Consider the following 57,671-nt stretch of genomic DNA (forward strand, 5'->3'; position numbering starts at 1 on the left):
GGATGAGGCCACCGTCTCCGAGGCGGACCTGAACCACCCGATGCTCAAGGACGTCGTCCCCATGGCGCCCAGGCGCACCCTCGTCACCGGCTGCAACGGCCAGCTGGGCCGCGCGGTGCGCGCGCTCGCCGAGGAGCGCGGCGTGGCGAAGGACTTCGACTTCTGCGACATCGACACCTTCGACATGTCCGACCCGGACTCCTACTCAAAATACGACTGGTCGCTCTACGGCACCGTGATCAACTGCGGCGCCTACACGGCCGTGGACAGGGCGGAGACCCCCGAGGGCCGCGCCATCGCCTGGAAGGCCAACGCGACCGGGCCGGCGCTGCTCGCCCGCACCTGCGTCGCGCACGGGATCACGCTCGTCCACGTGTCCTCCGACTACGTCTTCGACGGCACGGTCGAGGTCCACACGGAGGACGAGCCCCTCAGCCCGCTGTCCGTCTACGGCCAGACCAAGGCCGCCGGCGACATCGCCGTGGCCGGCTGCCCGCGCCACTACATCATGCGCAGCTCCTGGGTCATCGGCGAGGGCCGCAACTTCGTCAAGACGATGAGGGCGCTGTCCGACCGCGTCGCCGACCCCGAGGACGGGCTCGAGCAGATCACGGTCGTGGACGACCAGCTGGGCCGCCTGACCTTCACACGCGACATGGCCGAGGCCATCTTCCACGTGCTGGGGACGCACGCCCCCTACGGCACCTACGACTGCACCGGATCCGGCGCGGTGAAGTCCTGGGCGGACATCGCCCGCGCCGTCTTCGAGGCCGCCAACGGCAACGGGGAGAACGTGGTCCCGGTCAGCACCGCCGACTACTACGCGAACGCCTCGGACCCCATCGCCCCGCGCCCGGTCCACTCCGCGCTCGACCTCTCGAAGCTCGAGGCCGCGGGCTTCCACATGCCCGACTGGGAGGAAGAGCTTGGGGAGTACCTGGACGCTATTTCTTCGAAAGGTTCTATCTAACTCTATGAGATATCTGGCTTCTGAATCTGATTGCCCATGCGTGAGCGTAATCGTGCCCATGTATAATTTGGGTTCTTATGCCTGCTCGTGCATAAGATCGCTGCTGGTGCAGACATATGCTAACCTAGAGATTATCATTGTGGATGATGGCTCAACTGATGACACAGTTGAGTTAATCGAAAGCGTTGTCGAGGCTGACTCGCGCGTTAAAATTCTCCATAAGATAAACGGTGGGCTCTCCTCGGCGCGTAATTTCGGCGTTAAACACTGCACCGGTGAATACATAATGTTTGTAGACGGCGACGACGTTCTTGATATAAGAACGATTGAGCTTCTTGTCGAGATCGCCCTTGAGAACGATGTTTCTCTTGTTACTTGCAAGTATAAAAAAATTTCATGTACCGAAGATTTTAAGGGTGGACAGCTCGGCCCCGTTGAGGTTGTTTCTGGTGACCGTTTGCTTGAAAGCTTGCTGCTGCTTGATGGTGAGTCCGGTTCTGCGTGCGCAAAGTTATATGCAAAGAAGCTTCTGCCGCTTTTGGTATTTCCCGATGGTCAGCTATTTGAAGATTTTGGTGTAGAGGCTACTGTTTTTTCGACGATTGATAAAGCATGCATATTTGATGCTGAGCTATATGGTTATCTGGCGCGTGAAGGGTCTATTACCACAATCAAGAGTTATGGTGATGCCCAGCTCGACGGAATGTCTGCCTCTCTTGATGTCGTTAGGCGGGTTGTGCGGGAAAAGCCTGAGTTTTTTGACGCCTTTGCATGTTTTGAGGCCTTCTGTTCGCTTCGCATAGCTTCAAGGCTCGATTTGTCCAAATGCTCTGACATAGAGTCAGCAAAGGCATTTATTTTTAAAGCCAGAAAGCAGTGTTGGACCGTTGCAGCTAGTACGTTTGTTGACAGGACTTGGCGCCTTCGCTGCCTTCTGTTCGCGGTCTCTCCTGCCCTGCACAGCTTCGCATACAGCTTTTATGGCAAATTGACCGGAAAGGTTATCGGCAAATGATATTTTACAGTTGCCTTTTTTTCGTCTCAGTTTTTTTTGCCTTTCTTTCGGTATGCGATTTAAAGCAAAGACGAACCCTAAAACAGCCGAGACTGGGTTTTTTTGTCTTAAGTGGATTAACTGTTGCTATTGCTTTTGGTATAAGAGAAGGTTTCGGAACAGATTACTACGATATTTATGTCAAAGGCTACAACGAAATACAGGCTGGGTTTGCCAGTCGTTTTGAGTTGGGATTTGTGACTCTTTGTAGATTGCTCATTTTATTCGGCCTTGATTACCACAGCATGTTTTTCGTTACCTCCTTTCTTACGGTCTTTTTAGTTTATAGAGCTATTTATAGTCAATCTTTAGGACCAATTTGGGGTGTCTACATATTTTTGTTCGGAGGTTTTCTCTTTTTCTCATCCAATGGGATTAGGCAGGCACTTGCCGCGTCAATTCTGTTGAATGCTCTTCCTTTTGCTACTCGAGGTGATACAACTAAATTTTGTATAGCTGTTTTGGCGGCATCGTTATTTCACTCTACGGCTCTGCTCTTCATTCCTTTGGTTGTATTGAGGGGGTGGCGTCCGGATAGCTTGAAATCCTTTTTCACGTTTGTGTGCGCCATTGTTTTCGGCGGAGCCATCTCTTCCGCGCTTCTATCTTTTGGAATTGCAGTTTCACCGCAGATTGCAAGATACGCAAGCGTTGAACATCTGTCTAATCAGTTTTTATCGAGCGGCAACATAGACGTTGCCGATTTATTGATTTGTTCGATTGGTCTTGCAATATTTTTCTGGGTTAAAAATGTTAGCTCAATAACGTTAGACAGGCACACCATATTCCTGTTCAACCTTTTGATGGTTGGAGTTGTCGTGTGCGTCTTGTCTAAATACGTAATGCTGTTTTCTAGGATTGCTGTCTACTTCACGTCGATCTGTATCATTGCGATTCCAAGGCTTTTTTGTTCGTGCGATCGCGGTACTTGTCCATCGATTCTCATTGTAAAAAGCTTATATGCGATGTTTGTCATTATCGTTTTTATCTATCTATATGGCATTTTGAACTTCAGCCATGTTGTTCCTTATATGTGCGTCTTTTCCCATTAACTTATCTAGCTTATATCGTCTGGAGATTTCACTTTGAGTTCTCAACACAAACGTTTCTACAGCAATGTCGTTTGGCAGTACGGACTGCAGATTGTTAAGTACATTTTTCCCCTCATTACGCTGCCTTATCTGACACGTGTGCTTCTGCCGGAGGGTTATGCGATCTACGCGTATGTTGTGTCGTTCATGACTTTCGCCCAGACTTTCGTCGATTTTGGCTTCAACCTTTCCGGTACTAAATGCATAGCAAAATCCGAGACTGTCGAAGAGGAGAACCGGGCTATTGGTGCTGTGACAGAGGCTCGCCTGTTGCTTGGTGTAGTGACCGGCGCTGTCGTTGTTGTTGTTGCCTGGTTTATCCCCATTACTCATTCGAACATGCTATATACCATGTTTGCATTTGTTGCTGTATTCGGTAAGGCACTTGCTCCAGACTTTCTTTTCCAGGGACATGAAAACATGGGTCCATTGACGACTCGCTATTTTGTCTCGAAGGGTGTCTCTACTGCCTTGACGTTCATCGTTGTCCATTCTATCGATGACATTCTGTGGATTCCTATTCTCGACATCTTTTCGAGCGTTATTGCCCTTGCCTGGTCTTTCATTTCCGCCAAGCGAATGTTCGGTACCACCATTACGTTCGTGCCCCTATGCGAGGCGCTTTCAGAGCTGAAGGTTTCCGCGCTCTATTGTTTCTCGAACATGGCCTCCGTCGTTTTTTCCGGTTTCACTACGCTCTTGATTGGAATCGTGATTACCAACAAGGCCATGATTTCCTACTGGTCCCTTGCTGTGACTGCAATTAATGCCATCCAGTCCCTTTATTCGCCAATTGTGAACAGTCTGTACCCACATATGGTCAAGGGGGGTGACTACGGTTTTGCAAGGAAGCTGCTTCTTGTCTCAATACCCGTCCTGCTCATTGGCACCATCGCTTTCGCAGCGCTTTCCGATGTAGTTATGCTCGTGCTCGGTGGCAAGGACTATCTATCAGGTTCCTGGGTTATCGCCTGGGCTTCACCCGTACTCCTGTTTTCCTTTTATGCAACGATGGTCGGCTGGCCGATTCTTGGTGCCTCTGGCAAAGTCGCTGAGGTTACCTATACCACAGTGGGTTCTGCTGTATTTTGCATCGTTTCGCTCTTGACCGTGTCTGCGATGGGGGTTGCGAGCATGCAGACTATTTGCTTTATCCGCTGCCTTACTGAGGCAATTATGTGTGTGAGTCGCATTTGGCTCGCGCGCGGATACTTGTTTCCATCTCGAAGCGTTACCGCCGATTGCGAAAGGTAAGGAATAAGAAATGAAAAAGTGCGTCGGTATATTGTCACGCCATGCAGTGCCGAACTACGGTTCCATTCTGCAAGCATATGCCCTTCAGGATGCGTTCGCCTCAATGGGTATCAATGCTGAGTATGTTGACTACCGCATCCCCCGGGACTTTCCTTTAGCAGATGCCATGAGGACCTCTGGCGCGCTCGGTCCGATTCGTGCGATTCCAAAAGCGATTGGTGCCCGTAAGTTCGAGGCGATGAGGAGTGATTTGCTGAGGCAGAGCCGTAGGGTTACCGACTCAGAAGAGCTCGGTAAGCTTCTTGCAGAGTATCCTGTCCTTTGTGTGGGAGGCGACCAAGTGTGGAATATCATGTCCGATGGAAACATCGAGGGTGCCTACCTTTTGGAGGGCGCATCAGACGATGCCTACAAGTTCTCCTTCTCTTCCTCCTTTGGTAAAAATGGCCTCGATCCACGCGAACGCGAACGTGCCGCCAAAGCGTTTGCGCGCTTTGATAGGCTTTCAGTGCGCGAGGAAAGTGGGCAGAAAACTCTTGAGGAAATGGGACTTGAGGCGCAAACCGTTGTCGACCCCGTGCACCTGCTCTCAAAGGAGGCCTGGTTTGATCGTGTTGAGCCTCGTGCGCCCCGCGGGGTGAATGGGGAGTATTGCCTGATCTACAACCTGCATCCAAGCGATGCATTCGACCGCTATTCTGCTGCCGCATGCAAGTCACTCGGCCTCGAGGTCGTTAGCATTCGTCCGTCGCTTCGTAAGACGATGGGGAAGAATTTGTTCTACCCTTCGCTTCACGAATTCCTTTGGCTGTTTGACAATGCCACCTGCGTGCTCACGGACTCATTCCACGGGACTGCTTTTTCGTTGCTGTTCAATACGCCCTTTGTCGATATTCTGCCTGAGCAGTATGCGGAGCGTAACAAGGCAATTCTTTCTCGCTACGGGTTGGATTCCCGCATAAGCACGGAGCTTCAGCCAGAAGAGCTTTGCCTCAACGATTTTGATTGGGCGGGCGTCAATGAGTCGCTTGCCGTCAACCGTGAGTCCTCCTCGGAGTTCCTTTGTGACACCGTTGGCGAGTTCTCTGCCCGTCTTGCTCGCTAGAATAATGAATGGAAGGTCCTATTTTGAGTCAGCCATCTGTTTCCATCATCGTCGCTGTTTACAAATCTGAACAATTTCTGCCGAAGCTTCTTCATTCCTTTGAGGTTCAAACCCACAAGAATCTCCAGATTATTCTCGTTGACGATGGTTCTCCCGATGACAGCGGTCGCATCTGTGATGACTATGCTGCACGTGACCCTAGGGCTATTGTTATTCACAAGCCTAATGGCGGCACTTGCTCCGCTAGGAATGCGGGACTTGGTGTCGCGACGGGTGACTATCTCATGATCGTGGACGGTGACGACTGGCTGGAGCCCGATTGCGTTGAATATTTGGTCGACTTGGCTGAGAGCACTGGCTCCGACATGTCCTACTCGGTGAATCTCTTTACAACGCGTGATAGGGAGCAGATTGTTGAGGACGTCCGGGAGACCTGGTCGGCAGAGCGCGCCACCTCTGTCATCATCTATCCCTTTATGCGGCTGGGGCCTTGGAATAAGTTGTACAAACGTTCTGTAGTTGTCGACAACAATATTTCGTTTTCCGTTCCTTGGTTCGGCGAGGGTCTGTACTTTGCTACCGAGGTTGCACAGCACTCTAATCATGTGGGCGTTGGTAGACGTAAGGTCTACAACTACCGTTTGAATAACTTGGGGAGCGGTCTTACCAACTACAACGTTCAAAATGGCAAGAATGCCCTCGGAAATATTAAATTCATTAAAGAGAACCTGACTCTGGACACTCCGATGGTTCGCCACGCATGCGATTGGCATATCTGGCGAAACTACGAGTTCCTACTCACTCAGATAATAGGTGCGGATGAAATGGACTCCGAAGGCAAACTCGCGAAAGAATGTGCAGCGTACGTTAGGAAGAACTGGCTGTCCGTGTTCAAGAACAGCGAAGTCGGCCGTTCCGAGAAGGTAAAGATCGCATGCTGCGGCATGGCACCCGTGCTTTACGCGAAGCTGGTCATAGATCGAAACCGGAAGGGGCTCGAGGCTGATAAAGGCAAGTTCATGGATGTCGAGGAGTAGGTGCATGGCGAATCTAAAGCACGCAATCAAGCAGGGCATCGTCGCTCTCAAAGCCAAGAATATACAGCCTGTGATGCAGACCGTCGGCGATGAATGCCTGCTCAAGGGGAAGACTGCCCTCGTAGTGGGAGGCTCAGGTGGAATCGGCAAGGCGGTCGCCAAGGCGTTCCTGAAGAACGGCGCGAATGTTGTCATCGCCGGCACTAGGCGCGCGAAGGTCGACAAGGTGGTGTTAGAGCTTGGCGAGAAGTGCGCCGGGGTTGTTGTCGACCTTGCCGAGCCAGAGACCTTTTCGAAAGTCATCGACGAGGCGGTGGCATTCTACGGCCCCATCGATATCCTAGTCAATTCTGCCGGCGTTCACACCGAGGACGTCTCCATGGGCGGGTTTCTCGATTTTTCAGTTGAGGAATACGATCGCATCTTGGACATCAACCTGCGCGGCGTCTACTTCATGGTGCAGTCTGTTGCAAAGCACATGATTTCCGATAAGGTCAGCAATGGGCATATCCTTATCGTCTCATCCTCGGCTGGCAACGAGCCCGCATGGTCTCCCTACCGCGTATCGAAGTGGGGTCTGAAGGGCATCACTGAGGGCATGGCTTCCGCCCTCGTTCCTCATGGCATTGTAGTCAACGCGATTGCGCCCGGCAGCACGGCGACTCCTCTTCTTGGCGTCGAGGAGGGTGACAGCATCTCTGCTGAGGACAACAGACTTGGCAGGTTCGCCATGCCCGAGGAGATCGCGGAATTCGCTGTGATGTTGGCCAGCCCCATGGGCGACATGGTGGTTGGTGACACTTTGTACGTCTCCGGTGGCCGTGGGGTCTGTGATATCCGGTAGCGGCTTTGCGGGCGCTTCAAAGTATGAGATCGCCTTTACCGCAGAAGCAGCTTGGCTGCCTCGGAGGCTTGCGTCGAACCGTCTTCGAGGTAGACTAAGCATCGAAACAGCCTCTTTGCCAAGCCTTCGGTTGCAATGAAACTTATGGTGCAACTTTTCGAGGTGACACCTCCGATTGCGGTGTTGTGCCAGGTCCTGCCTCCGTTGTCAGAACATTGCCATTGAAATGCGGCCGCGTGCTCAGCGTCGATTGAGAACGAGGCCTCAATTCCTGCGCTCGTTGCGCAATCTTTCGGCTGCGTGGTGATCCTCTCTTTATTCGACAATAACGAGAGTTTGGCGTTTTGAGTCGCAGCTGTTGTTCCATCCTGGAAGGTGACAACGCACCTGTAGAGACGTTTCGCAAGTGCGGCACTGGCGGTGAACCGCAGCGTAGGCAGCTTTGAGGCGGCATTGCCAATCCCGGTGTCGTACCAGCCCTTCCCATCATTGTCGGAACATTGCCACTGGTACGAGATGGCACCTAGGGCTCGCACGGAGAAAGACGCTTCGGATCCTGTCGAGGCGGCCGTGTCTCGCGGTTGCCCGGTTATTTGGTTAGCGCTTAGTTTTAGTTGCGCAGTGTTTGAAGCCGAGCTAGTCCCATCAGGGAAGAATGCCAAGCATCTATAGCGGCGTTTTGACAATCCCGTACTTGCAGTGAACTCGATTCTCGCCTGCGTGGAAGTCTCACCTCCGATCCCCGTGTTGTACCATGATCTGCCCTCATTGTCGGAGCATTGCCACTGGAACGAAGTAGCCCGCTCTGCTTCGATGGCGAAGAACGCTGTTGACCCTGCGGCAGTTGTGCAGTCTTCGGGCTGGGAGCTGATGGCGTATCGGGCGACAAGGACGAGGCGTGCGGGCTCGCTTGCGAGGGTGCTGCTGTTCGGGAACGAGACTAGGCAGCGGTAGAGCCTCTTCGCGAGCTGGGCATTGGATGCAAACCTCAGGGTTTTCTGCCTGGAAGTTTCGCCGCCTATACCCGTGTTGAACCAACTTGAACCTCCGTTGTCGGAGCATTGCCATTGGAACGATGTCGCGCTTGGTGCCGTTACGGTGAATTCGGCTTGGGCTCCGTTGTATACTTCACAGTCCTCGGCATGGTTGTTATGGCGTACGTGGTCTCATAGCTTGCTGTGAGGTCGTACTTGGCGCTCCATTTGCTGTTCGATTCTTTTGTGACGCTAGATGCCGCAGTAAGCTCAACCTTGGCGCCATCAGTCTTCCACTCTCTCTGATTCATAGCATAAGCAACAATCCCATTCTGAATCCCCGAGATGCTCTGTGGGATGGACTGGTTATCAGCAGCGATGGAAAAACTCTCTTCCTTGGCATCCAGGTGCTGCTGAATGCGGTCGGCGTACTTTTCTGCCCATTCATCGGCCTTGCCATTTCGCACAAAGTAATTGTTGGATAGGTCGGTCGAGCGGTAGGCGTAGTCGTTCTTTTTAAAGTTGGCCGTGTGGTCGGAGTGGGCGATTGCCATGAGCTCGTCGGTCAGGCCAAAGTACAGATGGCGCTGGTCCAGGTCTCCGTACCAATTGTCGCTGGTGTCGTCCCAGGTTAGGTCCATCTGGCACCATTTGCTGTCGATCTTTACGGCGTTCCAGGTGTGGCCGTTACCGGTGATGCGGCCGTTGGCGATGCCCGCGGCGTCAAGGAGCTTGGAATAGATGCGCTGGTAGCTTTCGCAGGTGCCCTGGTGGCGCGTGAGGCCGCTTTCGGCCGAGCACCAGTTGAGGCTGTGGTCGTACTCCAGCTGGTCGAGCGTCCGGTCGTGGAGCCACAGCGCCATGTCGTATTCCGAGCCGTTTGCCTCTTGCCTGCACTGGGCCACGGCGTCGTTGACGATCTGCGTGACGCTTGGGCGGGCGGCGTCGTTTACGGTTACCTCCGCCGTGGTGCGCAGGTAGTAGATCCCCTTGTCGTTTTGGGGGTCGTTTCTGTCGTTGTCCATAAAGTAGAAGTAGATGCGGTACGTGCCCGATGCCGTGAAGTCAAAGGTAAAGTCGTGGCCCGTGGTGCCCAGGCTGTAGTAGCTGGCCCATGCCTGGCGCGACGGGTCGCAGACGCTTTCCTGGCTGCCGCCGTCCCAATAGGTGGGCACGTCCATGCGCGCCTTGGCCTGGGACGAGCCGTTGGCTTGGGTTACGTGGAAGGTCGTCGCGGTGCCCGCGGGGGCGTCGTTCCACGAGACGGTGAAGGTGACGCCATTTTGGGTTGCGGTGGCGGAGTGGGCGTAGCCGGTTTGTGACGTGGCGGAGATTGCCTCGGGCGCGGGGTTGGCTTGGGCGCGGAGGGATGGGACGGTGGTGCCGGTTGCGGCGTCAGCGCTTTCCGTGTTGGCTGCGCTGGTGCCGGTTGATGTGGCGGTGCTGTCCTCTACGGTATCTGCTGCCACTTTTGTGTTGGTGCCGTCTTCAGCCTTGCCTGTGTCGCCGTTCGTGGCGTCGGCTTGCGCCTGCTGCTCGGCTGTTGATTGAGGCTGCATTGCTTCTGCAATGGCTGGCATGGGCAACGTCGCGCTGACCATGAACGTGCACGCGATCGCGCAGATCAGGTAGTAAAGGAGTCGTTTCATAGCTAGCCTCTCGGTGAGCAACCAACAGGGTCCGAAGGCAGCCCCAGGCCAGCACTCCGCACATATTTTGTTGGATTTATTTACGGGGGCACCAGTCAGCATCAGCGAACTTTCTGGGGAATGTTGGTTGATTCGGGGTGCGTAAAACAACAGTCTCAAATATTCTTGCTTCCTGTTCAATTTTGTCTATCTACAATTAATAGCAAGCGTATGAGTTGAGGAGATTGTTTACAGGTGGAATCGGTCACTATTCTTTGGATTGCCTTTTATGTCTTTATCGGTTTGTTGAGCGTTCAGCTTGTCCGCTTTGCTGGGCCCTTGGCGATTGGAGGGCAATACACTGTCGAAGAACTGTATCCCTCCGATGAGTCGGGCAGGTTGAACGTTGCCTACCGAATTCTCGCTCCAACAATTTGTTGCCAGCTCCCGGTGTTTATTATGGCTGCGATTTGCGATGCGTTTTCAGTTCCAAGTCCTTCGCTGCGATACATGCCTACCCTTTTCTATTGGTTGTTTCTTGGGGTAATCAAGCATGCAAGGGGTAAATTGCGGTACCGGACTCTTCCTTTCTCATTCGAGGCGTTCATGTCTCTTTTGCTGTCCGTCGCATTCGATCACTTTGTTATCGATGGCTATCTCGGAGGCCAGGGACTAGATGTGCTTGATACTTCGAGTATTGCCTTTGAGTTTGAGCTGGCATTATTTGGTGTTGTGACCTTTTGGATTTCCACCTTTTTTAAGCGTTATCAAATTAAGTGTAGCCGTGTGAACTCATATGTCATTCCGTCATATGTTGTTCCGTCGTACTCCGTATCTAGTTACTCTTCAATTGATACGGACGAAGCCAGGCTCTTCGCATACGAGCGCGAATATGGTAATCTCTTACCTCAGCGTTTTTCGAATGATCTCCTGTTGAGAAGTGTTTTCTTCGCAATTATGGCGATAGAGGACGGGAATCGTCCTGAGTTCATCCGAACGATCGAGCGTATGGCCGCTCATTTCCATTTGGCAAAAACCACTGGAATAATGCAGCAGACGAGCGATACCCCTCTGTCTGATAGGGATAGCGTTAAGCTCGCAATTCCCTATATTGAGCGCATGTGGGACCAGTTCCTTGTTGAATTCGGCCGTTCTGCTGAGGGGGCCGGGGGAGACGGTCTGCGAATTTTCATGGGCTATTACACCTACGACTACTTGATGTTGTCGCGGACTATCCGCAATCACTTTGCGCCATTTTACGGGGACTATTGTGGAACGAGATTACTTAATGCTAATCGCGTATTTTGCGATGTTCTGGAATTTGAGGAAAGGCAGCGCTACGGATTGCTTCCAAAGACTGTTTCTGCGACTGGATCGATATGCGCCACTGAGCTTGGATGGCTTTCTGGAGAGTACTGTTATTGGTCCGATTACAACACGGTTGTATCCTGTCTGAATGAAAATGCTGCCAATGGCGTTAAGCTGGTCAGCAAAAATGACGTGAATAAAACTCAGCTAACCGAGATGACCTCTAGGCTTAAGGAGCAAGGTGTTTCCGTTCTTGAGGTCAAGTATGTGCCCGATGCTTCGGCTACCATCGTGTGCATCGGCGATTCCTCTAAGATTTCGAGTACTGCCGGTAGTGACTGGATGGTTGTTGGCTAGGTGAATCATCTTCGCCTTTCCGCATATTGATTGCGCATTCTCGTGCACGGACGCGAAAATGCTTCGCATTAGTTTCAACGCGAAGAGTATTTGCTACATGATTAACATTTTTGGATGCGCAATTACTGCGCATCTAGGTTAACATCCAGTTAGTGATGCAGTTGTCGTGGGCTCTACGTGAGGCGATGACAAAGGAGGGTCGTTGTTTGGTTGTTATCGGCAACGGCCCTTTGATTTTAGGAGTTACTTTGGCGATGGAATTTTAGACTTTCGCTCAACTTATCGAACTCCTAGAGAGTCATGGCGTTCTAACTGATGCCGCTGCGCTAGATTGCCTGAGGCGCGAAATGAATATTTGCTCGTCGGAACACTGCTGAATATTGGGTCACCTGTGCGGTTCGAATTTTCAATTGTCGAGCAGCTTTGTCTCCGATGAAGTCTTGCAATTCTAGTAAAATCCAAACATATGTTCTATACTTATGGAAGTAGCTTGTTTGGAGGCGCTAGATGGAAGTCGGAAGAGATGACATTGTAGAAAGCGTTGTACGTTTGATAAATGGGGTGGGGCGTAGCCCATATTTATTCGTCGGCTCGGGCTTTTCCCGTAGATACATGGGTACCGACGATTGGGTTGGTTTGTTAAGGCACCTCTGTTCCCGTCTTTCCGATGATCCCTTTCGGCTTGACTCGTACCTGGCACGTTGTCCAGATGAGTCTGACAATAGCGCATTGCCCTCTGCCGCGACGATGCTTGATAAGGATATGCGCATAGCTGTTCTTGAGGACCCTCGCTTCGCTTCTTTTAGAAACGATCATGTAGAGGACATTCGTCAGCGTAAATCTATTTTAAAGATCATGGCGGCCGAGAGGTTATCCTCGTTCAAACCTGAATATATGACGCATGAGCTTGATATCTTGAGAGAGGTTGGCAGGCGGCGTATCTCTGGAGTTATAACAACCAACTATGACTGTCTCCTGGAGTCGCTATTTCCCGAGTTTAAAGTTTTTGTTGGCCAAGACGATCTCGTCTTTCACAGAACTTTTGAAATGGGTGAAATCTATAAGATCCACGGTTCTATGGATAATCCTGAATCTATGGTTCTTGAGGAGGCAGATTACGCAAAACTCGCCGAAACACAGGATTACTTGGCTGCCAAGTTGTTAACTATTTTTATGGAATACCCAATTATTTTTATCGGTTATTCCCTTAACGACCCCGATATCCAAGCTATCCTCATGTCGATTTCGCGCTGCCTCGGTTCTAACAATCTTGCGTTGCTTAGAAAGCGCTTTATCTTCCTTACTAGGGGAGAAAACGCAACCTCAACTCATTCGTTTACCTTTCCAGGTATTGGCGAGATAAGCATGACCGAGATTAGGACGAACGATTTTGGTGCAGTGTATGAAGCAATTGGACAATCCAAATGCTCCTTCTCGCCCAGGATCATTCGTGAGCTTCGCAGGAGCATCTACGCCTTGGCTGATGAGGGCGATCCGAATGACTCTCTGGTAGTTGAAGCGAGTTTTAGCGACCTCGAGAGACTTCCGGAGGGACAGCATCTTGTGCTGGGTATCGGTGTTGCGAATGCTTCTTTAGGGCACGGGCATATGGTCAAAGCCGAACTTCTATATCGTGATGTTGTGTTTGATGACGAACATGTTGCTCCTAAGCTTGCCGTCGAGGAATACCTTCCTTCGCTGCTTGCTTCTAACTCGGGTGGTTTGCCCATGTATAAGTATTTAAGCGCGTATTCAGGGGAAGTTCTTAATCCAAGGATGCTAAAGGAAATAGATGAGAAGAAGGATTTAGATGCTTTTCTAAACAACAGCCTACGAAAGGCAAAAGGTAGCTATCATCATTCGGGAATTAGACACTCGGTTCAGTCTGTTATAGCTAACGAAGGCTTTGAGGAAGCATTTAAAAAGCTTGTGCTACTTGAAGAAGATGAGATCGATCTAAATAAGTTGCTTGAATATCTGAGGGCGCTCATCATGGACGATCGCAAGATAATCCACGGTAATAGCGAGCTGAAACGGCTTATTAGAATGTATGATTTCCTTAAGTACAAGAAGGCCTTCGACATATCGGCTACTAGTGAGTAATCCCACCTAGCGTCTATGAAGAAGGCCATCTTTGTAAACTATGGCATCTGAGCGTATAGTGCGAACACCACGTGCAAATGCATACTTAATATAACGCTTTCTGCTTGAAATCACAATGGTGTCTGTTTCGACCCGCCAATCAAGGGAAGATAGTGTAGAGTATCTTTCTGCAATACAAAAGCTCTTTGGGAGCTTTAAGGGTGACGCTTTCAAATTGAGAGTGTTGCCCTTTTTTCATGTATGCAATGTGTGACGTACTAGCCAAGCACCATCCCGGCAATGGAATGATCGAGCATGGGCGGCTTCTACTGGTTGACGTGATCGTGGTCAAACAAGTGATATCGATTAGAATTAAATCAATTGCGCTGGAAGCCTTCGGGCGACACCTGAAGAGGGTTGATGCGTCGGTCCTCTTTTTTTGTTTGGATGTAAGATTCGGCCAGGCAAAACAAGGATCTCATTTGGGGAGAACAAATATCCGGCGGTTTTCCGCTTCGGGACGCGCGGTTTAAGGGTGCTTTTCGGAAGTGCGGGGAAAAATCGGAAACCTCCGAGCATAAACCGAATTTCGGCAACAAAACCGCAGGTCGCGGAAGGCTAAAACAGGGGTCTGGTCTGTCGATCTCGGTTTTTCACCGCACTTCCGGAAACGCCCGACGGAAGCATGCGGCAAATTTTGGAACCCTCGAGCACATCGTCCTTTTCATGAAAAGAACCCGCAGGTAGAAGCGTTGCCACTATCCAGTGTGGTTGACGTGTCTAGAATATGCCGCACACTTCCGGATTTTGCATAAGCTCGACTGGTTTGTTTATCGATTGGGGCAGAGGAATCTTGTCTGGACCTCGTTATATGTATTTAAATGGATGAACTTAACCTATAAGTTAAGTTCATCTAGAAATGGGAGGTGCCCTTTGGCAGAAGGATATGATCTTGTCGAATATAGAGACCTCAAGGGTCGACCGTTTTGGGAATTGACGGCTTCTCCCGACAACACTCAATTCCAGAAAATGTTGTCAGACCCTAAGCGGAAATTAACCGCTCGAACAATGATCGGCCAGAATAGCACGTCAACTTCTGGAATCTGAGCCTTGACTTTTATACTTGGCTTTCGAAACGGAGAACACAATGAATAAAGTAGATTTATCTGATTTTTACGCCGATACAGAAACCAGCGAAACACGCGCTTATGAACACGCGCTAGATATCGAGTTTATTGTTCATCGCGAGATGAAGCGTCTGGGTTTAAGCAAAAGCGATTTGGCAAAGCGTATGGGCGTGAGCCTTCAGTCGCTTTCGAAGCTGTTGAATTCTCAGCCCAATATGACGCTGAAGACGATCGCTAGGTTCGAGCTTGCTTTGGGTATCAATATCGTTCCTAAGGTTACCGTTAGCTATTCTAAAGAGCTACCGTTTCTTTCATCCAACAATTTCGTGCGAGAGCAATGTACATCGCCTGGCATTCTCCCCGCAGAGCTGTCAGCAGATTGCGATGTGCCTTTTCAGAGCGAATAGCAGCCTCTCAATGAGCCTGGGTCGGACGAGTTGCCACTCCCACATTCCCTAAAAAAGTTCTTAAAACAGCCTTAAAGGCGCTCCAGCTCGTGTTGACAGCGTAAAATACGCATGTTTGACTATGACAAAAGTGGATTTTAGGGGAGGGGTGCGCCATGGAAGTGCTGGTTGTTGGCAACACCGCATATGTTGACGATGACTTTTGTGCCAAGGCGTTCCCCGGGGACCATGTGCAGGTTGTAGCCGCGCAGGACACGCGCCGCGACGAGTCGTCGCCCCATGCTTCGTGGAAAGAGCTCCTCCAGCACCTGGACCAGGCCTACGAGTTTGAGCGCGTGGTCTACCTTTCTACCTACCTCACCCCGCATACCGTGACTTTTGGCGACATTGGGCTGCTGCGCTCGGTGTTTCGTGCCTGTATGGGACGCAATGTGCAGCTGCTGTTTATTGCGGGGCCCGCGGGTGCAGAGGGCACCACTGGCGGATGTGACGACGACGCCACGGCCGCCAGTGGGGCCCAGACGGGCAAGGGCATTATCGCCCGCGCTGCCAACGACCTGTGCCGTTACTATGCATCGCGCGACGGCATCCAAGCCAAAGTCCTGCGCGTGCCGTATCTGTATACCGCATCGCCGGCATTAACCGACCCATTTTTGATGCCGTTGTTCGAGGCATGCTCGGGCGGGTCGGTCGCGCTTCAGGGTGCGGCAGATGCGCCGTTTCCCCTGCTGTGTGCCGAGGAACTCGCGGTGTTGGTGCATCGTATCTTTGACAGCTGGGATGCCAACTTTGAGATGCTCGACGTTGCAGACGCTTTTGGCCACCCGAGGCCTATGGCGTGACCGTTGACGCTCCGGGTGCGAGCGTGACCTATCACACGCTCAGCATCTAGGCGTTTCGTCGCCTATCGGCGCTATACTGCAGCCGTTGCCCACGATGCGGGGAACACCCGCATCGTGGGTTTTTTGCTTATGAAGGGACGGTGCCGCGTGGACGTACAGCAGCTAGAAGAGGCCTGGGCTGCAAGGGCCGGCGCGCGTGAGGCGCGTCTTGCTGCAGCGCCGCATGTGCCGGCGGCGCTGTCTCTGTTGGGGATTGTACGTCCCGGCGATCGCCTGGTTGCGTTTGCCGATGACTTTGCCGATGCGTTTGCGCGTGGCTTTGAGTGCTGCGACGTGGCTATGGTGGAGGAGCCGTCGGTTGCGGCGTTTACTGCTGCGTCCGAGGGCTTTGATGCTTCGTTTGAGGTCGAGGGGCCGCACCTGTGGTGGTTCGTCAACTCTATTGGCGGGTTTGGATTGCGCGTGCCCGATCTGCGCGCGTTAGGACGTGCCGCGCGTGAGGCTCATGCGCTGCTCGTGGTGGATAACACCGTGGCTGGTGTCTTTGGGTGCGATCCGTTGCGCTTGGGTGCCGTGCTGTCGCTCGAGGCACTTGACCGCGTGTGCGCCGGTGAGGCTCCGCACAAGTTGGTTGCCATATCGGTCGCGCGCTCGCAGCTCAAGCGCCATCGTGTGGATGCTGCTGCCGAGTGCGCGCATGCTCTGCTTGAGGGCTGTGGCTTGGTCAAACTTGATTTGCCTGCTGATGAGGCCGGTGTGCTGGAGCGCGGGCTGGACTCGCTCGATGCCCGCATGCAGGCACATTTCGACCGCGCACGTGCGCTGGCCGAGTACTTGGCTGCCAATGAGATGGTGCACGCCGTGCGCTATCCTGGACTGAGCTCGCATCCCGACCATGCGGTTGCAACTGGAATCCTCGAGCACGGCTTTGGTCCGGCAGTTGAGTTTGACATTATCGAGCGCAGTGCGGGCGATTTGTTCGATGCTTTGCCGGGGGAGTTTCGCACATCGCCCGCCGGCGGCGCAACGACGCGACTCTCTGCTCCGCGCGGCAAGCAGGGGAGCACCATTCGCCTCTTCGCCGGTACCGACGACCCCCTGGTTGTAGCGTCCACCCTGGACAACGCGCTCCGAAAGTAACTAATCGGGGTGTGTGTCACGAAAACGGCCTATTTACTACGTTTAAGCCATAGGGGTCGACCATACCCGCCTATTTCGAAAATTGCCAAGCTGTCTACCAGCGGTTTTATTTTCATAATGTCCGGTATGGTCGAGGGTATTCAGCTAAACGTAGTAGATGGGCCCGTTTTGTGGCACGAGCCTCAATCCGAGGGCACGGTGGACAACAATTCAGTCCCAAAAGGACTACTCTGCATTGATGCTGGCGATGAGGTCGTTGGCTTTGGTGGCGATGACGTTGTTGATGTCGGCCTGCAGCTCCTCGTAGACCGCTATGGCGCGCTCGCCGGCGGGGGTGAGCGATGATCCGCGGGCTCCGTCGCGCTCGATGAGCTTGCAGCCCAGCTGGCCTTCGGCCTCGTTTACGATGCGCCAGGCCTTGGAATACGCCATGCCCATGCTCTTGGCGGCACGGTTGAGCGAGTGTTCGTGGGCAATACCCTGCAGCAGCAAGACGCAGCCGTGGCCGAACACGCCCGGCAGGTCTTTGTCGCACGCTTGAATGACCAACTTTGCCGTCGTCTTGTACTTCATACGCCCACGTCTCCCCGCTAAAGTGTTTGCTGGGCAAACGCAAAGCCTGCGTCAAACCCTCGTGTGCTCTTTCTAAACCATGCATTGTAGCAGTCAAAGTGCGTTAAGATACTTCCCCAGTATTGGGCGCCCAAGGTTGGGCTGGGTCCTACGAGGCCTGCAGCCGACCGGTCGCATGGAAAAAGGAGAAACATGGCTACGTTCTTTCCCGGTGAGTCCCACACGTTTTCGGAGTATCTGCTGGTCCCTGGTTACTCGTCCTCGCAGTGCATCCCCAACAACGTCTCTCTTAAGACGCCGCTGACCCGCTTTAAGCGCGGTGAGAAGCCGGCAATCACCCTGAACATCCCCATGGTTTCCGCTATCATGCAGTCCGTCTCGGGCGTCGACATGGGTGTCGCGCTCGCTACCGAGGGTGGACTGTCCTTCATTTACGGTTCCCAGAGCGCCGAGTCCGAGGCCGCTATGGTCAAGGCCGTCAAGGATCACAAGGCTGGTTTCGTTCAGTCCGATTCCACGCTGACCCCCGACATGACCATGGAGCAGGTCATCGAGCTCAAGGAGAAGACCGGCCACTCTACCATGCCGGTCACCGACGATGGCACTCCCAAGGGCAAGCTCCTGGGCATCGTCACCAGCCGTGACTATCGTCCCAGCCGCGATGACCACCAGAAGAAGGTCTCCGAGTTCATGACCCCGCGTGAGCAGCTCATCGTGGGCGACAAGAACATCAGCCTCAAGGTTGCCAACGACGTCATCTGGGACAACAAGCTCAACGCCCTGCCTATCGTCGACGACAACGATCACCTTATGGGCATCGTCTTCCGCAAGGACTACGACAGCCACAAGACCAACCCCAACGAGCTGCTCGATAACGACAAGCGCTATATGGTCGGCGCCGGTATCAATACCCGCGACTATGCCGAGCGCGTGCCGCTGCTCATCGAGGCCGGTGCCGATGTCCTGTGCATCGATTCTTCCGAGGGCTTCAGCGAGTGGCAGAAGCGCACCATCGAGTGGATCCGCGCCAACTACGGCGAGGACGTCAAGGTCGGTGCCGGTAACGTCGTCGACGCCGAGGGCTTCCGCTTCTTGGCCGACTGCGGTGCCGACTTCATCAAGGTCGGTATCGGCGGCGGTTCCATCTGCATTACCCGCGAGACCAAGGGCATTGGCCGTGGCCAGGCCACCGCGCTGATCGATGTCTGCCGCGCCCGTGACGAGTACTACGAGGAGACCGGTGTCTACGTGCCCGTGTGCTCCGACGGCGGCATCGTCTACGACTACCACATGACGCTCGCCCTTGCCATGGGTGCCGACTTTATGATGCTGGGCCGCTACTTCGCCCGCTTCGACGAGAGCCCGACCGAGCGCGTCAACGTCAACGGTCAGTACATGAAGGAGTACTGGGGCGAGGGTTCTGCGCGTGCCCGCAACTGGCAGCGCTACGACCTGGGCGGCGCCGCGAAGCTCAGCTTCGTCGAGGGCGTCGACTCCTACGTTCCCTACGCCGGCTCCCTCAAGGACGGCGTGGGCGGCACGCTCTACAAGGTCAAGTCCACGATGTGCAACTGCGGTGCCCTCTCGATCCCCGAGCTCCAGGAAAAGGCACGCCTGACCCTGGTGAGCTCCACCTCCATCGTCGAAGGCGGCGCCCACGACGTAGTCGTCAAGGACTCCCAGCAAAGCGTCAGCTACCGCTAAGCGGCTTTCCCAGGCACCGCACCTTGCCGTTCAAACCGTCGCTTGCGTACCTAAGTACGCGGCGCTCCTCTTTCACGGCAATCTGCGGCACCTGGAAAACCCGTTCGTGCTAGAACGAGTTTCAGACAAAGGTTGATTCCCAACCACGTTATTTAGATAAAGCGAGATGCCTGCAAGTCGCAGGCATCTCGCTTGTTGTATTTGCTATCATCAACCAAGTTAACCTTAGGGTCGGGCGGCTTGACTTTGTTCGCTACAAGTTCCGCACGCAAAGAAGAGCACTTAATGTGCTCTTCATCTTGCGCAGGACTGTCCGCAGTAGCGAATCAAGCTAAGCCGATCGACCCCAGCTAAGATTAAAGGAGCTGATATGTGCGATTGCACAGATCATAAGGACGAGATCCCTGCCTATGACGCACAGGCCATTGAGTCCAAGTGGATGAAGGCCTGGGAGGACTCCAACCTCTTTGCCGTCGACACCGACGCCAGCAAGCCCAAGAAGTACGTGCTCGAGATGTTCCCGTATCCGTCGGGCGACCTGCACATGGGCCACGCGCGCAACTATACCATCGGCGATGCCATGGCCCGTCAGGCCCGCATGCGCGGCTACGATGTGCTGCACCCCATCGGCTTTGACGCCTTTGGCCTGCCTGCCGAGAACGCCGCCATCAAGCACAACACGCAGGCTGCCGCCTGGACGTATAAGAACATGGACCAGGCTCTCGCCACGATGAAGCGCATGGGCTTCTCCTACGATCTGGATCGCATGGTCAAGACCTGCAGCCCCGATTATTACCGTTGGGGTCAGTGGATCTTTGAGAAGTTGTGGGAAAAGGGCCTGGTTTACCGCAAGAAGAACCCGGTCAACTGGTGCCCCACCTGCAAGACCGTTCTGGCCAACGAGCAGGTCACCGAGGGCAAGTGCTGGCGCTGCGGCACCGAGCCCGAGAAGCGCGACCTGGAGCAGTGGTACTTCAAGATTACCGAGTACTCTCAGGAGCTGCTCGATGACCTGGAGAAGCTCCCCGGCTGGCCCGAGCGCGTCAAGCAGATGCAGGCCAACTGGATCGGTCGCTCCGAGGGCGCCGAGGTCGACTTTACCCTGTGCGACCGGGATGGCGAGCCCATCGAGGGCGACGAGGGCAAGATCACCGTCTTCACCACGCGTGCCGATACGCTCTTTGGCGTTTCCTTCTTTGTCCTGGCTCCCGAGTACGCCGGCCTGCACGAGCTCGTCGAGGGCACGGAGTACGAGGAGGCCGTCACCAAGATCGTCGAGGACTCCAAGCATATCTCTGCCGTCGAGCGTGCCCAGGGCACCCTCGAGAAGCACGGTGCCTTCACGGGCCGCTATGTGGTAAACCCCGTCAACGGCGAGAAGGTCCCCGTGTGGGTTGCCGATTATGTCGTTGCCGACTACGGTACCGGTGCCGTCATGGCCGTTCCCTGTGGCGACCAGCGCGACTTTGAGTTTGCCCGTAAGTACGACCTGCCGATCGTGCCGATCATCCTGGACGATGACGATCGCGCTGCCGTCGAGGCCAGCGGCGAGACCATCGATACCTTCCATGCCGAGACCGTCGACTGGGATTGCGCCCACGCTGCCGAGGGCACGCTCGTTCAGTCCGGCAAGTACACCGGTATGCGCGGCGGCAAGCACTCCGAGGGCGAGGCTGCCATCGTGGCCGACCTCGAGGCCATGGGCTGCGGCCGCCGTAAGGTCGAGTTCCGTCTGCGCGACTGGCTCATCAGCCGCCAGCGCTATTGGGGCAACCCCATCCCGGCCATCCACTGCGAGCACTGCGGCATCGTGCCCGTGCCCGAGGATCAGCTGCCGGTGACGCTGCCCGAGAACCTGGACCTGGGCGCTGGCGAAACCCTTGCCGAGTGCAAGGAGTTCTACGAGACCACCTGCCCGGTCTGCGGCCGCCCGGCCAAGCGCGAGACCGATACCATGGACACCTTTACCTGCTCCAGCTGGTATTACCTGCGCTATACCGATCCGCACAACACTGAGCTGCCCTTCTCCCGTGAGGCTGCCGACCGTTGGATGCCCGTCGATAACTACATCGGCGGCATCGAGCACGCTATTTTGCACCTGCTCTACAGCCGCTTCTTTACCAAGGCACTGCGCGACCTGGGCCTGCTGAGCGTGGACGAGCCCTTCACCAACCTGCTGTGCCAGGGCATGGTCAAGGACGAGAACGGCGACACCATGTCCAAGTCCAAGGGCAACGTCGTGCCCCCGAGCTCGGTCATCGAGCCTTACGGTGCCGACACCATGCGTCTGGCGATCCTGTTTATCGCCCCGCCCGAGAAGGACTTCGACTGGGATCCCAAGGCCGTCGAGGGCGCTAACCGCTTTATCAAGCGCGCCTGGCGTATCGTTTGGCAGCTCGTCCAGTCCGGCGATGCCAACGTGGCCTTCGACAAGTCCGCGCTCGATGAGGTTGCGATGAAGCTCTATCGCGAGCGTCACCGCACCATCGCCAAGTGCACCGAGGACTTCGATCGCGGCCAGTTCAACACCGCCATCTCGGCCGTCATGGAGCTCGTCAACGCGGCGAGCGCCTACCTCAACGCCACCGAGGGTACCGCCCGCGACAAGGCGCTGTGCTACGGCGTGGCCAAGGACATCGTGAGCGTCCTTGCCCCCATCTGCCCGTTCTGGGCCGACGAGCTGTGGCACGAGGCGCTCGGCTGCGAGGGCAACGCCTATACCGCTGCCTGGCCCGAGTTCGACCTGGCCGAGTCCATCGAGGACACGGTGCAGATCGTGGTCCAGGTGCTCGGCAAGGTCCGCGGCCGCGTCGACGTTGCCCGCGATGCCTCCAATGAGGATATGCAGGCTGCCGCCGAGGCCGCCGTCGCCAAGTGGCTCGAGGGCAAGACAGTCGTCAAGGCCATCTGCGTGCCCGGCAAGCTGGTCAACCTGGTGGTCAAGTAAGCACTGCGCGCATAACTGACGCATAAAAGACGAGGGGCGATCCGGTTGGGTCGTCCCTCGTTTTGCATGTATCTGCCTAGTTGCCTTCGGCCAATTGTCCTATTCTTATGGAGAAGCTGTGCGCACGCTGACCTGCAGGTTCGTACTGTGCTTGCACGTTTCCGCAGCTATTGGTATAGTTTGCTTGCAAATGAAGTTGTAATTGAAAGAAGTGGGGTTTCGGCCCCGCTTCTTTTTTGTATGGATGGAGGTGCCGCAATGGTCAAGACCAAGACCGAGCAGGCGATCATCGACGCGCTCGAGGCCGTCGCTCCCCAGCACGATGTCGACATCGTCGACGTCGAGCTCGTGGGTGCCACCAAGGCCCCCTGCGTGCGCGTGCGTATCGAGGGTGCCGAGGGTCAGAGCCTGTCGCTCAACGATGTTACGGCCAACACCAAGTGGGTCGGCGATGTGATTGAGGAGCTCGACCCCATCTCTTCGAGCTATACGCTCGAGGTGTCGAGCCCGGGCATGGCGCGCCCGCTGCGCCGCCCGTGCGACTTTGCCCGCTTTGTGGGCGAGAACTGTGAGCTCACCTCCACCGCTACCGAGGGCCGTCGCAAGTACGCCGGCAAGATTGCCGCCGCCACCGAGGCGAACGTGACCCTCGAGCTCGAGGGCGGCGAGTCCGTCACCCTCGATTTCTCTGATGTTAAAAAGTGCAAGTTGAAGCCCACCTACGACTTCAAGCCCGCGAAGGAAGGAAAGTAAGATGGCAGCATCCGACATGATGTCCGCCCTGATGGAGCTTTGCCAGGAGAAGCACATCGACCAGCTCTACCTGATCGACCGCCTGGAGCAGTCGCTTGCCAAGAGCTATGCCGAGATCCTGCATCTTGAGTGGGGCGCCAAGGTGACCATCGACCGCACCACCGGCAAGATCTACGTCTACCGTCTGGAGCCGATTGACGATTCCATGGACGAGGAAGGCAACTTCACCGAGTTCGAGGAGATCGACGTCACCCCCAAGAACACGAGCCGCATCGCCGCCCAGCACGCCAAGGCCGAGATCAACGCCATCGTGCGCAACTCCGCCCGCGAGCAGATCTACGAGGAGTTCTCCGGCCGCATCGGTGACCTCATCAGCGGTACCGTGCTGCAGTCCACGCCCGACTTCACGATCGTCAAGATCCGCGAGGGCGTCGAGGCCGAGCTGCCGCACTTCGATCAGCGCCGTTACGAGAACGAGCGCAACGAGCGTCCGATGGGCGAGCGCTACCTGCATAACCAGCACATCAAGGCCGTGATCATCGACGTTCGCGACCCCAACTCCAACCTGCAGCCGGTTCGTGGCGAGCACAGCCGTCCGCCGATTGTCATCTCCCGTACCCACCCCGAGCTCATGCGTCGTCTGTTTGAGCAGGAGGTGCCCGAGATCTATGAGGGCACCGTCCAGATCAAGTCGATCGCCCGCGAGCCCGGCCAGCGCTCCAAGGTCGCCGTCCACTCGCTCGACGACCGTCTGGATCCCGTGGGCGCCTGTGTCGGCCCCAAGGGCAGCCGTGTTCGCGCTGTCGTGGGCGAGCTCCGTGGCGAGCGCGTCGACGTCATCCTTTGGGATGCCGATCCTGCCGTCTACGTCGCCAACGCCCTGTCGCCCGCCAAGGTCACCCGCGTCCTCATCGACGAGGAGAAGGCCTACGCCGGCGTCATCGTGCCCGACGACCAGCTGTCCCTCGCCATCGGCAAGGAGGGCCAGAACGCCCGCCTCGCCGCGCGCCTGACCGGCTGGCACATCGACATCAAGTCCGAGACGCTTGCCGCCGACATCCTCAAGAACGTTCCCGTTCACGAGGAGCCCGCCGCCGACCTGATCGGTGACGAGGAGGACGAGGACGTCCGCCGCTGCGAGTACGTGTCCGAGGACGGCATCCAGTGCCGCAACCAGGCTCGTCCCGGCTCCCGTTTCTGCGGTGTCCACGACACCGACGCCTTCGATGATGCGGAGGACCTGATCTAGCGCGCGGTTGCGCCGGGCGGGTCCCGGCGCGTCTCCCACGCTCGTTCAGTCTCTAGGCACTCAAGGTGCCAGAAAGGGTAGGTGAAGTCATATGGCAAAAGTCCGTGTGTCCACCCTGGCCAAAGAGTTCGGCATGACCTCCAAGGAACTGATGGGTCATCTCGCCGATATGAAGATTCCCGCTAAGTCCGCTTCCTCCACCTTGGAGGACGCTTATGTCGCCATGGTCCGCAAGCAGCTCGCCTCGGTGATCGAGGCCCGCGCTCAGGAAGTCGAGGCCGCCAAGCAGGCCGAGGAGCAGGCAGCTGCTGCCGAGGAGGCCGCACGCGCCGCCGAGGCCGAGCGCGAGCGCATCGCCGCCGAGAAGGCACGCGAGGAGGAGCGCCGCCAGTTTGCCGCAGCCCAGGCTGCCGAGGAGGCTGCCCGCGCCGAGGCCGAGGCCAAGAAGAAGGCCGAGCAGGAGCGCCTTGCTCGCGAGAAGGAGGAGGCTGCCCGCGAGGCCCAGCGCCGCGCCGTTCCCGCTTCCGACTCCGGTTCGCGCTTCCGTTCGCTGCTCGACCAGATCGCCGCACAGGAGACCGTGCTCAAGGAGAAGAAGGACGCCGAGGACAAGGCCAAGGCCGAGCGCGCCGCAGAGCGCGGTAACCGTCGTGGCGGCAACAACGACCGCCGCGGTGGCCGTCGTAACGATCGCAACGCCTCAGACAACAACTCCGAGCGCAACGCCTCCGAGAGCCGTCCGCACAGCCATCGCACCAACGCCAGCAACAACGTCGCTGCCGGCATGGACTTCCCCAACCCCGATAAGCAGGGCAAGGGCAAGAAGCGCAAGGGCGGTCACAACAACGAAGAGGACCACTACAGCCGCATGGCTCGCGAGGCCGAGGAGTACAGCCGCGAGAAGGTGCTCGAGGAGGCTCGAGCTGCCGTCGAGGAGGCCTCTCGTGAGTCCACCGGTCGCCGCAAGAAGCGCAAGGAGAAGCGCGAGCGCGAGGCTGCCAAGGCTCAGGAGGAGCGCAAGATAGAGGAGGCGCTGGCCCAGGGCGTGAACCCCGAGGACCTCGACGCCATCAAGGTCTCCCAGGGCGTTACCGTCCAGGAGCTTGCCGAGGCGCTCGACGTTCCGGCCAACGACATCATTAAGCGCCTGTTCCTGCTGGGTACGCCGCTCACGATGACGCAGTCCATGTCCGACGACCTCGTCGAGCTCGTTGCCGACGACCTGGGCCGTCAGATCAAGATCATCACCCCCGAGGAGGAGAACACCTTCTCGTTCTACGACGATCCCGCCGACCTTAAGCCGCGTGCCCCGGTCGTCACCGTCATGGGCCACGTCGACCACGGCAAGACGTCGCTGCTCGATGCCATCCGTCACACCGGCGTTGCTGCCGGCGAGGCGGGCGGCATTACGCAGGCCATCGGCGCTTCGCAGGTCATGATCAACGACCGCAAGATCACCTTCATCGATACCCCGGGTCACGCTACCTTTACGGCCATGCGTGCCCGTGGCGCCAAGGTGACCGACATCGTCATCCTGATCGTCGCCGCCGACGACGGCGTCATGCCCCAGACGGTCGAGTCGATCAACCACGCCAAGGCCGCCGGCGTACCCATCGTCGTTGCCGTCAACAAGATCGATAAGCCGGGCGCCAACCCCGACCGCGTGCGCCAGGAGCTCACCGAGTACGGCGTCATCCCCGAGGAGTGGGGCGGACAGAACATGTTCGTCAACATCTCGGCCAAGCAGAAGATCGGTATCGATGACCTTCTGGAGACCGTGCTGCTCCAGGCCGACGTGCTCGAGCTTAAGGCCAACCCGGACACCTTTGCCTCCGGCAATGTCCTCGAGGCCAAGCTCGACAAGGGCCGCGGCTCGGTCGCTACCGTGCTCGTGACCCGCGGTACCTTGCACGTGGGCGATACGCTGGTCGCCGGCCTTACCTACGGCCGCGTCCGTGCTATGCTCGACCCCAAGGGTCGCGCCGTCACCGAGGCCGGTCCCTCCGACGCCGTCGAGATTTTGGGCCTGCAGTCTGTGCCCAACGCCGGCGACGAGTTCCGCGTGTTCGAGGACGAGCGCGAGGCTCGCGCCCTTGCCGACGAGCGTTCGCTCAAGGCCCGTATCGAGGAGCAGAGCCGCGTCAAGCACGTCACGCTCGAGAACCTCTTCGAGACCATTGCCGACGCCGAGGTCAAGGAGCTCAACCTGATCATCAAGGCCGACGTCCAGGGTTCCATCGAGGCCCTTCAGGACTCGCTCGACAAGATGGATCAGTCCGAGGTTCGCATCAACACGATCCACTCCGCCGTTGGCGCCATCAACGAGACCGACGTCGTCCTGGCCGACGCCTCTAACGCCATCATCATCGGCTTTGGCGTCCGTCCCGACGGTAAGGCCCGCTCCGCCGCCGAGCGCGAGGGCGTCGAGATCCGTTGCTACGACGTCATCTACAAGTGCCTCGAGGAGCTCGACGCCGCCCGTATCGGCATGCTCAAGCCCACCGAGGTCGAGGTCTCCACGGGTACCGCGACCGTCCTGGACACCTTCAAGGTGCCCAAAGTCGGTATCGCCGCCGGTGTCCGCGTGGAGGAGGGCGAGATCGCCGCGACCGATTCCGTGCGCCTGGTGCGTGACGGCATTGTGGTCTTCAACGGCAAGATTGCCTCGATGCGCCACTACAAGGACGAGGCCAAGAGCCTCAAGAGCGGTTCCGAGGGCGGCATTGGCCTGGAGAACTTCCAGGACATCAAGCCCGGCGACCAGATCGAGGGTTACCGCATCGACCAGGTTGCCCGTACCGAGTAGGGGGTAGCGCTATGAAGCAAACGCAGGCAACCCGCCGTTTGGGCGAGCAGCTCCGCGAGAAGCTCGGTTATATCCTGCTCTTTGAGGTTTCCGATCCGCGACTCGACCTGGTCACCCTGACCGCGGTCGAGGTCGCGGTGGACCGTTCGTTCGCGCGCGTGTACGTGTCGTGCGATGCGAGCCGCTACGATGAGGTCATGGAGGCGCTCGCCAGCGCCAAGGGCCGCATCCGCAGTCTGTTGGCTCGCTCGCTTGATTGGCGCGTCACGCCCGAGCTCGATTTTCGTATCGATCGCTCGACCGACGAGGCCGAGCGCATCACGCGTGCGCTGGAAAACGTTCCGGCCACGCTTGCGATCGAAAAGGATGAGGACGGCTACCCGATAGCGGATGTCGCCCAGGAGGCAGCTTTAGATGACTAATTCCGCCGACCTCGCCTCGTGCGAGTCTGCAGATATTAAACGACGCATCCTCGAGCTCATCGAGGATGCGTCCTCCATTGCGATCTCGGGTCACACCTCTCCCGACGGCGATGCCCTGGGCTCCGTGTTGGGCCTGGGCCTTTCGCTTATGAAGGTGTTCCCCGACAAGGACATCGCCCTGCTGCTGGCAGACGACGATCCCGTTCCGCGCATCTACCGTTTTATGGAGGGTGCCGATCTGCTGGTGCCGGCCTCTGCCTACACCGGCAACCCGGACCTGTTCATCTCGGTGGACGTGCCGGTCGTCGAGCGCCTCAATAATTCTGCCGAGGTGCTGCGTCGTTCGGCCCACGTGGCGTGTTTTGACCATCACCCGGCGCGTGAGGAGTTTGCCGAGGTCAGCCTTAGGTGTGTCAATGCCGCTGCTTGCGCCATGATCATCGACCGCTTTTTGGCCGATTGTGGCATTACCGCAAGCGACAGCATCGCGACTTGCCTGCTGTGTGGCCTGGTCACCGACACCGGTCGTTTTCAGTATCAGAACGCCGATGCTGCCGCGTTTCATGCTGCCTCTCGCCTGGTGGCGCACGGTGCCGATCCGGCACGCGTCGCGCTCGAGGTCTATCAGAGCATGCGTGTCGAGTTCTTGCACCTCAAGTCCATCGTCATGGGTCGCATCAAGACGGTCGCGCACGGGCGCGTGGCGTATAGCTATGCGTACGAAAGTGACCTTAAGGAATGCGGCGTCACCTCTGATGAGTGCGACGGCCTGGTCGATGTGGTGCGCTCAGTGATGGGCGTCGAGGTCTGCCTGTTCCTTAAGGGCATCGAGGGCGATACCAAGGTGCGCGGTAACCTGCGCTCCAAGGGCGAACTTGATGTTTCCGAGATTGCGGCCAATTTTGGCGGAGGTGGGCACCACGCTGCCGCCGGCTTTACCAACGCCGGAACGATTTCCGAGACGCTCACCGCGGCACTTCCCATGCTGGCCGAGCTGGTAGGGGAGGATCCCGCTTCGGTGACCGTCGAGCTCTAACTTTTTGGATGGTACATGGCTCGTCGTACACCTTCTCAACTTAATATGCTGCTCGCCGTCGATAAGCCGGTGGGCTGCACGTCCCACGACGTGGTTTCGCAATGCCGACGCGCCCTCCATGAGCGGCGCGTCGGTCATGCCGGAACGCTCGACCCCATGGCATCGGGTGTCATGGTGGTGGGCGTGGGGCAGGCCACGCGTCTGCTGGGCATGCTCACGCTCGATACCAAAAGCTACGTCGCCGACATCTCGTTTGGCGTCGAGACCAATACCGATGATGCGGAGGGCGAGGCCGTCCGCACGGTGCCCGTTGCCGACGACTTGCGCGATCCGGCCTATGCCCGCGAGCGTCTGTGTGCCATGTTGGGTCCGCAGATGCAGGTGCCGCCGGCGTTTTCGGCCATTTCGGTCAACGGCGTGCGCGCCTATAAGGCTGCGCGCGAGGGCAATGCCGTGTCGCTGCCCCCGCGTCCGGTCGAGGTATACTCCGCCGATCTGATTGCCGTGAGCGGTGATGCCGACGCTTGCGTTTGGACCGTGGCGTTTTCGGTGAGCAAGGGCACCTATATCCGTGCGCTCGCTCGCGACCTGGGTCGTGCCTGCGACAACGCGGCGCACATTTCCGCGCTGCGCCGTACGGCCTCCGGCGTTGTTTCCATTGGTGCCTGTCATACGGTCGAGGAGCTTTCTGCCGAGTCCGCTGACGGTTTTGCCCTGGATCCCATTGCGGCACTGGGTGCCACGCGCGTCGACTTGCCGGGCGACCTTGCCGACGATCTGCTGTGCGGACGTCGTATTCCTATTGAGCGTGCGCTTGCGGGCTTCGATGCATCGAAGGCGCCGTTTGCGCTGGTGCTCGATGGCGGGCTCAAGGCGCTCGCCCGTATCGAGGGTGGTCGCTTTGTAATGGAGCACGTCTTTCCGCAGGCGATTGGCGGTGTTCGATGATGCTGACCTCCCACGAGCTCGCGCGTATTTTTTTCGCGGGCGAGTCGGATGAGGCCCGCATCGTCGCCGATGCATTTGATGATTGCGCGTGCCTGGGCGCCGCGTCGATCGCCATCGGCGTGTTCGATGGCGTGCATAGGGGGCATCGCGAACTGATCGACGCGGTCGTTCGCGATGCGCGTAACCATGGCTGCAAGGCTGTCGTGGTCACCTTCGATCCCGACCCGGACGTGGTGCTGAGCCCCTCGCCTGCTCAAAAACTGATGACGACGGCCGACCGTCTGCATGCCCTGGCTCTCACCGGGGTCGATGCGGTCGTGGCTGTTCCCTTTACGCCTTCGGTGGCGGCACTCGACCACGCGGGCTTTCTTAAACTGCTGTCGCATGTGGTCGATATCCGCTCGATTCGCGTGGGCAGCGACTTTAGGCTGGGCCGCGGCGGTGCTTCTGGTGTTGCCGAGATGCGCGCCTGGGGTTCCGAGCGCGGCGTTGACGTGTATGGTCACGACCTGCTTTGCGAGGGCGGCGAGGCCATTTGCGCCACCCGCATTCGTCATGAGCTGGGACAGGGCCATGTGGAGCTTGCTGCTGAGTTACTCGGCCGCCCGTATATGGTGCGTGGCGGTGTTATTCGCGGCCGTCACGAGGGTTCTGGCATGGGCTTTCCCACGGCAAACCTGCAGGTTCCCAGCGGCATTCAGGTGCCTGCTGATGGCGTGTATGAGGGCATGGTGCTCGTCGATGACACCGTGTGGCCCGCTGCCGTGAACGTCGGCCTGCCGCCGACGTATGCCGACGATGCCGCTTCGGCGCATCTCGAGGCTAATTTAATTGGTTATACGGGCGACCTGTACGGCGCTTCCGTTTCGCTGGCGTTTACGCGCTGGCTACGTCCCTCGCGTGTGTTCGATTCGCTGGATGAGTTGATTGCGACCGTCGAGGGTAATATCGAGGACATTCGTCACAACTTGGGTGAGCAGGGGGTGAGCATCCGTGATTAGCGATGAGGAAAAAGACCAGGTCCGCGCTGCGTCCGACCTAGTTGCCATCGTGCAGGAAACGGTTGAGCTCAAGCCCCGCGGCCATGAGTTTTGGGGCTGCTGCCCCTTTCATGGCGAAAAGACGCCGTCTTTCCACATTATCCCCGCCACGCAGGTGTGGCATTGCTTTGGCTGCGGTGAGGGTGGCGATGTCTTCACCTATATCATGAAGCGCGAGAACCTGAGCTTTCCCGAGTCAATCCGTTATTTGGCCGATCGCGCGGGTATTGAGCTGCACGACACCGGAGACCGCCGCGAGCGCGGTACTAAGCGTGCCCGAATCTACGATCTGTGCGCCGAGACCGCTCAGTTCTACCACACCATGCTCATGCGCGGTAAGGATAGCCGCCCGCGTGAGTACTTTGCCAGCCGCGGCATGGGCGGCGATGTCTGCCGCCGCTACTGTCTGGGCTTTGCACCGGGTCGCAACGCTCTGGTGTCGCACCTGTCCCAGGCGGGCTTTACCCCGCAGGAGATGATCGACGCCAACGTGGCCGTGAGCCGCGGGCGCGGGCAGCTCGCCGACCGTTTTTACGACCGCGTGATGTTTCCCATCTTTGATGAGCAGGGTCACAACATCGCCTTTGGCGGTCGCATCATGGGAGACGGCCAACCCAAGTACCTCAACACCGCCGAGACGAGCGTGTTTCATAAAAAGCGAAACCTCTACGGCTTTAATTGGGCCAAGGAGTTTATCGTCGCGCAGGATACCGCCATCGTGGTAGAGGGCTATACCGACTGCATCGCCTGTTGGGAGGCGGGGATTAAAAACGTCGTCGCTACGCTGGGCACCGCGCTCACGGAGCATCACGTCAAGACGCTCACCCGCTTTGCCAACCGCATCGTGTATATGTTTGACGGCGATGCCGCGGGCCAGAAGGCCGCCCGTCGCGCGATTCAGTTTATCGAGCAGGATTCGATGGACCTGCGCTGCGTGGTACTGCCCGACGGCAACGACCCCATGGAGTTCATCGCGGCGCACGGCGGAGAGGAGCTGCAGAAACGTATTGACGCCGCCGAGCCGCTTATGGACTTTGTCTACCGCTCGCTGCAGGAGTCGAGCGACATCACCACGCCGGGCGGTCGCGCCAAGGCGCTGGAAGATGCGCTGACGCTTATCTATCCGCTGCGCGATAGCTATATGATCGACACGTACTTTATCCAGATTGCCGATCTGCTGGGTTTGGATTTGGAGACGGTGCGCGCGAGTTCGGGTCGCGTGTTTCGCGATGTTGCCAAGCGCGAAGATGCGGAGCGCCGTCGCGAACAGAACTATGAACGCCAGCGGGCGCAAGCTGAGCGGTCCGGTAGCGCGGGCGGTCGGTCGTCTGGTTCGCAGGGGACATCTCGTGGTGCTTGGGCGTCGGGCGCGACGCCGGCAGTAGCGGCGTCGGTCGAGGAAGAGCCGTACGACTATGTCCCGCTCGATGCTTACGGTGCCGCGCCTGTGGAGGTCGTCGACGACCTGCCGCCGATCGACGCGCCTGATGGTATGGGTGCTGTACCTGTGACTGATGGTTCGGGTGCTCCGGCTGCGGTGGCGCCGATGGTTCTTACTGATCTTGAGCGTAAGTCCTTGGCAGGGGAGCGTGAGCTGCTGACCATGCTCACGAGCTACCCCGACCTGTTCCGCACGTATGCCGACCGCATCTGCTCTATCGAGTGGGTTGACCCACGTCACGAGTCCATCGCATGGGCCGTTCTGGCAACGCCGCCGGGAACCGATCCTTCAGCCTGCATGGATGCGGCGCGCTCGGTGTGTCCCGAGGCGGCAACGCTTGTGAGTGCCGGGCGCATCTCGGCGACGAGCAAGCACCCCACCGAGACGAACATCGTGTTTATGCTCGATACGCTCGAGCTCTACACCATCAAGCGCCGCATGCGTGCCGCACAGGCCAAGCTGCGCCAGGACCGTTCGCTCGACGATGAGGCCCGTCGCGCGCTGACCGTGCAGGCCGCGCAGGATTCGCAGCGTCAACGCGAACTGCAAAAGTCGATCGGCGGCGTGGCGGACCCGTTCCGTTTGATCGGTTTGGAGACCGCGGGCACCGAACAGGCCTAGATGTTGTGGTCAACCAGCGTATTCTCGCCTATATCCAGTCTGGATTTTGGGTATAGACGTTGCTGTGTGCTAAAGTATTGAGTCCTGTGGACTATGAAGGGAGAATCTGTGCCAAAAAAGACTGAGAGCACGGGTACTGGGCTGGAATCCTACGTTGCAAAGCTCATGGGCAACGGCTCAAACAGGACTTCGGTAACCGAGGACGAGATTCAGGTCGCCCTGAAGGATATCGATGTTTCTGACGAGCAGCTCACCGCGGTGTATTCCGCGCTGCGCAACAGCGGCATCCAGATTATCTCCGCGAGCGGTAACGACGACGCCCCCATGGACGTCGACGATGACGATAACGATACCGATACCGACGATTTCGATGACGACGACGAGCACGATTCCGGCTCGCTCGACGATCATGAGCTCAAGATGGCCCGTCAGGCCGACGCCGAGATGGGTTCTTCCAAGAGCAAGAAGAAGCGCACCGTGCGCACGTCCCGTTCACGCTCGCGCGTGCGTGGCATCGATGCCTCCACGGTGATGCTGACCGGCGATCCGGTTCGTATGTACCTCAAGGAGATCGGCAAGGTCGACCTGCTAACCGCCTCCGAAGAGGTCGATCTGGCCATGAAGATCGAGGCCGGTCTCGAGGCTACCGAGAAGCTCGAGGCTGCCGATGCCGGTGAGCTCGAGCTCACGCGTGCCGAGATGCGTCGTCTCACGCGCATTGAGAACGTGGGCCTCGAAGCCAAGCAGGCACTCATCAGCGCCAACCTGCGTCTGGTAGTCTCCATCGCCAAGCGCTACGTCGGCCGCGGTATGCTGTTCCTGGACCTGATCCAGGAGGGCAACCTCGGTCTGATCCGCGCCGTCGAGAAGTTCGACTACCAGAAGGGCTTCAAGTTCTCCACGTATGCCACGTGGTGGATCCGTCAGGCCATCACGCGCGCTATCGCCGACCAGGCCCGTACCATCCGTATTCCCGTGCACATGGTCGAGACCATCAACAAGCTTGTCCGCGTGCAGCGCCAGCTCCTTCAGGACCTGGGCCGCGACCCGACCCCCGAGGAGATCGGTGCCGAGATGGACATGAGCGCCGACCGTGTCCGCGAGATCCAGAAGATCTCGCAGGAGCCCGTGTCGCTCGAGACCCCCATCGGCGAGGAAGAGGATTCCCAGCTGGGCGACTTCATCGAGGACTCCCAGGCCATCGTTCCGCCCGATGCCGCCAGCTTCTCCATGCTTCAGGAGCAGCTCACCCAGGTGCTCGACTCGCTTGCTGATCGTGAGCGCAAGGTTATCGAGCTACGCTTTGGCCTTGTCGACGGGCATCCCCGCACGCTCGAGGAAGTCGGCCGCGAGTTTGGCGTCACGCGCGAGCGCATCCGCCAGATCGAGTCCAAGACCCTGGCCAAGCTCCGTCACCCGAGCCGTTCGAGTAAGCTCAAGGACTACATCGAGTCATAACCTCGCAAGCAAGAAGCGCCCTCAAGCACATCCGCTTGGGGGCGCTTTCATGTGGTCATTGGGGACGTCCTCAATGACTAGGTCGGAAAAAATCTCAAAAAAGTTCTTGCCCTAAGCTGATTCGTCCGTATAATAAACTTCGTTGCTTGAGAGCACGCACCTATTCCTCGGTAGCTCAATGGTAGAGCACGCGGCTGTTAACCGCGCTGTTGTAGGTTCGAGTCCTACCCGGGGAGCCAGAATTTCTCAGCCCAATCCGCTGGGCTTTTAAATTCCTCGGTAGCTCAATGGTAGAGCACGCGGCTGTTAACCGCGCTGTTGTAGGTTCGAGTCCTACCCGGGGAGCCAGGTTGTAAAACCCGTCGCTTATGCGGCGGGTTTTTTTCATGCCGCGACCACTTGACTCGAACGTTGCCATATCAACATTTCGTGTCGAGGATGTAATCCCGCGACCCATCACCTCAACATGGCGCGGTCGTTGTAGAATATTGCAATGATTGCTCCCACGACATGGTGCCGTGAGCACCAGATAAGGAGATTCTTGTGTCTGAGACCATCAACGGCAGCCTGAGCGTCTCGAACGACGTTATTGCCGATATTGCCGGTTATGCCGCGATGACGTGCTATGGCGTCGTCGGTATGGCTGAGCAGCTCCAGGGCGCCGAGAGCGTGCGCCTGCTTGCCGGTCAGCGCCTCCGCAAGGGCGTGCTTGTCTCCGCCGACGAGAACGGCCTTACGGTCGATCTTCACGTCGTGCTCGAGAACGGCGTCAACATGAAGTCCGTCTGCCACAATCTTTCGAGCTCCGTTGCCTTCACCCTGCAGGAGATCGCCCAGATCGATCCCGCCAGCCTTAAGATCGGCATTCACATCGACGCGCTCAAGAGCCGTCTGAACTAGCATCCGAAAACGGAGATTCAAATACCCATGATTGCAAAGACCATTCGCACCTGTTTTCCGATCGCTGCGGCTGCTGTTTCCGACAAGGCCGAGGAGATCAACAAGCTCAATGTCTTCCCCGTACCCGACGGCGACACCGGTACCAACATGTCGCTCACGCTCGCCTCGGTGACCAAGGAGCTTTCCGCCCTTCCCGCCGATGCCGATATGGAGGCCATCGCCGGCGCCATCACCCACGGCTCCCTGATGGGTGCCCGCGGCAACTCCGGCGTCATCACCTCTCAGATCCTGCGCGGCGTGGCCGAGGGTCTCGTCTCTGCTGATGAGCCCATCACGTCCGCCAACATCGCCTATGCGTTCCGCCGCGCCGTCAAGGTCGCCTTCCAGGCCGTCCGTAAGCCCATCGAGGGCACGATTCTCACGGTGCTGCGCGATGTCTCGACCAAGGCCGACGAGTGCGAAAAGAAGAAGTTCTCGGCCGAGGACGCGCTCGATGCCATCGTCGTCGAGGCCTACCATTCCGTCGCTCGCACGCCCGACCTGCTGCCCGTTCTGAAGGAGAACGGCGTGGTCGACTCCGGCGCCTTTGGCTTTGCCATCTTCCTCGAGAACTTCGTAGCTGCCGCTCTTGGCCGCAGCACCGTTGTCGAGGATTTCTCCGCTACGTTTGACTCCGCCGGCTCTGCCCGTGATGCCGCTCTTGGCCGCGTTGAGATCGAGGCTAACGACGACTGGGAGGGCTCGGAATTCCGTTACTGCAATGAGTTCCTGTTTAAGGCCGACGCCCCGTTTGACGAGGACGAGTGCCTTAAGTTCCTGGGTTCCATGGGCGACTGTGAGCTGCTCGTGGGCGCATATCCCGACTACAAGATCCACGTGCACTCCAACACCCCGAACCTCGTGCTCGAGCACATGCTGCAGCTTGGCCAGATCTACGAGGTCTTTATCCACAACATGGAGATGGAGGCCCACGACCGTACCGCCAAGATCCACGAGGACCAGGAGAAGGCCGCCGAGCCCGCGAAGGCCCTGGGCTTTGTCGCCGTTGCCGCCGGTTCCGGCGAGGCAGACATCCTCAAGTCCCTCGGCGTTGACGTGATCGTGTCCGGTGGCCAGACCATGAATCCCTCGACTGCAGACCTGCTGGGCGCCGTCGACCAGGTCAACGCGACCTCGGTCATCATTCTGCCCAACAACGGCAACATCCGCATGGCCGCCGAGGCCGCTGCCTCTGCCTGCACCGACAAGAAGGTCGCCGTCGTTCCCACCAAGACCGTTCCGCAGGCCTTCTCCGCGCTGTTCGCGGTCCTGCCCGATTCCGAGCTCGAGGATGCCGTCGCCGCTATGGTCGACGCCATCAGCGAGGTCCGCGATGGCGAGGTCACCCGCGCCGTGCGCGACTCCAGTGCCTCCGACGGTTCGCCAATTCACTCCGGTGACGTCATGGGCATCATTGCCGGCTCCATCGACGTGGTCGGCTCCGACGTGAAGCAGGTCACGCTCGATTGCATCAACCGTATGCAGGAGGAAGAGGAGGGCGACGCGCTGACGATTCTGGCCGGCGAGGAACTGTCCGATGAGGCCTTCCAGGAGATCGTCGACGCTATCGAGGAGGCTCAGCCCGATCTGGAGATCGACGCCCATCGTGGCGAGCAGCCGCTCTATCCCGTGATCTTCTCGATCGAGTAGGCAACTGCCCATGTCCGAACTGTGCTCCGTGCCGCGCGTCTCGGAGCGCTTTGCCCAGAGCAATGCGCTCGACGAGGATATCGCGCGACTCAAATATGTTTCGGGTAAACGTGAGGAGGCCCTTCGCCGTCTGGGAATTCGGACGGTGGGGGACCTCCTTCTCCATATCCCTCATCGATACCTGGACTTTACGCGCTCCTGGTCCATCGAGATGGCGCCCATCGGTACCGTGTGTACCATCATCGCCACGGTCGATCGTATCGTCCAAAAGCAGCCGCGTCCGCGCATGCAGGTGACCGAGGTTTCACTCGTTGACGAGACGGGCGTGCTGCAGGTCGCCTTTTTCCGCCAGCCCTGGATTGCCCAGCAGCTTAAGCAGGGCGACCGCCTAGCCGTAATGGGTAAGGTTGAGTTTGCCTACGGTTTTAAGCAGATGGCCTCGCCGCACTTTGAAAAGCTCGAGGAAGGGCGTGCCGCAGGCACTATCCTGCCGGTCCATTACGTCAGTGATGGCGTGAGCCAGGCGTGGATGCGCCGCATCGTAAGCGGCGCGCTCGAGGTCGTCGGCAATCCCTTTGATCCCATTCCGGCACGCTTACGCGTTAAGCGTCGCCTGATGAGCAATGCTCGTGCGCTTCGATCGATCCACTTTCCCTCGAGCATGGCTGAGCGCGACATCGCACGCCGGCGTCTTGCCTACGAGGAGTGTCTCTACCTGCAGCTGGCGCTGCGTCTGCGCAACGACGGCGGCCTGGTCGATGTGGTGCCCTATGCCCACACCGCGGGCGAGCACCTGGTCGCGCTCAAGCAGGCCCTGCCGTTTTCGCTGAGCAACGAGCAGGAGGCCGCGTTCCAGGATATCCTGCGCGATATGTGCGATGGCGGGCGCGTGATGAACCGCCTGCTGCTGGGCGATGTCGGTACCGGTAAGACCGCCGTTGCCGCCTGCGCGCTGGCTGTGGCTGCCGATGGCGGTACGCAGGCCTGCGTTATGGCGCCCACGGGCGTGCTGGCGCGCCAATATGCCGATAAGACCGGCCCTCTGCTCTCGCAGGCCGGCATGTCCTGGGCACTTCTGACGGGTGCCACGCCGGCCGCAGAGCGCGAGCGCATCCATGCGCAGCTGGAATCGGGCGAGCTTGACGTGCTCTTTGGCACTCATGCGGTGCTTTCGGATAACGTTGCGTTCAAGCATCTGTCGCTTGTCGTCATCGACGAGCAGCACCGGTTTGGCGTCGGCCAACGCAACGCCCTACGCGCGAAGGGCCCCGGTGCGGACCTGCTCGTTATGACGGCCACGCCTATCCCGCGCACGTTGGCGCTCTCGGTCTATGGCGACCTGGATACGAGCATCATCCGCCATCGTCCAATTCCGGGTGCCGGCGTGACGACGCGCGTGCTCACCGAGTCGAGCCGTGACCTCGCGTATGGCGCCATCCGCGAGGCGCATGAAAAGGGTCAGCAGGCCTACGTGATTTGCCCGCTCGTGGAGCCGAGTGACTCGGCCGATGAGCTGGAAGACGTGCCCGGTATCGCCCGCGACGACGAGGGCCGCGTAACCGTCCCCGTGCCGCTGCACGATACGGTGACCGAGCTCGATTGCCTGCGTCTGGCGTTGCCGGGCCTTGCCATCGAGCGCCTTCACGGCCGTATGCCAGCGGGGGAGAAGGACCAGGTTATTGATGCCTTTAAGCGTGGCGAGATTGACGTGCTCGTCTCGACTACGGTGGTCGAGGTGGGCGTCGACGTGCCCAATGCCACCGTCATGGTTATCGAGAACGGTGAGCGCTTTGGTTTGGCTGCCTTGCACCAGCTGCGCGGTCGCGTGGGCCGCGGCGGCGTGTCGGGCACCTGCCTGGTTATGACGCACTCCAAGGGCAACGGCGGCGCGTCGGCGGCGCAAGATCGTCTGCAATCGCTCGAAAAAACCTCGGATGGCTTTACGCTTGCCCAGATGGACCTGCGTCTGCGCCACGAGGGCGAAATCCTGGGGTACCGCCAGCATGGCGGTGTGACCTTGCGCTTTGTGGACCTGGACGCCGATGAGGACCTTATCGAATGGGCCCATTTGGACGCGGTTGAGCTCTTGCGGTATGCTTGCAACCTTGACTCTGTGGCGACGCGTCCTTTGCGCGACGCGGTCGCCATGCGTTATCGACATATCTTTAAGGAGGTCAGCGGAGGATGAGAATCATCGGCGGCGAATGGCGCGGTCGCAAGATCGAGGAGCCCCGTGGTCGCGATGTCACCCGCCCCACGACTGATCGCGTGCGCGAGGCGTGCGCATCTATGGTCATGTCGGCATTCGACTTCGATTTGGACGAGGTTCGTGTGCTGGACGCCTTTGGCGGCTCCGGTGCCTTAGGGTTAGAGATGCTCTCTCGTGGGGCCCGCTCGCTCACGACGTTTGAGATCGATCGCAACGCCGCGCGGCTCATTACCAAGAATATCGAGTCGCTCTGCCGCGACCGTGCGCGTTGGCGCGTGGTCACGGGCGACATGCTGGCGAGTGCCTCGCGCGGTCGTGTACCGGGCGGGCCCTTTGATCTGGTCCTGCTCGACCCGCCCTATGCTTTTGGCGCCGAGCCGGTCGAGGAACTGCTGCAGAATCTGGCCCAGCAGGGTCTGCTTGCACCTGGCGCTTATGCCCTGTTTGAGCATGCTGCCGCCGATGCGGGCGCGCATCCGGCAGACTTTGAGACTGTACGTGAGAAGCGCTACGGCATTACCTCGGTCGACCTGCTTCGTTGGGCCGGCGATGACGATGGTGAGGGCGATAGCGCCGGCGCAGATGCCGAGAACAACGATGCCACGACGTTTCAGGAGGACGTCCATGAATGACACCATCAACCGCGTGATCGTCCCGGGCACCTTCGATCCCATCACGTTTGGCCATATCGATGTGATCCGCCGCGCCCGTCGTATCTTTCCCAGCGTGATCGTCGCTGTTGCCGAGTCGCAGGGTAAAAACGGCGTGGGCACCACGTTTATGCTCGATGAGCGCGTGGCGCTGGCCCGCGAGGCGCTCGGCGATATCGACGGCGTCGAGGTCCTGCCCTTTACCGGCCTCTTGGTCGACTTCGCACGTGAGCAGGGGGCGGGTGCCGTGGTCAAGGGCCTGCGCGCCATGACCGACTTTGAGTATGAGCTGCAGCAGGCCGACCTTAACTATCGCCTGGATAGCGAGCTGGAGTCCATTTTTGTCATGAGTGCGCCGCAGTACGGCTATATCTCGAGCTCGGTCGTTCGCCAGATTGCCTCGCTCGGTAGCGATGTATCGACGTTTGTCCCGCCCAACGTGGTCGAAGCGCTCAAACATCGCTTTTCGTGACGTTTCTTATTGCCTGGTGGCATGTGGTAAACTAGCACGATGATATGTTACCTATGAAAGGAGACCGGATGCCGGGCGAGAATTTTCCTGGCGATAGGATCGTCAGCTTGGTCGATGAGCTCGAAGGGCTGATCGAGGAAGCCAAGCCGCCTTTCGGCAAGAACGCTCAGTTCAAGGTCATCGACGCCGACGTGTTCTTCAACATCCTCGACGAGATCCGCATGAGCTATCCCGAGGAGTGGCAGAAGTCCCGCCGTATCCTTAAGGAACGCGAGGAGCTTATGGCTTCCGCTGCCGCTCAGGCCGATTCCATCATCGCCGACGCTCAGCAGCAGGCCCTCACCATTGCCGGTGAGCAGGAGATCGTCCGCTTAGCGCAGCAGCAGGCCGACGACATCCGTGATCGTGCCCAGCAGTACGAGCGCGAGACGCGTTATGCTGCCGAGGACTACGCAGAGCAGGTCTTTACGCACCTGGAGGAGAACCTTAAGAGCCTGACCGGCACCGTTACCCGTTGCCGTCAGCAGCTTAACGAGGGTGCCGCCCAACAGAATGGTCAGTGGTAATGGCTGAGTTCCCGAGCGTTACCGTCGATCTTTCCGAACAGCTCGAGTTTCCTGGAGATTCGTATCCGCTGACCGGTAAGGTCGATGTCGCCACCTACACGGTGGGCGAGAAGGAGTACCAGCTTCAGGACGGCATCGACTACGACGTTGTCTTTACCAATGCCGGTACCGGTGTCTTGCTCACGGGCATGGTCCGCGCGCACGCCACCGGCGAGTGCGACCGTTGCCTGGAGCCCGCCTCGTTTGATATCGCCGGCGAGATCGAGGAGTTCTACCTCTTTGAGGAGCCCGAGGATCCCGAGGCCTACGAGGACGGCTACGAGCTCCTGGGTGAGGACCGCATCGTCGATCTGGGTGAGCCCATCAATGACGCGGTCGTTATGGACACGCCGTTTGTGGTGCTCTGCAAGCCCGATTGCCGCGGTCTGTGCCCCACTTGCGGCTGCAATCTCAACGTCGAGCAATGCGATTGCGCCGCCCAGGCAGAGGCAGAATGGGCCGCTGCCACGGAAAATCCATTTGCAGCATTGAAGAATCTCAAGCTCGATGAGTAAAACTGTGGTAGTATCGCTACTTGCGCGTAATCGCCACACTGGATAGTTCATAAGGAAGGTCACTATGCCCGTACCTAAACAAAAGCAGGGTCGTATCCGCACTCACACCCGTCGTTCCGCTAACATGAAGATCTCGGCTGCGGCTCAGTCCACGTGCCCCCGTTGCGGCGCTGTCAAGCTCCCGCACCACGTGTGCCCCAGCTGCGGTTTCTACAAGGACCGCGAGGTTATCGTTACCGAGTAACGGTATACTCTGGATGCGATGCCGTTCCAAATGGAACCACAATGGCCGGCTCAATGAGTCGGCCATTTTTGTATAAGGAGCATGTATATGAGTAACGTTCGCGTTTGTGTAGACGTTGTGGGTGGAGACGAGAAACCTCAGGTTGTTCTCGATGGTATCGAGGCTGCACTTGCCGCCGATCCCGATATCGAGGTCTTGGCAGCTGGCCCCGCCGAAATCGTCAATCCCTTTGCTGCTTCCCACGCACGTGTTGAGGCACTTGAGGCACCCGACGTTATCGCTATGGATGACGATCCCATTCGCGCCGTGATGACCAAACGCAAGTCGTCGATCGTGCTGTCGTGCCGCGCCATCAAGAAGGGAAATGCGGACGCGTTCTTCTCTGCCGGCTCGACCGGTGCCATGACCGCTGCCGCCACCGCCTATGTGACGCCGTTTAGGTATCAGGCCGAAGGCAAGAAGCAGCCGGTGCGCCCCTGTCTGACCAATGCGCTGCCCAATCGCGCCGGCGGTCTGACGGTGCTGTGCGATATGGGCGCCAACCCCGATGTCGAGGTCGACGACATGGTGCGTTTTGCCCAGATGGGTAGCGCCTATGCCCGCGTCGTCCTGGGCATTGAGCATCCCCGCGTGGGCCTGCTTGCCAACGGCACCGAGGACGAGAAGGGCTCCAATTTTACCAAGGCGTGCTTCCCGGCCATGAAAGCCGCCGTTCCCGGCTTTGTTGGTAACTGCGAGGGCACCGATCTTACGTCGGGCAATTTTGACGTCGTGGTCGCCGACGGCATGTCCGGCAACATCGCGCTCAAGGCCACCGAGGGCGCTGCTAAGTTTTTGCTGCAGGAACTCAAGGGCGTCTTTATGGCCTCGCTTGGCACCAAGATCGCCGCGCTGCTCATTAAAAAGCAGATGCGCCAGATTAAGGCCAAGCTTTCGGGCGACGCCAAGGGCGGCGCGATTCTTTTGGGCCTGCGCGGCGTGGTTCTGATTGGCCATGGCGCCACCTCGGTCGAAGCTGTTAAAAACGGTACGCTCGCGGCGGCCGAAGCCGTGCGCGCCGGGCTGGTCGAGAACGTCGCCAACTCTATGGACGGTATCGTTTTATAACAGCGGCGTTATGCGCCTCGCGGCGCACGTCGTGGGGTAGAATCAAAACCGTGTATTGGTGCTGCCCGCGCGGTGCCAATCTTTTGGTATTCATGCACTATGAGAGGAAGCGCTATGGACCGCTCCGAAATCTTCGACAAGATCGCCGAGGTCGCTGCTGACGTTCTGGGCGTCGATGTTGCCGAAATTAGCGATGAGACCACCTTTGACGACCTCGATGCCAACTCGCTCGAGCGCCTGCAGCTGGTTACGGCCATCGAGGACGAGTTCAACCTCGAGATCGATGACGAGACTCTGCTCTCGCTCAACTCTGTCGCCGACGCCGTCGACGCGATCGAAAACGCCAGGGAGGCCTAGGTCTTGGCTTTGTCTGAACGACTTACGCGCGCCCAGGAAATCCTGGGCCACGAGTTCAATAATAAGGTGCTGCTGCGCGCGGCCCTTACGCATCCCTCGGCAGTCGAGGGCCAGCCGGTTTCTGCCAGCTATGAGCGCCTTGAGTTCTTGGGCGATTCCATTTTGGGCGCCGTCGTCGCCCGTTCGCTCTTTGAGTCCTATCCGGAGTTTGACGAGGGCAAGCTCACGCGCCTGAAGGTGTCGCTTGTCTCGGGCGCCACGCTGTCCGAGGTTTCTCACGAGCTGGGCATCGACGACATCATCATCTTTGGTGCCTCCGAGACCGGTACCGGTGCGCGCGGCCTGCATTCGGCGCTCGAGAACGTCTACGAGTCGCTCGTGGGCGCACTGTACCTGGATGCCGGCTGGGATGCCGCAGCGGAGTTCATTCACCGTACGCTTAAGCCGCATTTGGCTTCCGAGCGTGCCGAGCACCCCGCGAACCCCAAATCGTTCTTGCAGGAGTGCGTGCAAGCCGACGGTCACGAACCCCCAGCGTATAAGCTTGTTGGCTCCGAGGGCCCGGCGCATGCGCCCACCTTTACCGCCGTGGTGTTGATCGATGGTATTCGCCAGGGTCGCGGCTCCGGCTCCTCAAAGAAGGAAGCCGAGGGAGCCGCTGCACTCGAGGCACTTGACCGCATGGGCTACACCACCAACGGCGTGATTCTCAACAAGAAGCCTGTTTAAGCGAGGAACCGTGTATCTCAAGTCCCTCACGCTCAAAGGGTTCAAGTCGTTTGCCGACCGCGCCCATATGACGTTTGAGCCTGGCCTGACCGTCATCGTCGGTCCCAACGGCTCGGGAAAATCGAACATCTCCGACTCCATCCTGTGGGTTCTGGGCGAGCAGAGCGCGAAGCAGCTTCGCGGCCAGGCCATGGAGGATGTTATCTTCTCGGGCTCGTCGGCTCGCAAGCCGGTGGGTGTCGCCGAGGTCACGCTGGTGCTCGATAACTCGGACCATATGCTGCCCGTCGACTTTGACGAAGTCGCCATCACCCGTCGCATGTATCGCTCGGGCGAAAGCGAGTACCTCATCAACTCGAGTCCCTGCCGCCTGATGGACATTCAGGACATCCTGCACGATTCGGGTCTGGGCAAGGATACGCATTCCATCATCAGCCAGGGCAAGCTCGACGCCATTTTGCAGAGTCGCCCCGAGGAGCGCCGTGCCCTCATCGAGGAGGCCGCCGGCATCTCCAAGCACAAGCGCCGCAAGGAGCGTGCGCTCAAAAAGATTAAGTCGATGGACGAGCACCTGACGCGTGCCCGCGACATCAATAAGGAAATCGCCCGTCAGCTGCGACCGCTGGAGCGTCAGGTCGACCGCGCGCGCAAGTACAAAGAGCTGTCCTCGCGCGCGAACGAGCTTACGCAGATGCTGGCCGTCGACGAGCTGCGTTCGCTGCAATCGCAGTGGAACGACCTGGAGAGCCGCTCTAAGGAGGGCGCCGCCGAGCTGGAGCTCGCGCAGTACCGCCTAGGCGAAAAGGAGCGCGAGCTCGAGAAGCTCCAGGTTATGCTCGAGGAAAAGGGCCTGTTTGTGGGCGACCTGGGCGAGCAACGCCGTCACATGCAAGATGTGGTCGGTCGCATTAACTCCGACATGCGCCTGCTCGAGGAAAAGGGCCACAACATGGTGTCGCGCCTGTCTGACATGCGCGGGCAGATCTCGAGCTCCGAGCATCAGCGTCGTCGCGTGGTCGAGGAGCTCGAGGACGCGCGTGCCCAGCTTGAGGAAGTGACCGGTGCGCACATGCTGGCCCAGGAGGACGTTGACGCCGCTGGTCCTGCCGCCGCTGAGCTCCACGAGCGGCGCGTGGCGCTCGACAATCAGATTTCGCAGTTTACGCGTGAGCAACGCGATGTGCAACGCGTGGCCGATAACGCCGCGCTCGAGCTCGCCAAGGTGAAGGATTCCTTGAGCAATGCCGAGGTCGAGGACAACATGTATGCCTCGCGCCTGGAGCAGATTGACGAGCAGCTCGAGGAGGTCACGGCCTCGCTCGAGAGTCGTCGCGACCGCGCAGAGGAGCTTGAGGGTGCTCTTGAGGAAGCGCGCCAGGCCCAGGCCGATGCGCGTGAGGCCACCGAGACGGCACGCGCGGCTCTGAAGGACCTGCGTGCCCGCGAGAGCGATGCGCGCAACAAGTTATCCGAGGTGCGCTCGGAGCTTTCCAGCCAAAAGAAACTCGATGCCCGCATGGCCGACAGCTCGCCGCTCGTGAGCCGTCTGGTGGGTGCGCTGGGCGATGATGTCACGGGTCGTCTGGGCGACGTGCTCGAGGCCCCGCGCGAGCTTGAGGGCTTGGTTGAGCAATTGCTCGCCGGCGATATCGATGCACTGCTGTTCGACGATACGTCCGCGCTTGAGCGTGCCGGTCGTGCCGCTCTGGACCAGAAGAAGGCCTCGGGCGAGGCGCTGCTGGTGGCGCGCGGCGTGAGCGGCTCTACCGCCGCTGAGGGCGCTGCCGGTACCCGTCTGGTTGATCATCTGTCCGTGCGCGCAGGCTACGGTCCCGTCGTCGAGGCGTTGCTCGGCGGATATTACGTAGTGGACGATCTTGCTGCCGCGCTGTCGGCGCCGGTCGTTGACGGCGTGACTTACGTGACCCCCGATGGCGCCCGCGTCGCCTGCGGCGGCCTGGTGCGCGTGGGCCTCGATGCCGGCGAGGCTTCGGGTGCGCTGGAGCGCAAGCGTCGCATTCGCGAGCTGGAGGGCCTGGAGCCCGATCTGGCTGCCGTGTTTGAGCATGTGTCGGATCAAGTCGTCGAGGCCAATGCGGCCGTTGAGGAAGCGCGTGCCGCTGAGGGCGATGCCGCCGGCGAGATCGCCCGTCTTGAGGGCGAGCGCCGCTCGCTGCTCTCCGAGATCGGCCGCTTGGAGCAAAGCGCCAACAATGCCGAGGTCGAGCGCGTGCGCATCTCCAAGCGCCGCGAGCAGGCCTCCGAAGCCGTTCGCGCTGCGCGCCCGCGCGTTGACGAGCTCACCCGTTCGCGTGACGAGGCTCGCGCGCAGGCAAGCAATCTGGGGTTGCAGATTGCCGAGGCCAACGACGAACTCGACCGCGTTCGCCGTGACGATTCCGAGGCTGCCGGCAAGCTCGCCGACGCCAAGGTTCGCCTAGCCCAGACGAGCGAACGCCTGCGTTCGCTGAAGGGCCGCGTGCCCGATCTGGAGCATCGTCTTGAGGGCATCGACCGCCGTATCCGCGGAACACGCCAGGCCTCGCGCTCGCTCGAATTGCTGCGCCTGCGCGTCGATCCCATGCACGAACGCTATTCGGCCCTGCTGGAGCGCGCGTCGGATTGGGCCTCGCGTCTGCGTGACCAGGCTTCGCTCGAGGAGGCTGACTCGGCCTCGCTTAAGAAGACCATTGAGGACGCCAAGGCCGAGGTCTCCCGCGCCAAGGAGCGGGTCGATGCCGCCACCGCGACGCAAAACGAGTTCAAGGTCGCTCGCGGCAAGCTTGAGGTGCAGGTAGAGGCGGCTATCAAGGCCATTACCGCCGATGGCACCACGGTGCTCGAGGAGGCGCTCATGCTTCCTGCGCCCACCGACCGTGACGCTGCCGAGCGTGAGCTCAACCAGCTCGTGCGCCAGATCAACAACCTGGGCCCTGTGAACCAGGTTGCCATGGAGGAGTACGAGCAGCTCAAGCGCCGCGCCGATTACATCGAGGAGCAGCTGGCCGATCTGGAGAGCGCGCGCAAGGCGCTCACCAAGATCACCGTGGCCATTGACCGTAAGATGCGCAAGGCCTTCCTGGTGACCTTCGAGAAGGTCGATGCGAACTTCCGCGAGATCTTCGCCATGCTGTTTCCGGGTGGCCAGGCACATCTGGAGATGACCGACCCTGAGCATCCGGCCGAGACGGGCATCGAGGTCGTGGCGCAGCCGCGTGGCAAGCGCATCACCAAGATGATGCTCATGTCGGGCGGCGAGAAGAGCCTGACGGCGCTCGCCTTGCTCTTTGCTGTCTATCGCACGCGTACGGTGCCGTTCTATGTGCTGGACGAGGTCGAGGCGGCGCTCGATGACGCCAACCTGTCCAAGCTCATCGGCGCACTCGACGTGTTGCGTTCCGATACGCAGCTCTTGGTTATCTCGCATCAGCGCCGTACTATGGAGGACGCTGACGTCCTCTACGGCGTCTCGATGCAAGCCGACGGCGTCAGTCGCGTCGTCTCGCAAAAACTCGATCGCGAAACCGGAAAGGTCGTGAATGCATAATGGGATTCTTCGATGCTCTCTCGCGCGGACTTGAGCGCAGCCGCGAGGCCCTCAACGAGGTCTTCTACTTTGGCGGCGAGGTCGACGAGGATTTTTGGGAGGACCTAGAGGACACCCTCGTCATGGGTGACATGGGTGCCGAGGTCGCGATCCAGGTGTCCGATGACCTGCGCGATGCCGCGGCCAAGAAGAACCTTAAGACCGCCCCGCAGCTCCGTCGCGCCCTGGCCGAGCAGCTCGAGCAGCATTTTGTGCCCGTCGAGCGCGATCCGTTCGCCGACACGCCGAGTTGCGTGCTGTTTGTGGGCATTAACGGTGCCGGCAAGACCACGACGGTCGGCAAGATCGCGAGCGCCATGTCTGCCCGCGGCAAGAACGTCGTGATCGGCTCAGCCGACACCTTCCGCGCCGCCGCCATTGAGCAGCTCGATGTGTGGGGCCAGCGCGCCGGCGTTCCCGTCATCAAGCGCGACCGCGGCTCCGACCCGGCGAGCGTTTGCTACGACGTGCTCGACGAGGCCGACAAGCGCGGCAGCGACCTGGTGCTTATCGACACCGCCGGTCGTCTGCACACGAGCCCCGAGCTCATGCGCGAGCTTGCCAAGGTGGTCAACGTGACGCGTAAGCGCGCCGCCAATATGGCCGCCGGCCCCATGCCCGTCTCGGTCGTCCTCGTAATCGATGCCGCAACAGGCCAAAACGGCCTGAACCAGGCGCTCGAGTTTAACGAGGCGCTGGGCCTGGACGGTATTATCATGACAAAGCTCGACGGCACGGCAAAGGGCGGTATCGCCATGGCCGTGGCCGAGAAGCTCAAGCTTCCCATCCTGCGCATCGGCGTGGGCGAGCAGGTCGATGACCTGCAGGAGTTTAATGCCAAAGATTTCTGCCGCGCCCTGGTGGGCGAGTCCAATTAAGGAGTGACTAGTGTTTGATTCCCTGAGCGATCGCCTCAACGACACATTTGACCGCCTGCGCGGCAAGGGCAAGCTGACCGAGGCCGATATCACCTCGGCCATGCGCGACATTCGCATGGCGCTGCTCGAGGCCGACGTCAACTTCAAGGTCGTCAAGGAGTTCGTCGCCAAGACCAAGGAGCGCTGCATGACCGCCGAGGTCATGGAGTCGCTGTCGCCGGCGCAAAACGTCGTCAAGATCGTGCTCGATGAGCTCACCGATATGCTCGGTTCCACCGAGAGCAAGCTCGTCTTTAGCAACCGCATCCCCAATGTCATCATGCTCGTGGGCCTGCAGGGCTCCGGTAAGACCACGGCGGCCGTAAAGCTGGCATACCTGCTCAAGAAGCAGGGTCGCTCGCCGCTGCTCGCCGCGTGCGACGTCTATCGTCCCGCCGCTGCCGACCAGCTTGCCACGCTCGGTGGCGAGATCGGCGTGCCGGTCTTCCGCGGTGACGGCGCGCACCCGGTCGATATCGCCAAGGGCGCCATCCAGGAGGCCGTTGACCACCTGCGCGACGTGGTCATCGTCGATACCGCCGGTCGCCTGCAGATCGACGAGCAGATGATGCAGGAGGCCGTGGACATCAAGAAGGCCGTCAAGCCCGATCAGGTGCTGATGGTTGTCGATGCCATGACCGGTCAGGATATCGTCAACGTCGTCTCGACCTTCGCCGAGCGCACCGACTTTGACGGCGTGATCATCTCCAAGCTCGACGGCGATGCCCGTGGCGGCGGCGCGCTTTCCGTGCGCCAGGTGACCGGCAAGCCCATCAAGTTCGTGAGCATGGGCGAGAAGCCCGATTCGCTGGAGCCGTTCTATCCCGATCGTATGGCCAAGCGCATTCTTGGCATGGGCGACGTTGTCGGCATTATCGAGAAGGCCCAGGAGGCGGCCGACGCCGAGCAGCTCGAGGCTGCCGAGCGAATGCTGCGCGAGGGCTTCACCATGAACGATATGCTCGACCAGATGAAGGCCGTCAAGAAGATGGGCGGCATGAAGGGCATCCTGGGCATGCTCCCCGGCGGCCAGCGTGCGCTCAACCAGATGGGTGGCAACCTGGACGAGGGCATCTTCGATAAGAACGAGGCCATTATCATGTCGATGACCAAGGAGGAGCGCCTGCGTCCCTCCATAATCAACGGTCAACGTCGCGCGCGTATCGCCAAGGGCGCCGGCGTAACCCCCACCGAAGTCAATACCCTTATGAAGCAGTGGGGCGAGATGAATAAGATGATGGGCCGCATGCGCACGATAGCCAATCAGGCACAGGCCGGCGGCAAGAAGGGCAAAAAGGGTAGGAAGGGCAAGAAAATGCGCATGCCCAATATCCCTGGCCTGGACGCTATGGGTCTGGGCGGCATGGGCGGCCTGGGTACGGGCGGTCCCAAGTCCGATATGGAGCTGCTGCGCCAGATGGAAGCGCAGATGCGCAATAAGAAATAGGGCTGTAATTCCAGCTTGATATGGCAAAGGCCACTCGGAAGCTACCGGGTGGCCTTTGTTGTTGGCTTTGATTGTTGGGTTGCGTTCGGCGTCGCGCCCCGAGCTCGCGGTGTCGTGCCGTTAGTGGCAGCTGCAGCCCTCGTGGCCCTCGTGCTCGTGATGGTCGTGGCAGCTGCAGGACTCGCCGTGTTCGTGGGCGTGGTCGTGGTCATGGCCGTGGCAGCCGCACGTGGCCTCGCCGTTCTGTGCGAGCGTGCCGGCGATAAGGGCCTCGACGCAAGCGTCGCAGCTGCCCTGGGCACCTGCGTATACCGTGATGCAGGCTTGGGCAAGCGCATTGATAGCGCCGCCGCCGATGCCGCCGCAGATGAGCGTGTCCACGCCACCGTTGGCGAGCAGGCCCGCAAGGGCACCGTGGCCGGTGCCGCCGGTGCCCACGACCTGTTCGTTGAGCACCTTGCCGTCCTGAATGTCGTAGATCTTGAACTGCTCGCTGCGGCCAAAGTGCATAAAGATGTTGCCGTTGTCGTACGTGGTTGCCACCCTCATGGTGTCGACCTCCTTTGCTGGCCATGCGGCCGTCGCTGTGGTGATGGGGGAGTACGCGATATTGCCGCCCTCGATGATGAGCGCTCGTCCGTTGACCAGCGCGTTTGCCACCTTGCGATGCGCGCGGCTGCAGATTGCCGCCACCGTGGCGCGAGCAATGCCCATCTGCTGTGCGACGGCCTCTTGGTTAAGGCCTTCCAGGTCGCACAGGCGCAGCGCCTCGAGTTCGTCGACCGTCATGTCGATGGCATCGCCGCTCGCCAGGCCATCGGGGGTAAAACCGCGATATTCGGGGATGATTCCGACGCGGCGCAGTTTTTCGCGTCTTCCTGCCATGCGCACTCCTTATCTGACATATGTCAACAATAGGATAACTCGATGCTCATTGAGCGCAAGGAATTTCTGGCATATGTCAGAAAATGAGGGCTTATGTTAGGGCTGTGGGGCCGCGTGCGCCTGGGCTACAATGAATCTCGCTTGTAGGCGACTGACAGGAGGGTCAATGAGCAAGGCTGATCAACAGTTTGTAGCCATGTGCCGCGATATTCTGGACCATGGCACCACCACCGAGGGCCAAAAGGTCCGCCCGGTGTGGGAGGACGGCACCCCTGCCTATACCATTAAAAACTTTGGTGTCACGGCGCGCTATGACCTGCGCGAAGAGTTCCCGGCACTTACCCTGCGCCGTACGGCGCTTAAGTCTGCTATGGACGAGATCCTATGGATCTATCAAAAGAAGTCCAATAACGTGCATGACCTCAACAGTCATATTTGGGATGAGTGGGCTGACGAGACCGGCTCTATCGGCAAGGCCTACGGCTACCAGATTGGCCAGAAGAGCCATTACGCCGAGGGCGACTTCGATCAGATGGACCGCGTGCTGTACGACCTCAAGCATACGCCGTACAGCCGTCGTATTATGACGAACACGTACGTGTTCAGCGATCTATCCGAGATGCATCTGTATCCGTGCGCCTACAGCGTGACCTATAACGTCACTCAGCGTCCGCAGGACGACAAACCGACGCTCAACATGATTCTCAACCAGCGTAGCCAGGACATTTTGGCCGCGAACAATTGGAATGTGTGCCAGTACGCAATTCTGTTGATGATGGTTGCGCAGTCGGTCGATATGATTCCCGGCGAGCTGCTGCACGTGATCGCCGATGCCCACATTTACGACCGCCATGTCGATATCGTCCGCGAGCTTATCGAGCGTCCGCAGTTTGCCGCGCCCAAGGTAACGCTCAACCCCGATGTGCATGACTTCTATGCGTTTACGACCGATGACCTGATCGTCGAGGGCTACGAGCACGGCCCGCAGGTCAAGAACATTCCCATTGCGGTGTAGGTGGCGCTCATGACGTGTAAGCTTTCTGCCATCGTCGCCGTGTGCGATGACTGGGGTATTGGGTGCGAGGGCGACATGGTGGTGTCCAACCGTGCCGACATGCGTCATTTTGTGGCGCGCACCAAAGGTTGCCCGGTCATTATGGGACGCAAGACGCTGTTGAGTTTTCCCGGCGGACGACCGCTCAAGAATCGCCGCAACATTGTGCTCACGCGCGACCAAGGCTTTGCGCCCGAGGGCGTCGACGTGGTGCATAGCGTTGATGAAGCGCTCGCCGTGGTAGCCGATGAACCCGTTGCGTGGGTGATTGGCGGCGGCGAGGTGTATCGGCAGTTTTTGCCGTATTGCGTGGAGGCCGAGGTCACGCACAACCATTGCATCCATGCCGTGGACACGTACTTTCCCGATCTGGATGCCGATCCCGCGTGGGAGATTGCGCGACGTGGTGGTGTTGCTACGATTGCCGCGGGCGAGGGTGACGAGGGTCTCGATTATGAGTTCGTGACGTATCGTCGCGTTGATGTGTAAACCCGTTTATCCCTTCGGTATTATCGGGTTGGAATGAGTGGCGGGGTAGCGCATGGCGTTGCCCCGATATTTGTATAGGTGCTGCAAAGAAAGGTGCGGGCTGGCTGCTATGACTGATGCCGTTGAGGTGCTGCAAATCGATTCGCTCGAGGACGAGCGGCTCGATGCCTACGTGCGACTGACCGAGCGCGAGCTGCGCTGCGTGTTGGAGCCGCAAAAGGGCATCTTTATCGCCGAGAGTGCCAAGGTTATCGAGCGCGCGGTTCGCGCCGGATACGAGCCGGTGAGCTTTCTTTTGGGCGAACGCTGGCTCGACCAGATGATGCCGCTGTTTGAGCGCCTGGTTGTGCGCGAGGGCGCGGGCCCGGTTCCCGTGTTCGTGGCCTCGATGGAGCTTATGGAGCAGCTGACGGGCTTTAACGTGACACGCGGTGCGCTCGCGGCATTCCGCCGTCCACGTCAGATTCCGGTAGCCGAGTTCTTGGGTGGCGTCGTCGAGGCGGCGGGGGAGCGCCCGGTGCGCGTGTGCGTGCTCGAGGGCATTGTCGACCACACCAACGTCGGCGCGATTTTCCGCTCGGCGGCTGCGCTGAACGTCGATGGCATTTTGGTGAGCCCTACGTGCTGCGATCCGCTGTACCGTCGCTCGGCCCGTGTGAGCATGGGCACGGTGTTCCAGGTGCCCTGGACACGCATTGGCAGCGAGGCGCGCGTATGGCCGCATGATGGGCTGGCGGCGCTACACGATGCCGGCTTTTCGTGTGCCGCCATGGCATTGACGGATGATTCGGTGTCGTTGGACGATTCCGCGCTGCAGGAGATTGACCGCCTGGCAATCTTTATGGGCACCGAGGGTGCTGGCTTGGGCGCCAAGACCATTGCGGGCTGTGACCGAGCCGTGCGAATTCCGATGGCGCACGGGGTCGATTCGCTCAACGTGGCCGCGGCAAGTGCTGTCGCCTTTTGGCAGCTGTGTCCGCATGTGAGCAATGAGTATCACTACCAGCCGGGTTTGTATCACTAAACAGATATTTCGCACCGGGCTGTGGTTCGGGGCGTTTCGGCCGACGCTGGTCGGTGCTAAGCTGGTGTCGGCTTTGGTCTTAAATTGCCGTTTTGTTGTATGACGTACGCTAGTGGGGAGGGCGTGTGGCTAAGAAATCTACGGCTATCGATGTAACGCAGGGTGTCATTTGGCAGCAGCTGCTGTCGCTGTGCGTTCCCATTTTCTTTAGTTCGTTCTTTCAGCAGGCATACACGCTTATCGGTACCTATATCGTCGGTCAGTTTGGCGGCAAGCTCGCGCTGGGTGGCATTCAGGCCACGATGGTGCTCACCGAGCTCTGCATTGGTTTTTGCGTCGGTGTGGGTGCTGGCTGTGCCGTTATTACCGGTCAGTTTTTTGGCCAGCACGATGACGAGCGCCTGAGCCGATCGGTCCACACGGCCATGACGCTCGCGCTGGTGGGCGGTATCGCTTTCTCGATTCTTGGCATAGTGTTCGTTGAGCCCATGCTGGTGCTTATGAATACGCCGCATGAACTATTGGCCGAGGGCGTGGCCTATGCCCGTTGCTATTTTGCCGCCATGGTTGCGGCGCTGCTGCTCAATATGGGAACGGCATTGCTGCGCGCCGTGGGCGACACGCGCGGGCCCGCTGTGATCATCGCTTCCGGCTGCCTTGTTAATGCGGTGCTGGATGTCATCTTCGTTGCCGTACTTCATATGGAGGCTCTGGGCTGCGGCATCGCGGTGGCGCTGACCATTTGCTCCAATGCCACGATGATCGTGATTCGTATGATGCACGCACCGGGTGCGTGGCGGCTTTCACTGTCCAAACTCGGCATTGATCCTGGTATTTGTAAGAGCATGATTTCGTGTGGTCTGCCGCTTGGCTTTCAGTCTGCTGCGTATTCGATTTCCAACGTTTTGATTCAGGTGTCGGTTAACTCGTTTGGTGCCGATGTCACCACGGCTTGGGGTCTTTCGGGCCGCCTGGATGGCATTGTCTGGATGGTTACCGAGGCGCTTGGCGTGTCGATTACCACGTTCTCGGCACAGAACTTTGGCGCGCGCAACTACGAGCGTATGCGAAAGGGCTACCATACGTCGCTCGTGCTGTCGTTTATGCTCATTGGTGGCCTGTCTGCCGTGCTGCTGGTGTTCTCGGGTCCGTTGTCGCGCCTGTTTGTCGACGATGCTTCGATTTCGGCGTACACCACGACGATTCTTCACTTTATCGCGCCGTTCTACGCGATCTTCTCGATTATCGAAAACGCGTCGGGCTCCATTCGCGGCGCCGGCGTGAGTCTGCAGCCTATGATGCTCACCATCTTTGGCACCGTTGTCTTGAGGGTGATTTGGGTGTTTGCGATCATGCCCTTCGATCCGTCGCTCGAGCATCTACTGCTGGTCTACCCCGTAACCTGGCTCATTACGGCCACGATGTTCACCATCTACCACCACAGCGGCAACTGGCTAGGCCGCGCCATCGCCTAATGATCCCTTGGGGCGGAGGGAAACGGATCATTGCTCTCCGTCGTGATGTCGATGTCCGTTTTCCTCCGTCCCCTTCGGTTTCATTAGTATTTAATGCCTTGGCGGGCCAGGAGGCCTTCGTCGAAGTAGTGTTTGACGGGGCGCATTTCTGTGACCAGGTCGGCGAGGTCCGCGAGGGGCAGCAGGCCGCGGCAGGTCAGTATGAGCTCTGTGGTGTCGGGTTTCATCGCGATTAGTTCCTCGACATCCTCTCGCGCCACAAAGCCGCGGCGCATGGCCTCGCCGAGTTCGTCCAAAATCAGAACGTCGACCTGTGAGATCTGCTCGCGTGCGAGCTCCATGATCTGTGCGGCGCAAGCCTCGGGCGTGTCGCGGTCGGCCTGTGCAATTCGTAACCCTAGGCGTGGTGCCGCATCATGCTCGGCGCAGTGCAGCTTCTTGGCAATCTGCAGCATGAGTACGTCGAGCCCATAACCTGTGGCGCGCATCGCCAATCCCAGCGCAGCCGTGGTTTTGCCCTTGTCATCGCCCGTATAGATCTGAACCTTGCCGACTTCGAGTGATGCCATCTCTATCCTTTCGTGCCCGGCGTCGGTTTATCGCCGGCCGGGTTGGGTATTCTAGTTAGCATTATCAACCCCAGTAGATGGAGTTCAAGCAGATGGAGATGGATGACAACAAGCGTAGACGGAATATGATCCTCTACGTGCTCATCGCCTTCGTCGTCTACCTCGTGCTCTCGACCGTTCTGTTCCCTAACATCGGTCACACGCAGCAGATTACGAAGACCGATTACTCGACGTTTGTCAAAGCGCTCGATAAGAAGAGTGTCGACAAGGTCGAGTACAACACGGACGATTACTCGATTTATTACACCAAGAAGGGCGAGGACGAGAACATCGCCTATAAGACGACCGGTGTGCCGAACGATGCGGGCTTTACCGATCGCGTGCTTGAGTCTGGCGCTTCGCTGGAGTCGGTCGTTCCCGATAAAAACTCGGGTTTGATGACCTACTACCTGCTCACGCTCATTCTTCCCATGGCGATTTTCTTCCTCATCGGTTGGTGGCTCAACCGCCGCATGAAGAAGGCTATGGGCGATGACGGCCCGTCGATGAACTTTGGCGGCGGCGGTTTTGGCGGCGGCGGACTGGGTAAGTCCGGCGCGCGCGTGATCGCCTCCAAGGACGTGGGCGTGACCTTTAAGGACGTCGCCGGCCAGGAAGAGGCCAAGGAGTCCCTCAAGGAGGTCGTCGACTTTCTGGAGAAGCCGCAGCGCTACGAGGAGATTGGCGCCAAGCTGCCGCGCGGTGCTCTCCTTGTTGGCCCTCCGGGTACCGGTAAGACCCTGCTAGCCAAGGCTGTTGCCGGCGAGGCTGGTGTTCCGTTCTTTAGCATTTCGGGTTCTGAGTTCGTCGAGATGTTCGTCGGCCGTGGCGCCGCCAAGGTGCGTGACCTTTTTAAGCAGGCCAAGGAAAAGGCCCCGTGCATCGTGTTTATCGACGAGATCGATACCATCGGTAAGAAGCGCGATGGCGGCGGTTTTAGCGGCAACGACGAGCGTGAGCAGACGCTCAATCAGTTGCTGACCGAGATGGATGGCTTCGATAACCACAAGGGTATCGTTGTCCTTGCCGCAACCAATCGCCCCGACAGTCTCGATCCGGCGCTGCTGCGCCCCGGTCGTTTTGACCGCCGCATCCCCGTCGAGTTGCCCGATCTGACCGGCCGTAAGAACATCCTTGAGCTTCACGCCAAGAGTGTGAAGACCGAGCCGCCGATTGACCTGACCGCGATTGCCCGCGCCACGCCCGGTGCCTCGGGCGCCGACCTGGCCAATATCATCAACGAGGGCGCCCTGCGCGCCGTTCGCGAGGGTCGCAAGCGTGCAACCCAGGACGACTTCGAGGAGTCGGTGGAGGTCGTCATTGCCGGCCAACAGCGTAAGTCCACGGTGCTTTCCGACCACGAGAAGCAGGTCGTTTCCTACCACGAGATCGGCCATGCTATCGTCGCTGCCCGCCAAAAGGGTTCCGCGCCGGTTACCAAGATCACCATCGTGCCGCGCACGAGCGGTGCTCTTGGCTATACCATGCAGGTCGAGGAGGACGAGCGCTTCCTGACGACACGCCAGGAGGTCTTGGACAAGCTCGCCGTCTACTGCGGCGGCCGTGCGGCCGAGGAACTCATCTTTGGCGAGATGACGACCGGTGCCGCCAACGATATCGAACAGGCCACCAAGCTTGCCCGTAATATGGTGACGCGCTTTGGTATGTCCGACGAGTTTGGCATGATGGCGCTCGGTACCGTGCAGAACGCGTATCTCAATCAGGACACGTCGCTCACCTGCGCCCCTGGTACGGCCGAGCGTGTGGACGCGATTGTCGCTAAGCTGATCGAGGACGCGCACGATCGCGCCCTGCAGATCCTCAAGGAAAACAAGTTCAAGCTCCATGAGCTGGCTCGTTATCTGTACAAGAAGGAGACCATCACGGGTGAGGAGTTCATGAACCTCCTCACGCGCGAGAATCCGCTGATGCCCAAGCAACAGTAAAGCCGCGGTCGAGCCAGTAAACGTCGACGCCCCATTTGAGCAGCTTTCTCAAATGGGGCGTTTTGCTTGAGAGGGATGGAAATGAAGATCGTGGTGAGTGCCTGTTTGATGGGCGAGAGCTGCAAGTATAATGGGCTCGACAACTATCATCGCGAGTTGGTCGAGGCCTGCGAGCGTACAGGGACCGAGGTCCTCTTGGTGTGCCCTGAGGTCTTTGGGGGCCTGCCCACGCCGCGCAAGCCGTCCGAGATTGTGAACGGCGAGGTCTGTACCTGCGAGGGCGTGTCCGTTGACCTGGAATTTCGCCTAGGCGCCCAACGTGCGCTCGACATGTGCGAGCAGGCGGGTGGGCCGGAAGAGATCGTCGCGTGCATCCTGCAGGACCGTAGTCCCTCGTGCGGCGCGAGCCTCATCTACGACGGAACATTCAGTGGCACCCTCACGGCGGGCAACGGCGTCTTCGTTGATTTACTGCTCCGCCACGGTTATCGCGTGATCCCGGTTAGCGAGTTCGACCCCAGCATGCTGGAGCAATAAAAAACCAC

47 protein-coding genes and 2 tRNA genes are annotated in these 57,671 nt (G+C 58.8%); 45 read left to right on the forward strand and 4 right to left on the reverse strand.

Features of this window, described 5'->3' with window-relative positions:
* The first annotated feature begins 61 nt into the window (after window positions 1-61).
* From DWY51_RS01175 to DWY51_RS01205, 7 genes are read left to right on the forward strand one after another with little or no spacing between them, the layout of a single operon-like run.
* On the forward strand, window positions 62-970 hold the full coding sequence (locus tag DWY51_RS01175; protein WP_233504594.1) for a sugar nucleotide-binding protein: 909 nt from the start codon (window positions 62-64) through the stop codon (window positions 968-970).
* Window positions 971-974: 4 nt separating this feature from the next.
* Window positions 975-1,985: a glycosyltransferase family 2 protein gene (locus DWY51_RS01180; RefSeq protein ID WP_117769564.1), complete on the forward strand. Its 1,011-nt coding sequence runs from the start codon at window positions 975-977 to the stop codon at window positions 1,983-1,985.
* Window positions 1,982-3,076: an EpsG family protein gene (locus DWY51_RS01185; protein ID WP_117769566.1), complete on the forward strand. Its 1,095-nt coding sequence runs from the start codon at window positions 1,982-1,984 to the stop codon at window positions 3,074-3,076. Before DWY51_RS01180 ends, DWY51_RS01185 begins: the two co-directional genes overlap by 4 nt.
* A 33-nt stretch (window positions 3,077-3,109) precedes the next feature.
* The gene (locus DWY51_RS01190; RefSeq protein WP_158556882.1) at window positions 3,110-4,369 is read left to right on the forward strand and encodes an oligosaccharide flippase family protein; all 1,260 of its coding nucleotides are present in this window, start codon (window positions 3,110-3,112) and stop codon (window positions 4,367-4,369) included.
* A gap of 10 nt (window positions 4,370-4,379) precedes the next feature.
* A complete protein-coding gene (locus tag DWY51_RS01195) occupies window positions 4,380-5,474 on the forward strand; it encodes a polysaccharide pyruvyl transferase family protein (RefSeq protein ID WP_117769570.1) in 1,095 nt (364 codons plus the stop codon).
* 8 nt (window positions 5,475-5,482) lie between these two features.
* Window positions 5,483-6,511: a glycosyltransferase gene (locus DWY51_RS01200; RefSeq protein ID WP_117769572.1), complete on the forward strand. Its 1,029-nt coding sequence runs from the start codon at window positions 5,483-5,485 to the stop codon at window positions 6,509-6,511.
* A gap of 4 nt (window positions 6,512-6,515) precedes the next feature.
* Window positions 6,516-7,355 (forward strand): SDR family NAD(P)-dependent oxidoreductase, encoded by an 840-nt coding sequence (locus tag DWY51_RS01205; protein ID WP_158556883.1) that lies wholly within the window; start codon window positions 6,516-6,518, stop codon window positions 7,353-7,355.
* Window positions 7,356-8,448: 1,093 nt separating this feature from the next.
* On the opposite strand, the gene DWY51_RS01215 is transcribed toward DWY51_RS01205, so the two are convergent.
* A complete protein-coding gene (locus DWY51_RS01215; RefSeq protein WP_117769576.1) occupies window positions 8,449-9,978 on the reverse strand; it encodes a hypothetical protein in 1,530 nt (509 codons plus the stop codon).
* 234 nt (window positions 9,979-10,212) lie between these two features.
* Here DWY51_RS01215 and DWY51_RS01220 point away from each other — a divergent pair, with 234 nt between their 5' ends.
* The 5 genes from DWY51_RS01220 to DWY51_RS01240 all read left to right on the forward strand — a co-directional run bounded on the left by DWY51_RS01220 (window position 10,213) and on the right by DWY51_RS01240 (window position 17,220).
* Window positions 10,213-11,622: a hypothetical protein gene (locus tag DWY51_RS01220; RefSeq protein WP_117769577.1), complete on the forward strand. Its 1,410-nt coding sequence runs from the start codon at window positions 10,213-10,215 to the stop codon at window positions 11,620-11,622.
* A gap of 507 nt (window positions 11,623-12,129) precedes the next feature.
* The gene (locus tag DWY51_RS01225; RefSeq protein ID WP_117769578.1) at window positions 12,130-13,725 is read left to right on the forward strand and encodes an SIR2 family protein; all 1,596 of its coding nucleotides are present in this window, start codon (window positions 12,130-12,132) and stop codon (window positions 13,723-13,725) included.
* Between the two features lie 1,126 nt (window positions 13,726-14,851).
* Entirely contained in the window at window positions 14,852-15,238 is a 387-nt protein-coding gene (locus tag DWY51_RS01230) for a helix-turn-helix transcriptional regulator (RefSeq protein ID WP_117769579.1), read from the forward strand.
* A 155-nt stretch (window positions 15,239-15,393) separates the two neighbouring features.
* A complete protein-coding gene (locus DWY51_RS01235; RefSeq protein ID WP_117769580.1) occupies window positions 15,394-16,080 on the forward strand; it encodes a hypothetical protein in 687 nt (228 codons plus the stop codon).
* 147 nt (window positions 16,081-16,227) lie between these two features.
* Entirely contained in the window at window positions 16,228-17,220 is a 993-nt protein-coding gene (locus tag DWY51_RS01240; RefSeq protein WP_158556884.1) for a PLP-dependent transferase, read from the forward strand.
* Window positions 17,221-17,445: 225 nt separating this feature from the next.
* Here DWY51_RS01240 and DWY51_RS01245 read toward each other — a convergent pair whose 3' ends face one another.
* Entirely contained in the window at window positions 17,446-17,793 is a 348-nt protein-coding gene (locus DWY51_RS01245; RefSeq protein WP_117769582.1) for a winged helix-turn-helix domain-containing protein, read from the reverse strand.
* 192 nt (window positions 17,794-17,985) lie between these two features.
* On the opposite strand from DWY51_RS01245, the gene DWY51_RS01250 reads away from it, so the two are divergent.
* The 27 genes from DWY51_RS01250 to ffh all read left to right on the forward strand — a co-directional run bounded on the left by DWY51_RS01250 (window position 17,986) and on the right by ffh (window position 49,645).
* Window positions 17,986-19,497: an IMP dehydrogenase gene (locus DWY51_RS01250; protein ID WP_099431630.1), complete on the forward strand. Its 1,512-nt coding sequence runs from the start codon at window positions 17,986-17,988 to the stop codon at window positions 19,495-19,497.
* Between the two features lie 370 nt (window positions 19,498-19,867).
* A complete protein-coding gene (gene leuS, locus DWY51_RS01255; protein WP_117769583.1) occupies window positions 19,868-22,444 on the forward strand; it encodes a leucine--tRNA ligase in 2,577 nt (858 codons plus the stop codon).
* Window positions 22,445-22,702: 258 nt separating this feature from the next.
* Window positions 22,703-23,197, forward strand: a complete 495-nt coding sequence (gene rimP, locus DWY51_RS01260; protein ID WP_117769584.1) for a ribosome maturation factor RimP — start codon at window positions 22,703-22,705, stop codon at window positions 23,195-23,197.
* Window position 23,198: 1 nt separating this feature from the next.
* Window positions 23,199-24,446 (forward strand): transcription termination factor NusA, encoded by a 1,248-nt coding sequence (nusA, locus tag DWY51_RS01265; protein WP_006234042.1) that lies wholly within the window; start codon window positions 23,199-23,201, stop codon window positions 24,444-24,446.
* Between the two features lie 91 nt (window positions 24,447-24,537).
* Complete coding sequence (gene infB / locus DWY51_RS01270) at window positions 24,538-27,252, forward strand: translation initiation factor IF-2 (RefSeq protein WP_117769585.1); 2,715 nt, start codon at window positions 24,538-24,540, stop codon at window positions 27,250-27,252.
* An 11-nt stretch (window positions 27,253-27,263) separates the two neighbouring features.
* Complete coding sequence (rbfA, locus tag DWY51_RS01275) at window positions 27,264-27,674, forward strand: 30S ribosome-binding factor RbfA (RefSeq protein WP_117769586.1); 411 nt, start codon at window positions 27,264-27,266, stop codon at window positions 27,672-27,674.
* On the forward strand, window positions 27,667-28,710 hold the full coding sequence (locus DWY51_RS01280) for a bifunctional oligoribonuclease/PAP phosphatase NrnA (RefSeq protein ID WP_117769587.1): 1,044 nt from the start codon (window positions 27,667-27,669) through the stop codon (window positions 28,708-28,710). Before rbfA ends, DWY51_RS01280 begins: the two co-directional genes overlap by 8 nt.
* A 15-nt stretch (window positions 28,711-28,725) precedes the next feature.
* Window positions 28,726-29,658, forward strand: a complete 933-nt coding sequence (gene truB, locus DWY51_RS01285; protein ID WP_117769588.1) for a tRNA pseudouridine(55) synthase TruB — start codon at window positions 28,726-28,728, stop codon at window positions 29,656-29,658.
* Entirely contained in the window at window positions 29,655-30,659 is a 1,005-nt protein-coding gene (gene ribF, locus DWY51_RS01290; RefSeq protein WP_117769589.1) for a riboflavin biosynthesis protein RibF, read from the forward strand. Before truB ends, ribF begins: the two co-directional genes overlap by 4 nt.
* A complete protein-coding gene (gene dnaG, locus DWY51_RS01295; RefSeq protein WP_117769590.1) occupies window positions 30,652-32,760 on the forward strand; it encodes a DNA primase in 2,109 nt (702 codons plus the stop codon). The genes ribF and dnaG overlap by 8 nt, the downstream gene beginning before the upstream one ends.
* Before the next feature lie 108 nt (window positions 32,761-32,868).
* Entirely contained in the window at window positions 32,869-34,218 is a 1,350-nt protein-coding gene (gene rpoD / locus DWY51_RS01300) for an RNA polymerase sigma factor RpoD (protein ID WP_055286388.1), read from the forward strand.
* Between the two features lie 164 nt (window positions 34,219-34,382).
* Window positions 34,383-34,457, forward strand: a tRNA-Asn gene (locus DWY51_RS01305).
* A 34-nt stretch (window positions 34,458-34,491) separates the two neighbouring features.
* Window positions 34,492-34,566, forward strand: a tRNA-Asn gene (locus tag DWY51_RS01310).
* Window positions 34,567-34,761: 195 nt separating this feature from the next.
* On the forward strand, window positions 34,762-35,118 hold the full coding sequence (locus DWY51_RS01315) for an Asp23/Gls24 family envelope stress response protein (protein WP_022093773.1): 357 nt from the start codon (window positions 34,762-34,764) through the stop codon (window positions 35,116-35,118).
* Window positions 35,119-35,145: 27 nt separating this feature from the next.
* The gene (locus tag DWY51_RS01320) at window positions 35,146-36,807 is read left to right on the forward strand and encodes a DAK2 domain-containing protein (RefSeq protein ID WP_117769591.1); all 1,662 of its coding nucleotides are present in this window, start codon (window positions 35,146-35,148) and stop codon (window positions 36,805-36,807) included.
* Between the two features lie 10 nt (window positions 36,808-36,817).
* Complete coding sequence (locus DWY51_RS01325; RefSeq protein WP_117769592.1) at window positions 36,818-38,995, forward strand: ATP-dependent DNA helicase RecG; 2,178 nt, start codon at window positions 36,818-36,820, stop codon at window positions 38,993-38,995.
* Entirely contained in the window at window positions 38,992-39,648 is a 657-nt protein-coding gene (gene rsmD, locus DWY51_RS01330; RefSeq protein WP_117769593.1) for a 16S rRNA (guanine(966)-N(2))-methyltransferase RsmD, read from the forward strand. Before DWY51_RS01325 ends, rsmD begins: the two co-directional genes overlap by 4 nt.
* A complete protein-coding gene (gene coaD, locus DWY51_RS01335; protein ID WP_117769594.1) occupies window positions 39,641-40,138 on the forward strand; it encodes a pantetheine-phosphate adenylyltransferase in 498 nt (165 codons plus the stop codon). Before rsmD ends, coaD begins: the two co-directional genes overlap by 8 nt.
* Window positions 40,139-40,206: 68 nt before the next feature.
* On the forward strand, window positions 40,207-40,704 hold the full coding sequence (locus DWY51_RS01340) for an ATPase (RefSeq protein ID WP_040358176.1): 498 nt from the start codon (window positions 40,207-40,209) through the stop codon (window positions 40,702-40,704).
* Entirely contained in the window at window positions 40,704-41,258 is a 555-nt protein-coding gene (locus DWY51_RS01345) for a DUF177 domain-containing protein (RefSeq protein ID WP_055309521.1), read from the forward strand. Before DWY51_RS01340 ends, DWY51_RS01345 begins: the two co-directional genes overlap by 1 nt.
* Window positions 41,259-41,322: 64 nt before the next feature.
* Window positions 41,323-41,502: a 50S ribosomal protein L32 gene (gene rpmF / locus DWY51_RS01350; protein ID WP_022094017.1), complete on the forward strand. Its 180-nt coding sequence runs from the start codon at window positions 41,323-41,325 to the stop codon at window positions 41,500-41,502.
* 87 nt (window positions 41,503-41,589) lie between these two features.
* Complete coding sequence (gene plsX, locus DWY51_RS01355) at window positions 41,590-42,609, forward strand: phosphate acyltransferase PlsX (protein ID WP_117769595.1); 1,020 nt, start codon at window positions 41,590-41,592, stop codon at window positions 42,607-42,609.
* Window positions 42,610-42,723: 114 nt separating this feature from the next.
* Entirely contained in the window at window positions 42,724-42,966 is a 243-nt protein-coding gene (locus DWY51_RS01360) for an acyl carrier protein (protein WP_055309519.1), read from the forward strand.
* A 3-nt stretch (window positions 42,967-42,969) separates the two neighbouring features.
* Window positions 42,970-43,695 (forward strand): ribonuclease III, encoded by a 726-nt coding sequence (rnc, locus tag DWY51_RS01365; protein ID WP_117637759.1) that lies wholly within the window; start codon window positions 42,970-42,972, stop codon window positions 43,693-43,695.
* A gap of 10 nt (window positions 43,696-43,705) precedes the next feature.
* Window positions 43,706-47,242, forward strand: a complete 3,537-nt coding sequence (smc, locus tag DWY51_RS01370; protein WP_117769596.1) for a chromosome segregation protein SMC — start codon at window positions 43,706-43,708, stop codon at window positions 47,240-47,242.
* Window positions 47,242-48,159 (forward strand): signal recognition particle-docking protein FtsY, encoded by a 918-nt coding sequence (gene ftsY / locus DWY51_RS01375; protein ID WP_117769597.1) that lies wholly within the window; start codon window positions 47,242-47,244, stop codon window positions 48,157-48,159. The genes smc and ftsY overlap by 1 nt, the downstream gene beginning before the upstream one ends.
* 10 nt (window positions 48,160-48,169) lie before the next feature.
* Window positions 48,170-49,645, forward strand: a complete 1,476-nt coding sequence (gene ffh / locus DWY51_RS01380; protein ID WP_117769598.1) for a signal recognition particle protein — start codon at window positions 48,170-48,172, stop codon at window positions 49,643-49,645.
* Window positions 49,646-49,765: 120 nt separating this feature from the next.
* On the opposite strand, the gene DWY51_RS01385 is transcribed toward ffh, so the two are convergent.
* Window positions 49,766-50,530 carry a DUF134 domain-containing protein gene (locus DWY51_RS01385; RefSeq protein WP_117769599.1) on the reverse strand — a complete coding sequence of 255 codons (765 nt, stop codon included), beginning with the start codon at window positions 50,528-50,530 and terminating at the stop codon, window positions 49,766-49,768.
* Window positions 50,531-50,696: 166 nt separating this feature from the next.
* Here DWY51_RS01385 and thyA point away from each other — a divergent pair, with 166 nt between their 5' ends.
* The 4 genes from thyA (at window position 50,697) to DWY51_RS01405 (ending at window position 54,572) form a co-directional block, all read left to right on the forward strand.
* On the forward strand, window positions 50,697-51,545 hold the full coding sequence (gene thyA, locus DWY51_RS01390) for a thymidylate synthase (RefSeq protein WP_006234017.1): 849 nt from the start codon (window positions 50,697-50,699) through the stop codon (window positions 51,543-51,545).
* Between the two features lie 9 nt (window positions 51,546-51,554).
* Window positions 51,555-52,073, forward strand: coding sequence for a dihydrofolate reductase (locus tag DWY51_RS01395; protein ID WP_117769600.1), 519 nt, complete (start codon window positions 51,555-51,557; stop codon window positions 52,071-52,073).
* Between the two features lie 109 nt (window positions 52,074-52,182).
* Entirely contained in the window at window positions 52,183-53,097 is a 915-nt protein-coding gene (locus DWY51_RS01400; RefSeq protein ID WP_117769601.1) for an RNA methyltransferase, read from the forward strand.
* A gap of 125 nt (window positions 53,098-53,222) precedes the next feature.
* The gene (locus DWY51_RS01405; protein WP_117769602.1) at window positions 53,223-54,572 is read left to right on the forward strand and encodes an MATE family efflux transporter; all 1,350 of its coding nucleotides are present in this window, start codon (window positions 53,223-53,225) and stop codon (window positions 54,570-54,572) included.
* Window positions 54,573-54,655: 83 nt separating this feature from the next.
* Here the strand turns inward: DWY51_RS01405 and DWY51_RS01410 are convergent, their stop codons facing one another.
* Window positions 54,656-55,141, reverse strand: a complete 486-nt coding sequence (locus DWY51_RS01410; protein ID WP_117769603.1) for a cob(I)yrinic acid a,c-diamide adenosyltransferase — start codon at window positions 55,139-55,141, stop codon at window positions 54,656-54,658.
* A gap of 92 nt (window positions 55,142-55,233) precedes the next feature.
* On the opposite strand from DWY51_RS01410, the gene ftsH reads away from it, so the two are divergent.
* Window positions 55,234-57,126, forward strand: a complete 1,893-nt coding sequence (gene ftsH / locus DWY51_RS01415; protein ID WP_171021520.1) for an ATP-dependent zinc metalloprotease FtsH — start codon at window positions 55,234-55,236, stop codon at window positions 57,124-57,126.
* A gap of 81 nt (window positions 57,127-57,207) precedes the next feature.
* Window positions 57,208-57,663 carry a DUF523 domain-containing protein gene (locus DWY51_RS01420; protein WP_117769604.1) on the forward strand — a complete coding sequence of 152 codons (456 nt, stop codon included), beginning with the start codon at window positions 57,208-57,210 and terminating at the stop codon, window positions 57,661-57,663.
* Window positions 57,664-57,671: the final 8 nt, after the last annotated feature.

It is taken from the genome of Collinsella sp. AF25-2LB (genome assembly GCF_003458415.1).
Classification (GTDB): domain Bacteria; phylum Actinomycetota; class Coriobacteriia; order Coriobacteriales; family Coriobacteriaceae; genus Collinsella.

Bases quoted from the DNA above. Each gene is read 5' to 3' on its own strand.
- DWY51_RS01245 (WP_117769582.1), bottom strand. From the start codon at position 17,793: ATGAAGTACAAGACGACGGCAAAGTTGGTCATTCAAGCGTGCGACAAA.
- DWY51_RS01410 (WP_117769603.1), bottom strand. From the start codon at position 55,141: ATGGCATCACTCGAAGTCGGCAAGGTTCAGATCTATACGGGCGATGAC.
- DWY51_RS01420 (WP_117769604.1), top strand. From the start codon at position 57,208: ATGAAGATCGTGGTGAGTGCCTGTTTGATGGGCGAGAGCTGCAAGTAT.
- rbfA (WP_117769586.1), top strand. From the start codon at position 27,264: ATGAAGCAAACGCAGGCAACCCGCCGTTTGGGCGAGCAGCTCCGCGAG.
- DWY51_RS01185 (WP_117769566.1), top strand. From the start codon at position 1,982: ATGATATTTTACAGTTGCCTTTTTTTCGTCTCAGTTTTTTTTGCCTTT.
- DWY51_RS01175 (WP_233504594.1), top strand. From the start codon at position 62: ATGGCGCCCAGGCGCACCCTCGTCACCGGCTGCAACGGCCAGCTGGGC.
- ftsY (WP_117769597.1), top strand. From the start codon at position 47,242: ATGGGATTCTTCGATGCTCTCTCGCGCGGACTTGAGCGCAGCCGCGAG.
- DWY51_RS01340 (WP_040358176.1), top strand. From the start codon at position 40,207: ATGCCGGGCGAGAATTTTCCTGGCGATAGGATCGTCAGCTTGGTCGAT.
- DWY51_RS01180 (WP_117769564.1), top strand. From the start codon at position 975: ATGAGATATCTGGCTTCTGAATCTGATTGCCCATGCGTGAGCGTAATC.
- DWY51_RS01200 (WP_117769572.1), top strand. From the start codon at position 5,483: ATGGAAGGTCCTATTTTGAGTCAGCCATCTGTTTCCATCATCGTCGCT.
- ribF (WP_117769589.1), top strand. From the start codon at position 29,655: ATGATGCTGACCTCCCACGAGCTCGCGCGTATTTTTTTCGCGGGCGAG.
- DWY51_RS01320 (WP_117769591.1), top strand. From the start codon at position 35,146: ATGATTGCAAAGACCATTCGCACCTGTTTTCCGATCGCTGCGGCTGCT.
- plsX (WP_117769595.1), top strand. From the start codon at position 41,590: ATGAGTAACGTTCGCGTTTGTGTAGACGTTGTGGGTGGAGACGAGAAA.
- DWY51_RS01205 (WP_158556883.1), top strand. From the start codon at position 6,516: ATGGCGAATCTAAAGCACGCAATCAAGCAGGGCATCGTCGCTCTCAAA.
- rpmF (WP_022094017.1), top strand. From the start codon at position 41,323: ATGCCCGTACCTAAACAAAAGCAGGGTCGTATCCGCACTCACACCCGT.
- DWY51_RS01395 (WP_117769600.1), top strand. From the start codon at position 51,555: ATGACGTGTAAGCTTTCTGCCATCGTCGCCGTGTGCGATGACTGGGGT.
- DWY51_RS01225 (WP_117769578.1), top strand. From the start codon at position 12,130: ATGGAAGTCGGAAGAGATGACATTGTAGAAAGCGTTGTACGTTTGATA.
- DWY51_RS01345 (WP_055309521.1), top strand. From the start codon at position 40,704: ATGGCTGAGTTCCCGAGCGTTACCGTCGATCTTTCCGAACAGCTCGAG.
- DWY51_RS01250 (WP_099431630.1), top strand. From the start codon at position 17,986: ATGGCTACGTTCTTTCCCGGTGAGTCCCACACGTTTTCGGAGTATCTG.
- DWY51_RS01195 (WP_117769570.1), top strand. From the start codon at position 4,380: ATGAAAAAGTGCGTCGGTATATTGTCACGCCATGCAGTGCCGAACTAC.
- infB (WP_117769585.1), top strand. From the start codon at position 24,538: ATGGCAAAAGTCCGTGTGTCCACCCTGGCCAAAGAGTTCGGCATGACC.
- DWY51_RS01400 (WP_117769601.1), top strand. From the start codon at position 52,183: ATGACTGATGCCGTTGAGGTGCTGCAAATCGATTCGCTCGAGGACGAG.
- nusA (WP_006234042.1), top strand. From the start codon at position 23,199: ATGGCAGCATCCGACATGATGTCCGCCCTGATGGAGCTTTGCCAGGAG.
- leuS (WP_117769583.1), top strand. From the start codon at position 19,868: ATGTGCGATTGCACAGATCATAAGGACGAGATCCCTGCCTATGACGCA.
- rimP (WP_117769584.1), top strand. From the start codon at position 22,703: ATGGTCAAGACCAAGACCGAGCAGGCGATCATCGACGCGCTCGAGGCC.
- rsmD (WP_117769593.1), top strand. From the start codon at position 38,992: ATGAGAATCATCGGCGGCGAATGGCGCGGTCGCAAGATCGAGGAGCCC.
- DWY51_RS01235 (WP_117769580.1), top strand. From the start codon at position 15,394: ATGGAAGTGCTGGTTGTTGGCAACACCGCATATGTTGACGATGACTTT.
- truB (WP_117769588.1), top strand. From the start codon at position 28,726: ATGGCTCGTCGTACACCTTCTCAACTTAATATGCTGCTCGCCGTCGAT.
- ftsH (WP_171021520.1), top strand. From the start codon at position 55,234: ATGGAGATGGATGACAACAAGCGTAGACGGAATATGATCCTCTACGTG.
- thyA (WP_006234017.1), top strand. From the start codon at position 50,697: ATGAGCAAGGCTGATCAACAGTTTGTAGCCATGTGCCGCGATATTCTG.
- DWY51_RS01215 (WP_117769576.1), bottom strand. From the start codon at position 9,978: ATGAAACGACTCCTTTACTACCTGATCTGCGCGATCGCGTGCACGTTC.
- DWY51_RS01385 (WP_117769599.1), bottom strand. From the start codon at position 50,530: ATGGCAGGAAGACGCGAAAAACTGCGCCGCGTCGGAATCATCCCCGAA.
- DWY51_RS01230 (WP_117769579.1), top strand. From the start codon at position 14,852: ATGAATAAAGTAGATTTATCTGATTTTTACGCCGATACAGAAACCAGC.
- DWY51_RS01360 (WP_055309519.1), top strand. From the start codon at position 42,724: ATGGACCGCTCCGAAATCTTCGACAAGATCGCCGAGGTCGCTGCTGAC.
- coaD (WP_117769594.1), top strand. From the start codon at position 39,641: ATGAATGACACCATCAACCGCGTGATCGTCCCGGGCACCTTCGATCCC.
- DWY51_RS01280 (WP_117769587.1), top strand. From the start codon at position 27,667: ATGACTAATTCCGCCGACCTCGCCTCGTGCGAGTCTGCAGATATTAAA.
- DWY51_RS01325 (WP_117769592.1), top strand. From the start codon at position 36,818: ATGTCCGAACTGTGCTCCGTGCCGCGCGTCTCGGAGCGCTTTGCCCAG.